42 protein-coding genes, 1 tRNA gene and 1 pseudogene are annotated in these 47615 nt (G+C 73.8%); 18 read left to right on the top strand and 26 right to left on the bottom strand.

The window, feature by feature from the left end:
* Nucleotides 1-294: 294 nt before the first annotated feature.
* The 4 genes from ACZ6EJ_RS19155 to ACZ6EJ_RS19170 all read right to left on the bottom strand — a co-directional run bounded on the left by ACZ6EJ_RS19155 (nt 295) and on the right by ACZ6EJ_RS19170 (nt 6110).
* The gene (locus ACZ6EJ_RS19155) at nt 295-1914 is read right to left on the bottom strand and encodes a penicillin-binding transpeptidase domain-containing protein (protein ID WP_469268490.1); all 1620 of its coding nucleotides are present in this window, start codon (nt 1912-1914) and stop codon (nt 295-297) included.
* 405 nt (nt 1915-2319) lie between these two features.
* Entirely contained in the window at nt 2320-3324 is a 1005-nt protein-coding gene (locus ACZ6EJ_RS19160; protein ID WP_469268491.1) for a hypothetical protein, read from the bottom strand.
* Complete coding sequence (locus ACZ6EJ_RS19165) at nt 3321-3860, bottom strand: DUF6932 family protein (RefSeq protein ID WP_469268492.1); 540 nt, start codon at nt 3858-3860, stop codon at nt 3321-3323. The genes ACZ6EJ_RS19160 and ACZ6EJ_RS19165 overlap by 4 nt, the downstream gene beginning before the upstream one ends.
* 495 nt (nt 3861-4355) lie before the next feature.
* Complete coding sequence (locus ACZ6EJ_RS19170; RefSeq protein ID WP_469268493.1) at nt 4356-6110, bottom strand: dolichyl-phosphate-mannose--protein mannosyltransferase; 1755 nt, start codon at nt 6108-6110, stop codon at nt 4356-4358.
* 53 nt (nt 6111-6163) lie between these two features.
* On the opposite strand from ACZ6EJ_RS19170, the gene rsmI reads away from it, so the two are divergent.
* Nucleotides 6164-7045 (top strand): 16S rRNA (cytidine(1402)-2'-O)-methyltransferase, encoded by an 882-nt coding sequence (gene rsmI, locus ACZ6EJ_RS19175; protein WP_469268495.1) that lies wholly within the window; start codon nt 6164-6166, stop codon nt 7043-7045.
* Nucleotides 7046-7050: 5 nt separating this feature from the next.
* Here rsmI and ACZ6EJ_RS19180 read toward each other — a convergent pair whose 3' ends face one another.
* Genes ACZ6EJ_RS19180 through ACZ6EJ_RS19200 form a run of 5 tightly spaced genes read right to left on the bottom strand, consistent with a single transcriptional unit; the run spans nt 7051 to nt 10933 of the window.
* Nucleotides 7051-8118 (bottom strand): serine hydrolase domain-containing protein, encoded by a 1068-nt coding sequence (locus tag ACZ6EJ_RS19180; RefSeq protein WP_469268496.1) that lies wholly within the window; start codon nt 8116-8118, stop codon nt 7051-7053.
* Nucleotides 8115-9038, bottom strand: a complete 924-nt coding sequence (locus ACZ6EJ_RS19185; RefSeq protein WP_469268498.1) for a DUF6895 family protein — start codon at nt 9036-9038, stop codon at nt 8115-8117. Before ACZ6EJ_RS19185 ends, ACZ6EJ_RS19180 begins: the two co-directional genes overlap by 4 nt.
* A complete protein-coding gene (locus tag ACZ6EJ_RS19190; protein ID WP_469268499.1) occupies nt 9035-10048 on the bottom strand; it encodes a DUF6895 family protein in 1014 nt (337 codons plus the stop codon). Before ACZ6EJ_RS19190 ends, ACZ6EJ_RS19185 begins: the two co-directional genes overlap by 4 nt.
* Nucleotides 10045-10746 (bottom strand): hypothetical protein, encoded by a 702-nt coding sequence (locus ACZ6EJ_RS19195; protein ID WP_469268500.1) that lies wholly within the window; start codon nt 10744-10746, stop codon nt 10045-10047. Before ACZ6EJ_RS19195 ends, ACZ6EJ_RS19190 begins: the two co-directional genes overlap by 4 nt.
* Before the next feature lie 10 nt (nt 10747-10756).
* Nucleotides 10757-10933 (bottom strand): hypothetical protein, encoded by a 177-nt coding sequence (locus ACZ6EJ_RS19200; protein WP_469268502.1) that lies wholly within the window; start codon nt 10931-10933, stop codon nt 10757-10759.
* Nucleotides 10934-11348: 415 nt separating this feature from the next.
* On the opposite strand from ACZ6EJ_RS19200, the gene ACZ6EJ_RS19205 reads away from it, so the two are divergent.
* From ACZ6EJ_RS19205 to galE, 10 genes are all read left to right on the top strand, one after another.
* A complete protein-coding gene (locus tag ACZ6EJ_RS19205) occupies nt 11349-11768 on the top strand; it encodes a hypothetical protein (protein WP_469268503.1) in 420 nt (139 codons plus the stop codon).
* A gap of 297 nt (nt 11769-12065) precedes the next feature.
* Nucleotides 12066-12941 (top strand): TatD family hydrolase, encoded by an 876-nt coding sequence (locus ACZ6EJ_RS19210; RefSeq protein WP_469268504.1) that lies wholly within the window; start codon nt 12066-12068, stop codon nt 12939-12941.
* 63 nt (nt 12942-13004) lie between these two features.
* Entirely contained in the window at nt 13005-13877 is an 873-nt protein-coding gene (gene rsmA / locus ACZ6EJ_RS19215) for a 16S rRNA (adenine(1518)-N(6)/adenine(1519)-N(6))-dimethyltransferase RsmA (RefSeq protein ID WP_469268505.1), read from the top strand.
* Nucleotides 13874-14773, top strand: a complete 900-nt coding sequence (locus ACZ6EJ_RS19220) for a 4-(cytidine 5'-diphospho)-2-C-methyl-D-erythritol kinase (protein WP_469268506.1) — start codon at nt 13874-13876, stop codon at nt 14771-14773. The genes rsmA and ACZ6EJ_RS19220 overlap by 4 nt, the downstream gene beginning before the upstream one ends.
* A gap of 352 nt (nt 14774-15125) precedes the next feature.
* Nucleotides 15126-16937, top strand: coding sequence for an ABC-F family ATP-binding cassette domain-containing protein (locus tag ACZ6EJ_RS19225; RefSeq protein WP_469268507.1), 1812 nt, complete (start codon nt 15126-15128; stop codon nt 16935-16937).
* A gap of 265 nt (nt 16938-17202) precedes the next feature.
* Nucleotides 17203-18993 (top strand): outer membrane protein assembly factor BamB family protein, encoded by a 1791-nt coding sequence (locus ACZ6EJ_RS19230; protein ID WP_469268508.1) that lies wholly within the window; start codon nt 17203-17205, stop codon nt 18991-18993.
* An 85-nt stretch (nt 18994-19078) separates the two neighbouring features.
* A complete protein-coding gene (locus tag ACZ6EJ_RS19235) occupies nt 19079-20902 on the top strand; it encodes an outer membrane protein assembly factor BamB family protein (RefSeq protein WP_469268509.1) in 1824 nt (607 codons plus the stop codon).
* Between the two features lie 212 nt (nt 20903-21114).
* On the top strand, nt 21115-21804 hold the full coding sequence (locus tag ACZ6EJ_RS19240; protein ID WP_469268512.1) for a helix-turn-helix transcriptional regulator: 690 nt from the start codon (nt 21115-21117) through the stop codon (nt 21802-21804).
* A 72-nt stretch (nt 21805-21876) separates the two neighbouring features.
* Entirely contained in the window at nt 21877-22317 is a 441-nt protein-coding gene (locus ACZ6EJ_RS19245) for a hypothetical protein (protein ID WP_469268514.1), read from the top strand.
* Nucleotides 22314-23294, top strand: coding sequence for a UDP-glucose 4-epimerase GalE (gene galE / locus ACZ6EJ_RS19250; RefSeq protein ID WP_469268515.1), 981 nt, complete (start codon nt 22314-22316; stop codon nt 23292-23294). Before ACZ6EJ_RS19245 ends, galE begins: the two co-directional genes overlap by 4 nt.
* 12 nt (nt 23295-23306) lie before the next feature.
* Here galE and ACZ6EJ_RS19255 read toward each other — a convergent pair whose 3' ends face one another.
* A complete protein-coding gene (locus tag ACZ6EJ_RS19255) occupies nt 23307-23747 on the bottom strand; it encodes a GNAT family N-acetyltransferase (RefSeq protein WP_469268516.1) in 441 nt (146 codons plus the stop codon).
* A gap of 216 nt (nt 23748-23963) precedes the next feature.
* On the opposite strand from ACZ6EJ_RS19255, the gene ACZ6EJ_RS19260 reads away from it, so the two are divergent.
* Entirely contained in the window at nt 23964-24758 is a 795-nt protein-coding gene (locus ACZ6EJ_RS19260) for a LuxR C-terminal-related transcriptional regulator (RefSeq protein WP_469268517.1), read from the top strand.
* On the opposite strand, the gene ACZ6EJ_RS19265 is transcribed toward ACZ6EJ_RS19260, so the two are convergent.
* Entirely contained in the window at nt 24717-25214 is a 498-nt protein-coding gene (locus tag ACZ6EJ_RS19265; protein WP_469268518.1) for a MarR family winged helix-turn-helix transcriptional regulator, read from the bottom strand. The genes ACZ6EJ_RS19260 and ACZ6EJ_RS19265 overlap by 42 nt on opposite strands.
* Before the next feature lie 88 nt (nt 25215-25302).
* Here ACZ6EJ_RS19265 and ACZ6EJ_RS19270 point away from each other — a divergent pair, with 88 nt between their 5' ends.
* Nucleotides 25303-26103 (top strand): trans-aconitate 2-methyltransferase, encoded by an 801-nt coding sequence (locus tag ACZ6EJ_RS19270; RefSeq protein WP_469268520.1) that lies wholly within the window; start codon nt 25303-25305, stop codon nt 26101-26103.
* A gap of 33 nt (nt 26104-26136) precedes the next feature.
* Here ACZ6EJ_RS19270 and ACZ6EJ_RS19275 read toward each other — a convergent pair whose 3' ends face one another.
* Nucleotides 26137-26823 carry a TetR family transcriptional regulator gene (locus tag ACZ6EJ_RS19275; RefSeq protein ID WP_469268522.1) on the bottom strand — a complete coding sequence of 229 codons (687 nt, stop codon included), beginning with the start codon at nt 26821-26823 and terminating at the stop codon, nt 26137-26139.
* Nucleotides 26820-27806, bottom strand: a complete 987-nt coding sequence (locus ACZ6EJ_RS19280; RefSeq protein WP_469268523.1) for an acyl-CoA desaturase — start codon at nt 27804-27806, stop codon at nt 26820-26822. The genes ACZ6EJ_RS19275 and ACZ6EJ_RS19280 overlap by 4 nt, the downstream gene beginning before the upstream one ends.
* A 392-nt stretch (nt 27807-28198) precedes the next feature.
* On the opposite strand from ACZ6EJ_RS19280, the gene ppc reads away from it, so the two are divergent.
* Nucleotides 28199-30928, top strand: coding sequence for a phosphoenolpyruvate carboxylase (gene ppc / locus ACZ6EJ_RS19285; RefSeq protein ID WP_469268524.1), 2730 nt, complete (start codon nt 28199-28201; stop codon nt 30926-30928).
* A 99-nt stretch (nt 30929-31027) separates the two neighbouring features.
* Here the strand turns inward: ppc and pth are convergent, their stop codons facing one another.
* From pth to ACZ6EJ_RS19315, 6 genes and pseudogenes are all read right to left on the bottom strand, one after another.
* A complete protein-coding gene (gene pth, locus ACZ6EJ_RS19290; RefSeq protein ID WP_469268526.1) occupies nt 31028-31621 on the bottom strand; it encodes an aminoacyl-tRNA hydrolase in 594 nt (197 codons plus the stop codon).
* 135 nt (nt 31622-31756) lie between these two features.
* On the bottom strand, nt 31757-32344 hold the full coding sequence (locus ACZ6EJ_RS19295; protein WP_469268528.1) for a 50S ribosomal protein L25/general stress protein Ctc: 588 nt from the start codon (nt 32342-32344) through the stop codon (nt 31757-31759).
* Nucleotides 32345-32539: 195 nt separating this feature from the next.
* The gene (locus ACZ6EJ_RS19300; RefSeq protein WP_469268530.1) at nt 32540-33517 is read right to left on the bottom strand and encodes a ribose-phosphate diphosphokinase; all 978 of its coding nucleotides are present in this window, start codon (nt 33515-33517) and stop codon (nt 32540-32542) included.
* A 119-nt stretch (nt 33518-33636) separates the two neighbouring features.
* Nucleotides 33637-35085: a bifunctional UDP-N-acetylglucosamine diphosphorylase/glucosamine-1-phosphate N-acetyltransferase GlmU gene (gene glmU / locus ACZ6EJ_RS19305; protein ID WP_469268531.1), complete on the bottom strand. Its 1449-nt coding sequence runs from the start codon at nt 35083-35085 to the stop codon at nt 33637-33639.
* 109 nt (nt 35086-35194) lie between these two features.
* Nucleotides 35195-35265, bottom strand: a tRNA-Gln gene (locus tag ACZ6EJ_RS19310).
* Nucleotides 35266-35474: 209 nt separating this feature from the next.
* A pseudogene (locus ACZ6EJ_RS19315) lies at nt 35475-35687 on the bottom strand (hypothetical protein); the annotation flags it as partial.
* Nucleotides 35688-35843: 156 nt separating this feature from the next.
* On the opposite strand from ACZ6EJ_RS19315, the gene ACZ6EJ_RS19320 reads away from it, so the two are divergent.
* Nucleotides 35844-37166 carry a sensor histidine kinase gene (locus ACZ6EJ_RS19320; protein WP_469268533.1) on the top strand — a complete coding sequence of 441 codons (1323 nt, stop codon included), beginning with the start codon at nt 35844-35846 and terminating at the stop codon, nt 37164-37166.
* Nucleotides 37167-37508: 342 nt separating this feature from the next.
* On the opposite strand, the gene ACZ6EJ_RS19325 is transcribed toward ACZ6EJ_RS19320, so the two are convergent.
* Together ACZ6EJ_RS19325 and ACZ6EJ_RS19330 are read right to left on the bottom strand one after the other, a co-directional pair.
* A complete protein-coding gene (locus ACZ6EJ_RS19325; protein ID WP_469268535.1) occupies nt 37509-38006 on the bottom strand; it encodes an SUKH-3 domain-containing protein in 498 nt (165 codons plus the stop codon).
* 10 nt (nt 38007-38016) lie between these two features.
* Nucleotides 38017-38541 (bottom strand): YwqJ-related putative deaminase, encoded by a 525-nt coding sequence (locus tag ACZ6EJ_RS19330; protein ID WP_469268537.1) that lies wholly within the window; start codon nt 38539-38541, stop codon nt 38017-38019.
* A 235-nt stretch (nt 38542-38776) separates the two neighbouring features.
* Here ACZ6EJ_RS19330 and ACZ6EJ_RS19335 point away from each other — a divergent pair, with 235 nt between their 5' ends.
* From ACZ6EJ_RS19335 to ACZ6EJ_RS19345, 3 genes are all read left to right on the top strand, one after another.
* Nucleotides 38777-39754 carry an SMI1/KNR4 family protein gene (locus ACZ6EJ_RS19335; RefSeq protein WP_469268538.1) on the top strand — a complete coding sequence of 326 codons (978 nt, stop codon included), beginning with the start codon at nt 38777-38779 and terminating at the stop codon, nt 39752-39754.
* Complete coding sequence (locus tag ACZ6EJ_RS19340; protein WP_469268539.1) at nt 39751-42135, top strand: SUKH-4 family immunity protein; 2385 nt, start codon at nt 39751-39753, stop codon at nt 42133-42135. Before ACZ6EJ_RS19335 ends, ACZ6EJ_RS19340 begins: the two co-directional genes overlap by 4 nt.
* A 252-nt stretch (nt 42136-42387) precedes the next feature.
* Nucleotides 42388-43284 carry a cellulose-binding protein gene (locus ACZ6EJ_RS19345; RefSeq protein WP_469268541.1) on the top strand — a complete coding sequence of 299 codons (897 nt, stop codon included), beginning with the start codon at nt 42388-42390 and terminating at the stop codon, nt 43282-43284.
* A 202-nt stretch (nt 43285-43486) separates the two neighbouring features.
* Here the strand turns inward: ACZ6EJ_RS19345 and ACZ6EJ_RS19350 are convergent, their stop codons facing one another.
* The 5 genes from ACZ6EJ_RS19350 to ACZ6EJ_RS19370 all read right to left on the bottom strand — a co-directional run bounded on the left by ACZ6EJ_RS19350 (nt 43487) and on the right by ACZ6EJ_RS19370 (nt 47161).
* Nucleotides 43487-44311 (bottom strand): MerR family transcriptional regulator, encoded by an 825-nt coding sequence (locus tag ACZ6EJ_RS19350; RefSeq protein ID WP_469268543.1) that lies wholly within the window; start codon nt 44309-44311, stop codon nt 43487-43489.
* Nucleotides 44304-44849, bottom strand: a complete 546-nt coding sequence (locus ACZ6EJ_RS19355) for a VOC family protein (protein WP_469268546.1) — start codon at nt 44847-44849, stop codon at nt 44304-44306. Before ACZ6EJ_RS19355 ends, ACZ6EJ_RS19350 begins: the two co-directional genes overlap by 8 nt.
* An 85-nt stretch (nt 44850-44934) precedes the next feature.
* The gene (locus ACZ6EJ_RS19360; RefSeq protein WP_469268548.1) at nt 44935-45321 is read right to left on the bottom strand and encodes a VOC family protein; all 387 of its coding nucleotides are present in this window, start codon (nt 45319-45321) and stop codon (nt 44935-44937) included.
* Nucleotides 45318-45611, bottom strand: coding sequence for an ArsR/SmtB family transcription factor (locus ACZ6EJ_RS19365; protein WP_469268549.1), 294 nt, complete (start codon nt 45609-45611; stop codon nt 45318-45320). Before ACZ6EJ_RS19365 ends, ACZ6EJ_RS19360 begins: the two co-directional genes overlap by 4 nt.
* A 32-nt stretch (nt 45612-45643) precedes the next feature.
* Nucleotides 45644-47161 carry an MFS transporter gene (locus ACZ6EJ_RS19370; protein ID WP_469268551.1) on the bottom strand — a complete coding sequence of 506 codons (1518 nt, stop codon included), beginning with the start codon at nt 47159-47161 and terminating at the stop codon, nt 45644-45646.
* Nucleotides 47162-47615: the final 454 nt, after the last annotated feature.

Raw genomic sequence — 47615 nt, forward strand, 5'->3', positions numbered from 1 at the left:
ATCCGGACGCCGGTCCGGGGGCTCAGGCATCCGGACGCCGGTCCGGGGGCTCAGGCATCCGGACGCCGGTCCGGGGGCTCAGGCATCCGGACGCCGGTCCGGGGGCTCAGGCATCCGGACGCCGGGCCGGGGACTCCGGCGTCCGGACGCCGGACCGGCGGCGGACCCCACCTCGCCCGGACGGGCGACCTCGGACGCACCTTCGGGACCGCCCGCCCGGCAGCCCCGAACGGCCCAGGGGGCGGGGGCGCGGTCGCCCCCGCCCCCTGGGCGCGCGGTCCTCGATCCGGCGGCTCAGCCGCCCGCGCGCAGCACCTCGGCCACCACCGGGCCCGCCGCGTCGCCGCCGTGGCCACCGGTCTGGACGACCGCCGCGGCGGCGAGGTCGTCGCTGAAGCCGGTGAACCAACTGTTGGAGGTGGCCTGCCCGTCGACCTCGGCCGAACCGGTCTTGGCGCCCTTGTCGCCGCCCACGGAGGCCATCGCCTTCGCGCCCGTGCCCCAGGCGGCCGTGGCCCGCATCATCGTCGTGAGCTGACGGCTGACGGAGGGGGAGAGCGAGCGCGAGGCCACCGCCAGCTTCCGGTCGTCCAGGGACTGCGGGACGATGACCGGCTGGCGGAAGGTGCCGGTGCGGGCGGTCGCGGTGATGGAGGCCATGTTGAGGGCGTTCATCTGGACCGTGCCCTGGCCGATGTACTGCGCGGCCGCCTCGCCGCCCGCCTCCTCCGGCACGCTGCCGTCGGCGGAGACGACGCCCGTCTTCCAGTCCAGGCCGATCCCGAAGACGTCCCGCGCCTCCTTGGCGAGCGCCGCGTCGTCGCCGACCTCGTCGATGAGCTTGATGAAGGCGGTGTTGCACGACTTGGCGAAGCTCTGGGTGAACGTGGAGCCGTCCGGCAGCGCGAAATGGTCCAGGTTGTGGAACGAACGCCCTTGCCACACCGCGTTCTTCGGGCACTCCGCCGCCGCGTCGGCGGAGGTGGCGCCCTTCTCCAGCAGCAGCGCGGCCGTCACGATCTTCATCGTGGAGCCGGGGGCCTGCTTGCCCTGCATCGCCGCGTCGAAGCCGCCCGCCGGGTTGTTGGCCACCGCGCGGATCGCCCCGGTGGACGGCTTCACCGCGACCACCGAGGCCTCCTGGTGCTTCTTCACCGCCCGCTCGGCCGCGGCCTGGGTGTCCGCGTCCAGGGTCGTCCGCACCGTGCCGGGATCGCCCGGGGTGAGGGTCAGCAGGGAGACGGCCGGCTGCGCCGTGTCGGCGGGCTCGATCAAGGTCTCGATGCCGGGCGAACCGCCCGCCGTGGCACCGTACTTCTCGCGCAGGGTCGCCAGGATCGGCCCGAGCGAGGGGAACTTCTCCTTGGTCAGCACCACGCCGTTGCGGTCGACGGCCTCGATCGCGGGCGTCGAGGCCTCGCCCGTCCTCAGGGTCGCGCCCTCGGTCAGTTGCGGGTGCACGACCGCGGGGGCCCAGTCGACCAGCGCCTTCCCGGTGGTCAGCCCGCGGACCACGGTCAACTCGGAGGCGTACGACAGGGGCTTGGACACCTTGCCGTGGACGACGGAGGCCTCGACCGTGTAGGGCACCTTCGTGCCGACCGGCGCTCCGGGAGTGATCTTCACGTTCCGGATGTGGGCGTCCTCGCCGTACGAGGCGATCACCGGCTCCGCGCCGGCCTCGTCGTTGGTGAGGAGCGCCGCGGCGGCGGCGTCCCCGGCCGCCCACGCGTCGAGGAAGCCCTTCGAGACGTCGGCTATCTCCTGGGCGGTCGGCGGGCCCGACCGCACCTCCGAGGAGATGCCCAGGCCGTTGCCGGCGTCTCCGAACACGCTGTACGCCCCGTAGCCGGCCCCGCCGGCCACCAGGACGAACGCCCCGCCGATCACGGCGGCCTTCGCTCCACTGCGCATCTGTGCGATCCCCCCTCCCAGAGAAAACCCCCCGAACCTGTCGAGGGGCACTGCGCAGCAGCCTAGGGGGCCGCGACCGGCCGGAAGCCCGTTGTTACCGGACCGGAATGCTCGCCCGCCGGCCCCTCCCGCCGGGCGAGCGTCCCCCTACACCCAGGTGTCCAACCACATCCGGTCGCGCCACAGGTCCTCCGGGAGCCAGGTCCCGGTGTACAGCGGCCAGAGGGCGGAGCTCATCAGCGATCGCTTATTGCCCGACGCAGGGATTCATGCGTGGACGGGAGACGAAAGGCGCCCTGGTCGGGACCTAGGGGCGACTGCCTGTCGACGTGTGCACTTGTCGCCTTGTGTTTGCGCGCGAAGGTGCTCTGCGTTTCTTTCAGCGTGCAGGGCAGTGCTTGAGCGCTAACCAGTGGCGTTGTCCGATTCTCTGTCCTGCAGGTCGATCAGTACATAGCTGCGATGCTCGCGTCCACCTGGAGAGCGTGCGATGAGGACGTGGGCGTCGACTTGGACTTCTTTCTCCGTGTGCGCCGCGAGGATCCCTGTCACGTTCTCCTTGGCTGTCCGGACGATAATGAGCTTGTCGTCGATCTCAAGTTCAATGAATCCGCGCTGCTTGCTGCCGCCGACGAGCAAGCCGATGAGCCTTTCGCTGGCGTCCTCGATTTTTGCGTCGTGCAGAGCTTTGCGGCAGCGAGCGGCACTAGTCGAAGTGAAGGTTGACGTTCTGTGGGTGGTGCTGCTGGACTCCCATGTCAACGTCACGTCGGTGCCTGTCGAAGCAAGAATGTGGGACAGGTCGGATAGCTGCCTGATGGCACGTCGACCCAGGGGTAGTACGGTCTCCAGGACTGTTTCTTCCGCGTCGGATTGCCTGCTGGCACCATCGGTGATGTCGAAGATCCGATTGATGGCCCTGTCTAGCAGCGCCTCGGTTCCGTTTCCCGGAAGTTCGGGCTGACCCAGGTCCGGAGCGCCCTGCAGGACCATCCCGTAGGACGAAGCGAATACCGGACCGGTGAATAGTCGCGTAGCGCGCTTGATCTCTCCTGGTACGGGCCCGGATTCTCGTCTCTGGCGTAGGTCGTCGAGGGCGTACGCGACTGATTGAACAGCCGCCTGCAGCGTGTGCAGCCAGTCGCCCAGTACGGATGCTTCCGCGTGATGGTTGCGAACCGTTTTCCCGTTCAGTGCGAATTTCAGGACGGGCCGGTCTCTTTCCAGAGGCGTATCATGGATTTCGGAATCATCCAGTACTGTGTGAGCAAGCTTTTTTAGCTGGGTCGACCGAAACTCTGCCAGGGAGCGTGGCGCGGGCTTATGGGGGGTTTCAGCGCGGCGTGCAGCCATCCATGCGCGCAAAGCTGCTTTGTCTGCAATGTCTGGAAAATGATGCCTTGCGGTCATAGTGTCACCTCCACGTACCCTCGTCGCTGCCGGCGAGAGCCCCGGCAGCGCTGCCAGATCTCGTCGTACAGGCCGAGTGCTTGGAAGACTTCGGCGTCTCCGGGCGCCATGGCCCCGGTAACGCCAAGGTCCTCGAAGGCTACTGTGGCCGGCAGTGGCAGGACGTAGGCGTCGATCCGCATCCCGTTCTTCACACACCACTCCCGGTCCATGAGGTTGGCAAGGTCGGCTAGGTCGCTCGCTTCCGTGACTGCCCCGAAGATCTCGGCGTCAATCAGGTAGGCGAGGTCGACGTCGCTGGGGTCCAGTTTGCCGCTGACGAAGCTTCCCGCCAGCCAGATGCGTCTCACCTCGCCAAACAGGCATTCAACCTGCGCGCGATGAAACCGCAGCTCGTCCCACAAGGCGGAGCGGGTGCCGGACGGTAGAAACTCCCGTGCCCGCACCAGGCGGCTCTCGACTTCGTCCCAGGCCATGGGGTAGCGGCCAGGAGGCGGGCAGAGAGTGCCCGGATCGAATGGCGGTAGCGGGGACATGCAGCTCCAGAGGCGTTCGGAGTGACGCCAGTACTCTAGGTGACGAACCGGTGTGCACACAGCGCCTCTGCTCGGATGCTCCGTCTGCGCGATCAGTCACCTCCTACCTGGCTGCGGCGCCTTGGACGGCCACGTGCGAGCGCGAGGCTATGCTGCCGCGCTGACACCGAGGGCCCGTGCCGCGGCTCTCTCCCCTGCCGGCCTGCGAGAAGTGGGCCCGGCCGCGGAACAACGGCCCTGTGGCGGCTCGTTGCCGATCCAGGGGTGCGGCCGCGGCAGCGGTCAGAGGGGGAGGCCACGGTGCGGTGGTCGCCCGAAAGGAAGGTCTGCCGGGATGAGCGGCGTCAGCACTCCTCACAGGCGAGCGGGGCCATGCTCTGCGACGCCCCGTGGTCCGTCCTGGCCCGTCGACGGACGGCCCAGGGCACCGACAACCGCCACCAACGACAACGGCGGGCCCGACACCATCAGGCGCCGGACCCGCCGTTCCCCCAGCTACACCCAGGTGTCCAACCACATCCGGTCGCGCCACAGGTCCTCCGGGAGGGAGGCCCCGGTGTACAGCGGCCAGAAGTAGATGAAGTTCCAGACGATCAGCAGCACCAGCACGCCCACCGCGATCGCGCCCAGCGTGCGGCGGCGCTCGGCGACGGGGTCGTGGAGCTCCCGGCCGGGTTCCGTGCGGGCCGCCGGGCCCAGCATCGCGCCCATCATCATCGTCACGGCCAGGCAGAGGAACGGCACGAACACGACCGCGTAGAAGAGGAAGATCGTCCGTTCCTGGTAGAAGAACCAGGGCAGCCAGCCCGCCGCCACGCCGCAGGCGATCGCGCCCGCCCGCCAGTCGCGGCGGAACAGCCAGCGCCACACCACGTACGCCAGGGCGAAGCACGCCGTCCACCACAGCAGCGGGGTGCCGATGGCGAGGACCTCGCTGGCGCACTTGCCGGTCGCCGACTCCTGGCAGCCGGTCCGCTCCTCGTAGAAGTAGGAGACCGGGCGGCCCAGGACGAGCCAGCTCCACGGGTTCGACTCGTAGGTGTGACCGGACGTCAGGCCGACGTGGAAGTCGTAGACCTGGGTCTCGTAGTGCCACAGGCTCCGCAGCCAGTCCGGCAGCCAGCTCCAGGCGGAGTCCTTGCCCTCGGTGGCCGCCCAGGTGCGGTAGTAGCCCTTGTCCGTGACGATCCAGCCGGTCCACGACACGAGGTACGTGCAGATCGCCACCGGGACCGTGGAGACGAACGCGGGCACCAGGTCCCGGCGCAGCACCGCCGCGTACGGCCGCACCGCGCCCGCCGTGCGGCGCGCGCCGACGTCCCACACCACCGTCATCAGCCCGAACGCGGCCAGGACGTAGAGCCCGTTCCACTTCGTGGCGCAGGCCAGGCCCAGCAGCACGCCCGCCGCGATCCGCCACGGCCGCCACCCCAGGCGCAGGGTCTCCGCGACGTCGGCGTCCGGGCGCAGCACCCCCGAACCGTCCACCGGCAGCGCGCCGGCGAGGGTGCGCCGGGCGTGGTCGCGGTCGGCGACCAGGCAGCCGAAGGCGGCCAGCACGAAGAACATGACGATCAGGTCGAGCAGCGCGGTGCGGCTCATCACGAAGTGCAGGCCGTCCACCGCGAGCAGCAGGCCCGCCAGGCATCCCAGGAACGTGGAACGGAACAGCCGCCGCCCGATCCGGCACAGCAGCAGCACCGAGACCGTGCCCAGCACCGCCACCATGAACCGCCAGCCGAACGGCGTGAAACCGAACAACTGCTCACCGAACCCGATGATCCACTTGCCGACCGGCGGGTGCACCACATAGCCCGGATCGGTCGGGACGGGCACCGTGGACGGGTCCTTCAGGATCAGCTTGTCGACGTCCTTGGGCCAGGACCCCTCGTACCCCTGGTTGACCAGCGACCACGCGTCCTTCGCGTAGTACGTCTCGTCGAATATCACCGCGTGCGGCTGGTCCAGGCGCCAGAAGCGCAGCAGGCCCGCCACCAGCGCGACCAGGAGCGGCCCGCCCCAGGCCGACCACCGCACCAGCCGCTCCGCCGTCTGCGGGGGGACGGCGAGCACGGACCAGAGCTGCCGGCCGGGCCGGGTGTACGGCGGGTCCAGCCGGTCGCGGAGCGAGGTCTCCGGCCGGGGGACATGGCCGAATCGGCGCAGCCGCCGCTGCCAGGAGGGCGGCTCGTCGCCGTGCGGGTCCCCGGCGTCCTGGCCCCGCTGGGTTTCGGGTGCGGTACTCGTCACCGCGCCATCGTAGGGAACGCATCCGTGCGAAGCGCGCTGCTCGTGCTGCGAGGATGGCTGATGTGACTGGAACGACTGGAACGCTCGTGCTCGCAGGGACCCCCATCGGTGACGTGGCGGACGCCCCGCCGCGCCTCGCCGCCGAACTGGAACGGGCCGACGTCGTCGCCGCCGAGGACACCCGGCGGCTGCGCCGGCTCACCCAGGCGCTCGGCGTCCACACCTCGGGGCGTGTCGTCTCCTACTTCGAGGGCAACGAGTCCGCCCGGACGCCGGAGCTGGTCGAGGCGCTGGCCGGCGGCGCGCGGGTGCTGCTCGTGACGGACGCCGGGATGCCGTCCGTCTCCGACCCCGGCTACCGGCTGGTGGCCGCCGCCGTGGAGCGGGACATCAGGGTCACCGCCGTCCCCGGACCGAGCGCGGTGCTCACCGCGCTCGCGCTCTCCGGGCTGCCGGTGGACCGGTTCTGCTTCGAGGGCTTCCTGCCCCGCAAGGCCGGCGAACGGCTCGGCAAGCTCCGCGAGGTCGCCGGAGAGCGCCGCACGATGGTCTTCTTCGAGGCGCCGCACCGGCTCGACGACACCCTCGCCGCGATGGCCGAGGTCTTCGGCGCGGAGCGGCGGGCGGCGGTGTGCCGGGAGTTGACCAAGACGTACGAGGAGGTCAAGCGCGGCCCGCTGGGCGAGCTGGCCGTGTGGGCGGCCGACGGGGTGCGCGGCGAGATCACCGTCGTCGTCGAGGGCGCCGCCGACGCCGGGAACGAGGGGCTGGACGCCGAGGAGCTGGTGCGGCGGGTGCGGGTGCGCGAGGAGGCGGGGGAGCGGCGCAAGGAGGCCATCGCCGCCGTCGCCGCCGCCGCGGGGCTGCCCAAGCGCGAGGTGTTCGACGCGGTCGTCGCGGCGAAGAACGCGGAGAAGGCCGCGCCGAAGCCGTAGGCGCCCTACGGCGCGCCGGTCAGCAGCCCGTACGCCGTCGCCACGAAGGTGTCCCGCAGGTGCACCCGCCGCGTCGCCGTCGCCGCCACCGCGAGCCCGGTGTCCGGGCGAAAGCCCAGGAACGCCTGCTGGCCCGGCGTCGCCCCGGCGTGGAAGAGGGCGGGGCCGTACGGGGTCGGGTGCTGGAACCACGTCAGCGTGTGGGTGTGCGCGTGCCGCCACCCCCGGCGCAGCACGGGCCGCCGCACGTCCGCGAGCGCGGCGGCCAGGGTGGGGTCCCACAGGGGCTCGGGGCCGCCGGGGGCGCCCAGGTGCGCCTCCAGGAACGTGAGCAGGTCCAGGGGGGTCGAGCGGACCGCGCCCGCCGCCGTGAAGCCGCCGGCGTCCAGCGCCGGCACCGGCGTGCCGTCGCGGTGGTGGCCGACCGCGTCCGTGCCGTCCGGGCCGGGGCGCAGCCGGGTGGCGTCCAGGTGCAGCGGGGCCAGCACCTGCTGGTGCAGCAGGACCTCCCACGGGGTCCCGGTGGCCGCCGCGAGGGTGTGGCCGAGGACCGAGACGGCGAAGTTCGAGTAGTGCCAGCGGGTGCCGGGGCGGTGGCGCGGGCGGGCCCGCAGGAAGGCCCGGACCACCCGGTCGGCCGGGTAGCCGCCGTAGGGGGCGGTGGTCCAGCGGGGGACGGCCTGCGGGTAGAAGTCGGCGGGCAGGCCGGGCAGCCCCGAGGTGTGGGTGAGCAGATGGCGCAGGGTGATCCGGCGCACCGAGGGGTGCACCGGGAGGCCCGGCGCCAGCAGGTCCGCCGCCCGGTCCTCGTACCGCACCCGGCCCTGGGCGACCAGCCGGGCCAGCAGCAGCCCGGTGTACGGCTTCGAGGCCGAGCCCAGCTCGTAGCGCAGCCGCTCGCGGGGGACCGGGCCCGGCCGCGCCCCGCCGCCCCGGTGGACGGTGCGGACGCCGCCCCGGCTGACCGCGAGCACCAGGTCCGGGGCGTCGACCGCGCGGGCCGCCTCGGCGAGCAGGCGGGCGGTGGCCGGGTCGCCGGGGGCGTCCACCCGCGGCGCGGTCACGTCCGTCACGCCGGGGCCGGGGAGCTGAGGTCGGACAGGGCGCGGGAGAGCGCGAGCGCGGAGGCGAACGCGGCGACCAGCGTCGGGTGGTAGACGAGGTCGAACACCGCCTCCTCGTCCCCCTCCGGCATCCCGCCCACCACCGGCATCGCCCCGTCCGGCTGCTGGGCCTGCGCGAACCCCTGCCAGGCGGCGGCGTCCAGGGTCGGGGCGGGCAGGCAGGCGTCGACCACCAGCAGCTCGCCCAGCAGGTCCCAGCGCCCCAGGTCGAGCCAGTCGTCCAGCCACGCCGGGAGCCACAGCGCCAGGTAGTCCGCCACGTCGGCGGGGAGCCCATCGGGCCGCTCGCCCCAGTCGGTCAGGTGGAACACCGTGTGCGTGATGTCGTAGCCGATGTGCCCCTCGACCGTCCACGGCTCGGGCCGCCGGGCCAACCAGGTCCGGGCCAGCGCCGCGGTCTCGGGGGTGCTCGGCTCCACGCCGAAGCGCCGCTCGATGGCGCTCAGCCCCAGCCGCCGCACCGGCAGCACCTCCAGCGCCGCCCAACTGGCCAGCCGGTGGTTGAGCCGGATCGCGGTCTCCAGCTCGGGCTGGCGGTAGCCCAGCTCCCGGAACGGTACGTAGACCTCCAGCGGGATCGGGGAGAGCGGTTCGCGCCGCTGCCCCTCCAGCAGGCGCGCCCCGGAACCGAGCAGCTCGTGCCAGGCGTGGTCGAGCAGCTTGTGCGCGAGCGCGGACTGCTGGGAGCCGGCCACGCCCTCGCGGAAGATGACCTTCCCGATCAGGGCCAGCTCGCCCAGCGGCTTGAACCGGTCCAGCACCCCGGTCTCCGGGTCCGGGTCGGCCTCCAGCCGGAAGCCCTCCCGGTGCTCGTACAGCCAGCCCAGGGCCTTCGCCCCGACCTCGTGGATCTGCTGGACGCCGCTCACGCGGCCCCCCTTTCCCGGCCGGGGCCGCCGTCGGGGCCGTCGCCGCCGGCCGCCCGCAGCGACCGCAGGGACAGGGCGGCGGCGAAGGCCGTCACGAGCGTGGAGTGGTAGCAGTCGATGAAGGGGTACGGGTCGCCCTGGGCGTCCCCGCGCGCCGGCGGGCCGGTCTCGGGGACGCAGCCGCCGGGGTGCTGGACGTCGGCGAGCGGCGGCCAGACGGCGTCCAGCAGGGCCAGGGGCGGCTCTCCCGGCAGCGAGGCGGCCACCGCGAGCAGTTCGCCGGTGAGGTCCCACTGGCCGCTCTCCAGGCAGCCGTCGGCCCAGGCGGGCAGCCAGGTGCGCAGGTAGGCGTCGATCCGGTCGGGGACCCGGTCGGGCATCCGCCCCCAGTCGGTGAGGTGGAAGACGGCGTGGGTCAGCGCGTAGCCCGAGGGGCCCTCGAACGTCCACGGCTCCGGCAGCCCGCCCAGCCAGGTCCGCGCCAGCACCGCCCCGGCGTCGGTGTGGGGCAGCACCCCCACCCGCCGCTCGGAGTTGACCAGGCCGAGCTGCCGGTTGGCCTGCTGCTCGGTGTGGGCCCAGGCGCGGGTCGCGGTGAGCGGGGCGGCCAGGCGCTCGAAGCCCTCGTGGCGCAGCCCGTGCCCGGCGAAGGCGGCGTAGATCTCGTACGGGTAGGCGGCGAACGGCTCGGTGCGCAGCAGCTCCAGGAGCAGGTCGCCCGCCTCCACCTGCTCCCAGGCGTACGCGACGAGATCCCCGGCCGCCTCGTGCTCCGGGGCGCCGGGGGCGGTGGCGCGGTGGATCGTGGAGCACAACTGGGCCAGCTCGCCCAGGGGTTTGAGCGTGGCGTTGACCTGGGTGTGGGCGTCCAGGACGTCGGCGGGGAGCGCGAAGCCGGCGCGGTGGGCGCCGGTCCAGTCGAGGGCCGCGCGCAGCACGCCGGGGAGGACGGCGAGCGCGGCGGCCCCGGCGGCGGTGTGCCGCGGGTCCTCGGTGGCGGTCGCCGTCACCGCGCCCTCGCCTCGGCCATCATCCGGGCCGCCCGCGCGTGGAGCGCGACGCGGGGGTCGCCGCCGCCCATCAGCTCGACGAAGTCCAGGCCGCGCTCCAGCCCGAGCGTCGCCGGTTCGCCGCCGATCGCCGCGAGCCAGCGGCCCGCGCCCGCCGCCTGGAGCCAGTCGCGCCGCCGGACCGCGCGGACGAAGCCGCGCGAGAGGTCGACGGCCCGCGCCGACGCGGCCCGCCGCACGGCCGAGGGGGCGGCGGGGACGGCGAGCGGGGCGAGGACCGAGAGCTGGTGGGTGAACGCCTGCCAGGGGGCGCCCTCCAGCCAGGCGGCGTCGGGCTCCTTGAACGCGCCGGCCGCGCCCGCGGTCGGGGCGGCGACCCGCTGGAGCGTGGAGATCATGTGCCAGTGGCTCCAGGCCGTGGCGGCCGGAGCGTCGGGCGTGGGCGGGAATTCGCGCACCGCCCGGTCGAGGACGGCCACGTCGCCCGGATGGGGATGGCGGCCGCTGAGGACGCTGGGCAGCAGGAGGTCGGCCCCGATGACCCGCACCGCGGCGATCTGGGTCCGGTTCTCCTCGTCGATTCCCGCCGCGCCGCACACCGTGGCGAGGTGGTCCCCGCTCCGAAGAGCGAGGACCACCTCTGTTGCCAGGTCATGCACGGCGCCCGCCAAAGGGGACGAGGCATGTGTCTGGTCCATATGCCGACGACTAGCCCTTCTTCGGGCGCGGGGTCGGAGGCGAGAGCAGGAGAGCGCCGCCGCCCGCGAGGAGCGCGAGGAAGGCGCATTCACGCGAGTCGCGGTAGAAGCCCTCGACCTCGCCGGGGTTGAGTGCGGCTTCCAGGTCGACGTCGATGTCGGTGGCGGTCTTGTCCGTGGTGTACATGGATGGTTCCCCGTCCTGTGTGGGAAATCGGGTTGACGTACGTATTAAGTGAATGTCAGGAAGGAGGACCCCGCAACTCGACGTGCTGTGCCTGTGGAAATTTCGTATTCAATTGAATACTGAATTCATGGAGCGCGGTCGTGGAAAGCGCGGGAAATGCGGGAAATCGCGGGGGTGGCCGGTGGTGGTGCGCGAGCGCATTCGCGTGACGGGCCCGGCGCATTCGGGGAGGCTCGTTTTTCCGCGCGGGCGCGTCCGGCAGCTCGTGCGACCGTCCGCGCGCGGGTGTCCACTGGAAGGGACGGGCCACCGGCGCCCACCCGCCACGGGCGGACGCGACCGTCCTGGGCGGGCGGACCGGGGCACGCGCACGGACACGGGGGAGCGCGCGGGCGGCGGACGAGGAGGATCGGGCATGAGCGAGATCGCAGCGACCACGGTTCACGAGGCGTACGCCTTCGCCTGCATGAGGTGCGGCCACGGCTGGGAGCAGGCGTACGAGATCGAGCACCGCGTGGACGTCCACGGCCGCCCGTACGTCGTCTACCGGGCCGGCGGCGAGCGGGTGCCGTCGCCGCTCTCCACGCCCACCTGCGCCAACTGCGACGGGCACGTGGTGCGCATCATGCGGGAGGGGCGGGTCGCCGACGTCCAGCGGCTCCTGGCGCAGCGGGCCGCCGCCCGCCCGGAACCGGCCGGGGGAGCCCGCCCGGATCGGGCCGGGGAGGAGGGCTCGGCGCCGGCCGGGGAGGGCAGCGCGGTGCCGGTCGCCGCCGGCGCCCCGGATCGCCACCGGCGGCTGTCCGGCCTCTTCCGCCCGTTCCACCGCGGCTGAGACGGAGGCCGGAGCCCGGAGCGCCGGAACGCCGAAGAGGCGGAGCGCCGGAGCCCGGAGAGTCGGAACGAGTCCGGGCCAGGCGCGGTGCGCGTCGCGGAGGGGCGAAGGGACGGGAACGTGCTCGCGCCCGCGCCGCCGGTGCGCCCGAGGAGCGTGCACCGAGCCCGCGCCGGGAGCGTGGACCGTGCCCGCGCCGGGAGTATGGACCGCGCCCGCGCCGCCGGTGCGCGCGGGGAGCACTCCGCGCCCGTGCCGTCGTACGCCGGTGTGACGGGCCCTCGTACGATCGTCGGCATGAGCCGTACCGAAGCCCCGCCGCTGCCCGAGCCCCTGCGGGTTCCGGTCGCCGACTCCCACACCCACCTGGACATGCAGGACTCCACCGTCGAGGAGGCGCTGGCGCGGGCCGCCGCCGTGAACGTCACCACGGTGGTGCAGGTGGGCTGCGACGTCGCCGGCTCCCGCTGGGCCGCCGAGACCGCGGCCGCCCACCCCGCCGTCCACGCCTCGGTCGCCCTCCACCCCAACGAGGCCCCGCGCATCGTCCACGGGTACGTCGAGGGCGCCGACGGCACCGCTCGGCAGGGGGCGCGGGAACCCGGCGGCAGGGCGGCGCTGGACGAGGCGCTGGCGGAGATCGACGCGCTGGCCGCCCTCGACCACGTACGCGGCGTCGGGGAGACGGGCCTGGACTTCTTCCGGACCGGACCCGAGGGCGTCGCCGCCCAGGAGGAGTCCTTCCGGGCCCACATCGAGATCGCCAAGCGGCACGGCAAGGCCCTGGTCATCCACGACCGCGACGCGCACGCGGACGTGCTGCGGGTCCTGGCGGACGCGGGCGCGCCCGAGCGCACCGTGTTCCACTGCTACTCCGGCGACGCCGAGATGGCCCGGATCTGCGCCCGCGCCGGGTACTTCATGTCCTTCGCGGGCAACGTGACCTTCAAGAACGCCCAGCCGCTGCGCGACGCGCTCGCCGCCGCCCCGGTGGAGCTGGTCCTGGTCGAGACGGACGCGCCCTTCCTCACCCCGGCCCCCTACCGGGGACGGCCCAACGCGCCCTACCTCATCCCCGTCACGCTCCGCGCCATGGCCGAGGTCAAGGGCCTGGACGAGGACGCGCTGGCCGGCGCCGTCCACGCGAACACCGCCCGCGCCTTCGACTTCTGACCGGCCCCGGAGCCGTCGTCGTGCGCCCGCCGGGGACGGCGGGGCAGCCCGTAGGCTTACCGGGTGAGCAGCACAGAGCCCGACGCCCTCCTGGGCCCCGCAGACATCCGCGACCTGGCCGCGAAGCTGGGCGTACGCCCCACCAAGCAGCGCGGTCAGAACTTCGTCATCGACGCCAACACCGTCCGCCGCATCGTGCGCACGGCCGAGGTCCGCCCGGACGACGTCGTCGTCGAGGTCGGGCCCGGCCTCGGCTCGCTGACCCTGGCCCTGCTGGAGGCGGCGGACCGGGTCGTGGCGGTGGAGATCGACGACGTGCTCGCCGCCGCGCTGCCGGCCACGGTGGAGGCCCGGATGCCGGGGCGCGCCGACCGCTTCGCCCTCGTCCACTCCGACGCGATGCTGGTCTCCGAGCTGCCCGGCCCGGCCCCCACCGCCCTGGTGGCGAACCTCCCGTACAACGTGGCCGTGCCGGTCCTGCTCACCATGCTGGAGCGCTTCCCCAGCATCGAGCGCACCCTCGTCATGGTCCAGGCCGAGGTCGCCGACCGGCTGGCCGCCCGCCCCGGCAGCAAGGTCTACGGCGTGCCGTCGGTGAAGGCCAACTGGTACGCGGAGGTCAAGCGCGCCGGGTCCATCGGCCGCACCGTCTTCTGGCCCGCCCCCAACGTCGACTCCGGGCTCGTCTCCCTCGTCCGGCGCACCGAGCCCGTCGCCACCACCGCGAGCCGCGCCGAGGTCTTCGCGGTCGTGGACGCCGCCTTCGCCCAGCGCCGCAAGACGCTGCGCGCGGCCCTGTCCGGCTGGGCCGGGTCCGCGCCCGCCGCCGAGGCCGCGCTCGTCGCCGCCGGGGTCTCCCCGCAGGCGCGCGGCGAGGCGCTGACGGTGGAGGAGTTCGCCGCGATCGCCGAGCACCGGCCGGAGGCGTCCGCGTGAGCGCCGCCGTCACCGTCCGCGTCCCCGCCAAGGTCAACGTCCAGCTCGCCGTGGGCGCCGCCCGCCCCGACGGCTTCCACGACCTGGCCAACGTCTTCCTCGCCGTCGGCCTCCACGACGAGGTGACCGCCGCCCCGGCGGACGCCCTCACGATCACCTGCTCCGGCCCCGACGCCGCGCGCGTCCCGCTGGACGCCACCAACCTCGCCGCCCGCGCCGCCCGCGCCCTGGCCGAGCGGTACGGCGTCGAGCCCGCCGTCCACCTCCACATCGCCAAGGACATCCCCGTCGCGGGCGGCATGGCGGGCGGCAGCGCCGACGGGGCCGCCGCCCTGGTCGCCTGCGACGCCCTGTGGGGGACCGGCGCGAGCCGCGACGAGCTCCTCGCGCTCTGCGCCGACCTGGGCAGCGACGTCCCCTTCAGCCTGGTCGGCGGGGCCGCGCTCGGCACCGGGCGCGGCGAGAAGCTGGTGCCGATCGAGGTCGGCGGCGCGTTCCACTGGGTCTTCGCGGTCGCGGACGGCGGGCTCTCCACGCCCGCGGTGTACGGGGAGTTCGACCGGCTCACCGCCGGCGCGGAGATCCCCGAGCCGGCCGCCTCGCCCGCGCTCCTGGCCGCCCTGCGCGCGGGCGACGCGGACGCGCTCGCGGCCTCCCTCGGCAACGACCTCCAGGCGGCCGCGCTCTCCCTGCGCCCCTCCCTCGCCGCGACCCTGGGCGCGGGCACGGAGGCGGGGGCCCTGGCCGCCCTGGTCTCCGGCTCCGGGCCGACCACGGCGTTCCTGGTCCCGGACGAGGACGCCGGCCGCCGGGTCGCCGAGGCGCTGGCCGCCTCCGGCACGTGCCGCGACACCCGCCTCGCCGTCTCGCCCGCGCCGGGCGCGCGGGTGGTCTGACGCCCGTACGTCCGTACGCCCGCCCGCGCGCCGCTGTGCGCACGGTCGCGCGGGCGGGGCCCCGCCCCGGCCCGCGCGGCTCCGCCCCCGCGGCGGCACGGGTGCGCGAACCGTCCGGCGCGACGCCCGTCCACCCGACCGCCGCGTCGACCTGCCGCGGGTCGCCCCGCCCGCCCCGGCCGTCCTCGGCCACGGGCCGGCGGCCCGTGGCCCCGCACGGGCCGGTGCACGCCGTCCCGTGCGTACGGGGAGCCGGACGCGCCCGCGGTGCGCACCCGAGGCCGCGCGAACCGGACCCCCGCCACCGCGCCGTACCCTGGAAAGGTCGATCAACCCCCCGGACAGGAGTGAAATGGCCGTCAATCTGGTCAATGTCGAGCAGGTCAGCAAGGTGTACGGCACCCGTGCCCTGCTCGACGGCGTATCCCTCGGGGTCTCCGAGGGCGACCGGATCGGCGTCGTCGGCCGCAACGGCGACGGCAAGACGACCCTCATCCGGATGCTCGCCAAGCTGGAGGACGCCGACACCGGCCGCGTCACCCACAACGGCGGGCTGCGCCTCGGCGTCCTCACCCAGCACGACTCCCTCGACCCGAAGGCGACCGTCCGCCACGAGGTCATCGGGGACCTCGCCGACCACGAGTGGGCGGGCAGCGCCAAGATCCGCGACGTGCTGACCGGCCTCTTCGGCGGCCTCGCCCTCCCCGGCTTCGAGCACGGCCTCGACACCGTGATCGCCCCCCTCTCCGGCGGCGAGCGCCGCCGGATCGCGCTGGCCAAGCTCCTCATCGCCGAACAGGACCTCATCGTCCTCGACGAGCCCACCAACCACCTCGACGTCGAGGGCATCTCCTGGCTGGCCGGCCATCTGCGCGCCCGCCGCTCCGCCCTCGTCTGCGTCACCCACGACCGGTGGTTCCTCGACCAGGTCTGCACCCGCATGTGGGACGTCCAGCGGGGCGCCGTCCACGAGTACGAGGGCGGCTACAGCGACTACGTCTTCGCCCGCGCCGAGCGCGAGCGCATCGCCGCCACCGAGGAGTCCAAGCGGCAGAACCTGATGCGCAAGGAGCTGGCCTGGCTGCGCCGGGGCGCGCCCGCGCGCACCTCCAAGCCGCGCTACCGCATCGAGGCCGCCAACGAGCTGATCGCCGACGTGCCGCCGCCGCGCGACACCAGCGAGCTGATGAAGTTCGCCAACGCCCGCCTGGGCAAGACCGTGTTCGACCTGGAGGACGTCACCGTCCAGGCCGGGCCCAAGACGCTGCTCACCCACCTCACCTGGCAGCTCGGCCCCGGCGACCGCATCGGCCTCGTCGGCGTCAACGGCGCGGGCAAGACCTCCCTGCTGCGCGCGCTGGCCGAGGCCGCCCGCACCCAGGGCGAGACGCAGCCCGCCGCCGGGAAGATCGTCGTCGGCAGGACCGTCAAGCTGGCCTACCTCTCCCAGGAGGTGCACGAGCTGAAGCCGACCCTGCGGGTCCTGGAGGCCGTCCAGCAGGTGCGCGACCGGGTCGACCTCGGCAAGGGCCGCGAGATGACCGCCGGTCAGCTCTGCGAGCAGTTCGGCTTCACCAAGGAGAAGCAGTGGACGCCGGTCGGGGACCTCTCCGGCGGGGAGCGCCGCCGGCTCCAGATCCTGCGGCTCCTGATGGACGAGCCCAACGTCCTCTTCCTCGACGAGCCCACCAACGACCTCGACATCGAGACCCTGACCCAGTTGGAGGACCTGCTCGACGGCTGGCCCGGCTCGATGATCGTGATCTCCCACGACCGGTTCTTCATCGAGCGCACCACGGACCGGGTGATGGCCCTCCTCGGGGACCGCACCCTGCGGATGCTGCCGCGCGGCATCGAGGAGTACCTGGAGCGCAGGCAGCGGATGGAGGAGGAGGCCACCCCCTCGGCCGCCGCGCCCCGTCCGGCGCCCGCCGCCGCCCCGGCCGTCTCGGCGCAGGCCAGCCGCGCGGCGAAGAAGGAGTTGCAGAAGGTCGAGCGGCAGCTCGACAAGCTCTCCACCCGCGAGACCTCGCTGCACGCGCAGATCGCGGACAACGCGACGGACTTCGAGAAGGTCGCCAAGCTCGACGCCGAGCTGCGCGATCTCGTCACCGAGCGCGACGTGTTGGAGATGCGCTGGCTGGAGCTGGCCGAGGACGCCTGAGCGCGTTCGGCGCCCCCCGCCCCGGCTGACCGTCCGTCACCTCCGGCCGGGGCGTAACGGAGGCATCACAAGGCGGTTCTCCCTTGGGAACAGGGGACGGTCCGCTCCGGTGTTCGATGGCGGGCGGGTGGTACAAAGAACCCCCGCCCGACTGTCGCAACACCGCGGACGCCATGCCCGATTCGCTCCTTTCCGGGGGATTGCCCTTCCGGAATCGCGGGGGAGACCGGATCGGACACCGGCCCGCACGAAGGGGGACGTGCTGATGAGCCAGCCGCCCAGCCAGCAACCTCCGCAGGGAGGCTTCGGGGACCCGCAGGAGCCGCCGCCGGGGACTCCTCAGCCGCCCCAGGGCCCGCCGCGGCCCCCGGCCGGACCGCCCCCCGCCGCCCCGGCGTACGGCGCCCCCCAGACGCCCGCGCCCGGCTACGGCTACCCGCAGACGCCCCCCGCGTCCGGCCCCGGCTACGGCTACCCGCAGCAGCCCGGCCCGTACGGGCAGCAGGCGCCGGGCCCGTACGCCCAGCAGCCCGGCCCCTACGGGCAGCCGCCGCACCCCGGTCTCGGCCACCCGCAGCAGCACCCCGGCGCACCGGGCTCCGGCGGCGGCTTCCTCCGGGGCCGGACCGGCGTCGTCGTCGCGGCCGCGCTCGCCGTGGTCCTCGCCGCCGGGGCGGGCGTCTGGTTCGCGGTGAGCGGCGACGACGACCCGAAGCAGCCGGTCGCCGGCCCCACCGCCGGCTCCGAGGCCCCCAGCGCCTCCCCGACGGTCGACGAGGGCGACGGCACCGGCGACGGCCGACCGGGGGACGACGACCTCAACGCCGGGCGCAAGCCCGGCGAGGCCAAGGTCGCCTGGCTCCAGAAGAACGACATCGACCTGCCGCGCAACACCGCCCCCGTACAGGGCCCCTGGTTCGTCGACGACCTGATCGTCAAGGCCGTCTACCGCAGCGTCTCGGCCTACTCCGTCGCCGACGGCAAGCGGAAGTGGACCCTGCCGCTCCCCGCCGACGTGTGCGCCACCCCCCACTCGGCGACCGCCGACGGCAAGATCGTCATCGGGGTGAAGGACGGCACCACGGACCGGTCCGACTGCTCGGTCCTCCAGATGGTCGACCTCACCACCGGCAAGGCCGGCTGGAAGAAGACGGTCAAGCAGAACGGCACCTGGGACCTGATGTCCGACATCGGCCTGGCCATCAGCCAGAACACCGTCACCGTCGGCCGTACCGGCAACTCCAACGCCTACCGCGTCAGCGACGGCAAGGAGCTGTTCGGCAACCCCTCGGGCATCTGCAAGCGCTTCGCCTTCGCCGGCGGCGAGAAGCTGATCGCCGCGGCCAGTTGCCGCACCGACGACATCAAGAACCCGCAGCACCAGGTGGAGGAGCTGGACCCCGCCACCGGCAAGGTCAAGTGGACCTACCGGCCGCCGCGCGGCTGGGAGGTCGGCAAGGTCTACTCGGTGAACCCGGTGGTCGTCTCCTTCACCCGGAAGGAGAAGGACCAGTGGTCGATCGCGGCGCTCACCCCCGCCGGCAAGCTCCGCTCCCAGATCACCCCCGCCAAGGGCGACACCCTCGGCATCGACTGCGGACGCGACTTCTCGATCTTCGGCGCCAACCTGGAAGGGTGCGGCGGCATGGCCGTTGACGCCGACACCTTCTACGTCGGGACCAAGGAGGACAGCGGCGGGTCCGCCCGGACGAACAAGGTCGTCGCCTTCGACCTGAACACCGGCAAGCCCAAGTGGGAGGCGTCCGCCCCGGCCGAGCGCGTCCTGCGGCCGCTGCGCGTGGAGGGCGGCCGCGTCCTGCTCTACCTGCGGCCCACGTACGACGCGAGCGGCGCGATCATGGCCCTCCCGGCGACCGGCGGGAAGCCCACCACCCTGCTCCAGCACCCGGAGTCGGCCGGCCGGATCGAGAACGGCTTCTTCACGGCCCAGGTCGCCTACCGGGGCGGCCGCTCCTTCGTCTTCAGCGAGCGCGTGAGCGCGAGCAACGACAAGGAGGAGCTGGAGCAGACCACCCTGCTGGTGTACAGCAAGTGACGGTCCACGACGGCTTCCGACCGCGTCCGGCCCCCTCCGGCCGCACGCGCCCCCTGCCCCCTTCGTCTTCCGAGGTACGCACGCCATGACCCAGCCGCCCAACGAGCCGCCCCACACCCCCCCGACGCCGCCCGGCCCGCCCTCCGGCGGCTTCGGCGCGCCGCAGGACCCGCCGCCCGGCGGCTTCGGCGCACCGACCCCGCCGCCCGCGGACCCGCTCGCCAAGCAGCCCCCGGCCGCCCCGGCGACCCCGCCCGCCGGGAGCCCCGCGGGCCCGCCGCCGCAGAGCGGCTACCCCACCCAGCCCGCACCGCTCCCCGACGGCTACGGCTACCCGCAGGGCCCCCCGCCCGGCTACGGCTACCCGCAGGGCCCCGGCGGCCCGCCCCAGCAGGCCTACGGCTACCCCACCCAGCCGATGCACCCGCAGCACGGGGCCCCGCAGCCGGCCGGCGGCAGGAGGACCAGCACCCAGACGCGGATCATCCTCGCCGCGGCCGTCGCCGTGGCGCTGATCATCGGCGGCGGCGTCGTCTACTCCGCCTCCGGCGACCCGGACACCCCGGAGGCGTCCTCCTCCGGCGGCGGAACGGGCGGCGAGGCCAAGGGCGGCGGGGGCGACGGCCTGGCCGGAGGCGTCGAGAAGGCGCCCGCCACCACCCGCTCCACGGTGGCCTTCCAGCTCCCGGAGCCGAAGGTCGCCGAGATCACCTCGGTCAAGGGCTCCTGGCTCACGGACAAGGCGTACGTCAAGAGCGGCGTCAGCGAGGTCACCGGCTACGACGCGGACAAGGGGACCAAGCTCTGGACCGTGCCGCTGGGCGGCGAGGTCTGCGCCGCCTCCCGGCACATGAGCAAGGACTACAAGACGGCCATCCTCTTCGAGGAGTCCAAGGCCACCGCGGAGAACAAGTACCCCCAGTGCAACCAGGTCGGCGTGCTCGACCTCAAGGCCGGCAAGCTGCTGTGGAGCAAGGGCGTCACCGCCTCCACCGGCGGCGACGAGCAGGTCCGCTTCGAGGAGGTCACGCTCAGCGGGACCACCGTCGCCGCGGGCGGCACGCGGGGCGGCGCGGCCTTCAGGCTGGCCGACGGCGCCGAGCTGTGGAAGCCGAAGGTCGGCGCGGACGGCTGCTACGACACCGGTTACGGAGGCGGCGAAGGACTCGCCGTGGTCCGCAAGTGCGGCACCTACGACAGCCCCCAGCTCAGCATCCAGACGCTGAACCCGACGACCGGCGCACCGCTGTCGTCGTTCCAGATGCCCGCCGGCGTCGAGTACGCCTCCATCGTCTCCACCAAGCCGCTGGTCGTCGCGGCCGACGTCGGCGAGACCGCCGGCGACGGCAGCGGCATCTCCGACTTCTTCTCGATCGACGCGAAGACCGGCAAGCTGATCGTGCGCATCCCCGCCGACGCCGACAACTACGCGGCGCGCTGCGGCTCCACCGACGTCGAGCAGTGCCGGCACGTCGCCGTCGGCGGCAACCGGCTCTACCTGCCGACCGAGGAGCACGACGGGACCGGGGAGTACGGCAGCACCAACGAGATCGTCGCCTTCGACCTCACCACCGGCAAGCTGCTCGGCGGCCGGGCGGACGCGGGCGACCGCTACACCCTGCTCCCGCTCCGCATGGACGGCTCCAACGTCATCGCGTACAAGGAGCCCCCGTACGACAAGGGCGGCCAGATCGTCTCCATCGACGGCGAGACGTTCGAGCAGACCCTGCTGATGGAGAACCCGAGCGACGAGGCCGTCCGGGACGCGGAGACGCGGTTCACCGCCGACCACTCCGAAGTCCTCTACTCCCAGGGGCGGCTGTTCAAGTCCAAGACGCTCATCAGCGAGCGCCGCGGCTCCGACGCCGACAAGAAGCTCTACCTGGCGCTCGGCTTCCGCGCCGGCTGACCGCCCGCCACCACCGCGCACCACACCCGGCCCCGCCGGTCGGCCACCGACCGGCGGGGCCGCCGCGTGCCGGCCGCGCGGGCGCGGGATTCGGCATTCCGGAGGGTTCTCCGGCGTAAGGGCCGCGCACCGCCGAACGAGCGTGTACCTTGCCGGGGCAGGAGTCCGGGGGCCGTATCCGGGGCGTACAGGGGCATGTGGGGGCTTGTTCGATGGGCGTGCGGCTCATGGTGGTCGACGATCACCGCCTGCTCGCCGAGGCGCTCGCCTCGGCGCTGAGACTGCGCGGGCACCGGGTGCTCGCGGCGGCCGCGCCGACGTCCGGGGCGGCGGAGCTGGTGGTCGGCCGGGCCCCCGACGTCTGCCTGTTCGGCACCGCCTCGCCCGCCGCGCCGGGCGTCTTCGACCCGATCGTCCGCATCGGCCGGGAGCGCCCGCGGGTGGCGGTGGTGGTCCTCGGACCGGTGCCCAGTCCGCGCGGGATCGCGGCCGCGTTCGCCGCCGGGGCCGTGGGGTACGTCCGGCACGACGAGCGCATCGAGGGCGTCGAACGGGCGATGCTCCGGGCGCGGGCCGGGGACAGCGCGGTCGCCCCGCAACTGCTGCGGGGGGCCTTCACCGAGCTGCTCGACCCGGCGGCCCAGCCCGACGACGAGGGGCGGCGGCTGCTCGGGACGCTCACCCCGCGCGAGGCCGAGGTGCTGCTGCGGGTGGCCGAGGGCGAGGACACCCGGCTGATCGCGGCCGGGATGCGGATAGCCCCGAGCACCGCGCGGACCCACGTCCAGCGGGTCCTGGCGAAGCTGGGCGTCGGCTCCCGGCTGGAGGCGGCCGCCCTCGCGGCCCGTACGGGGCTGCTGGAGCGGGCGGCGTGCGCGGCGCGGGGGCCCGCCGCCCGGTGAGTCCGCTGCCGCGGCCCCGCCGGTGGTCGGTCGCGGGCGTTCCTGTCGGGGGAGAGGGGGGGGAGGACCCTGGTGAAGAAGACCGTGACGACCCTCGCCGACGGCCGCGGGGAGGCGGACGGGGCGCGGGCCGTCCGCGCCGCCGGCCACTGGATCGCGGACGTCCCCCGCGAGGTCCGCCTCCGCCCGCGCCGCCGCGTCCTCGGCCCGCGGGAGCCGGACGGGGACGCGCGGGCGGAGTCCCCCCGAACCTGCCGGGAGCCGCTGCGGCGGTCCGGCCGGATCCTCCGCTCCGGCGAGCCGCCGACCCCGTACGTCTCCGCCCGGCGCCGGGCGGAGACGTACGGGCCCGCACGGGACGGGGCCGCGCCGCACCCGGAGCTTTTCACCATCCGCCGGGCGTCCGGCAAGCTGAAGCACCTCGCGGCTTCCGAGTCCGGCACGGGCGCCCCCATCGACGGCGTGCCGCCGGAAGCCGCGGCCCAGCGACTGCGAGAGGTAGCGAGCGCGTGAGCACCCCCCCGAAGAAGTACCTGGTCACCGGCGGCGCCGGATACGTCGGCAGCGTGGTCGCCCAGCACCTGCTGGAGGCCGGGCACGCGGTGACCGTCCTGGACGACCTCTCCACCGGCTTCCGCGAGGCCGTCCCGGCCGGGGCCGCGTTCGTCGAGGGCCGCGTCCAGGACGCGGCCCGCCACCTGGACGCCTCCTACGACGGCGTCCTCCACTTCGCCGCGTTCTCCCAGGTCGGCGAGTCCGTGGTGGACCCGGAGAAGTACTGGGTCAACAACGTCGGCGGCGCCACCGCCCTGCTCGCCGCGATGCGCCACCACGCGGTGCGCACCCTCGTCTTCTCCTCCACCGCCGCCACGTACGGCGAACCGGCCGCCCTCCCCGTCACCGAGTCCGCCCCGACCGCGCCGACCAACCCGTACGGGGCCTCCAAGCTCGCCGTCGACCACATGATCGGCGGCGAGGCCACCGCCCACGGCCTGGCCGCCGTCTCGCTGCGCTACTTCAACGTGGCCGGGGCCTACGGCGACCACGGCGAACGCCACACCCCCGAGACCCACCTCATCCCCCTCGTCCTCCAGGTCGCCCTGGGCCGCCGGGCGTCGGTCTCCGTCTACGGCGACGACTACCCCACCCCGGACGGCACCTGCGTCCGCGACTACATCCACGTCGCCGACCTGGCCGAGGCCCATCTGCTGGCCCTGGACGCCGCCGTCCCCGGCGAGCACCTGATCTGCAACCTCGGCAACGGCAACGGCTTCTCCGTCCGCGAGGTCATCGAGACCGTCCGCGCGGTCACCGGCCACCCCGTCCCCGAGACCGCCGCCCCCCGCCGGGGCGGCGACCCGGCGGTCCTCGTCGCCTCCGCCGCCACCGCCGCCGAACGGCTCGGCTGGCGGCCCGCCCGCACCGACCTGGCCGGGATCATCGCCGACGCCTGGCGGTTCGCCCGCCGGGAGGAGCCCGCCGCGCCGTGACCGCGCGCCCGCTCACAAGTGCTTCACCAGGATGAACTCGGTGACGCCGGGCGGGTAGTCCTCGACCCGGCCGACCTCCTCGTACCCCTGCTTGCGGTAGAAGTCCGGAGCCTGGAAGTCCCAGGTCTCCAGCCGCGACCGGGTGCAGGCGCGCTCGGCGCGGGCCGTCCGCTCGGCCTCGGCGAGCAGCCGCGCGCCGAGGCCGGCGCCCCGGTGCGGCGCGTCGACCCAGAGCAGGTCGACATGGAGCCAGTACCCCCAGGTCCGCCCGGTCAGCCCGCCGGCCACGGCGCCGTGGCCGTCCAGCGCCCAGACCTCCAGCGGGGTCTCGTGCTCGGCGGAGGTGGTCAGAAGGGCGCGCAGACCGGCGGATGCCGCCACGTTGTCCTGGCGCAGACGCCCGCTCAGCAGAATGCGACGTTCTTTGTCTACTTCTGTCACAAGACGGAACATGAAACTCACCCTAAACATCTGGGACGACCAGTTCGGTGAATCGCCTACCCCCTGCCGCCCCCGCCCGTACGCTGATGCCCGGCACCGGCGGGGGCCGGTGCCGACGCAGGGGGCGGGAGAGCCGGGCGCGGCGCCCGGAGCGCGGCGGTGGACGGCCCACGGCGGCGCCGGGCGCGCCGTGCCCGCGGTCGTCCGCCCCCACTTCTGGGGGTCTTCGTGGCGCGCATCCGGGTCCTGGTGGTCGACGACCACCGCATCTTCGCCGAGTCGCTCGCGGCGGCCCTCGCGGCCGAGCCGGACATCGACGTCTCCGCCGCCGGCAGCGGCCCCGCCGCGCTGCGCGCCCTGGAGCGGGCGGCCGCCGAGGGGCGCGGGTACGACGTGATGCTCGTCGACGCCGAGCTGGGCGCCCCGGCCGCCGGGGGCGGCCCCGAGGCTTCCCCGCCCCGGCCGGGCGGGCCGGACCCCGCGGACGGCATCGAGTTGGTCGCCGGGGTGCGCGCGGGCCGGCCCGCCGTGCGCTCGGTGGTCCTCGCCGAGAAGGACGACCCGCACAGCGCCGCCCGCGCGCTCCAGGCCGGGGCGTGGGGCTGGGTGGCCAAGGACTGCTCGCTGCAACGGCTGCTCGCGGTCGTCCGGGGCGTGCTGCGCGACGAGACGCACCTGCCGCCCGCCCTCCTCACCGGCGTACTGCGGGAGTTGACCACCGCGCGCAGGGACCGCAGCGAGAGCGAGCGGCTGGTGGAGTCGCTGACGCCCCGCGAGTGCGAGGTGCTGCGCTGCATGGTGGCCGGGCTCGGCCGCAAGGCGGTCGCGGAGCGGCTGTTCCTCTCCCCCCACACGGTGCGCACCCATATGCAGAACGTGCTGGGCAAGCTCGGGGTGCACTCGACGCTGGCGGCGGTGGCGCTGGCGCGCCGGGCGGGCGTGGAGCCCGCCGGTCCGGCGGGGGAGGGGGCGGGAGAGCCGCTATCCGGGGACGTTGTCGAACGGGGCGGTCAACTGGCGTAGCAGCGCGGCCAGCTCGCCCCGCTCCTGGCGGGACAGCTCGCCGAGGATGGCCCGCTCCTGGTCCAGCAGCCCGGCCAGCGACTGGTCGGCCTTGTCGCGCCCCTCGGCCGTGAGCCGGACGAGGACGCCCCGGCGGTCGCTCGGGTCGGGCAGCCGCTCGACGAGGTTCTTCTTGGTGAGGCGGTCGATCCGGTTGGTCATGGTGCCCGAGGTGACCAGGGTCTGGGTGAGCAACTGGCCGGGGGAGAGCTGGTACGGGGCGCCGGCCCGGCGCAGCGACGTGAGGACGTCGAACTCCCACGGCTCCAGGTGGTGCTCGGCGAAGGCGGTGCGGCGGGCCCGGTCGAGGTGGCGTGCCAGGCGGGAGACGCGGCTGAGCACCTCAAGCGGTTCCACGTCGAGGTCGGGGCGCTCGCGGCGCCATGCAGCGACCAGTCGGTCGACCTCGTCCTCCATGTCGGCCAGTGTAGAGGGTCTGTCGACATGAAGTCTCTTGAAACCAAGTGTCTTGACATCAAGAGAAGCGGCACGGGACCCTTCCCCCATGACCGCACCCACCTGGGACCCGCACCAGTACCTGCGCCACGCGGGCCACCGCACCCGCCCCTTCCACGACCTGCTGGCCCGCGTCGGCGACCTCCCCCGCCACCCCGCACCCCGCATCGCGGACCTCGGCTGCGGCGCGGGCGACGTCACCGCCCTCCTCGCCGAACGCTGGCCCGCCGCCCGCGTCACCGGCTACGACACCTCCCCGCGGATGCTCGCCGAGGCCGCGACCCGCGCCCGGCCCCCGCGGCTCGACTTCGTCGAGGCCGACGCCACCGCCTGGACGCCTGCCGAGCCCCACCACCTGATCCTCTCCACCTCCGCCCTCCAGTGGATGCCCGGCCACGCCGACCGCTTCCCCCGCTGGCTCGACGCGCTCGTCCCCGGCGGCGTCCTCGCCTTCCAGGTCCCCGGCAACTTCACCGCCCCGAGCCACACCCTGCTCGCCCGGCTCACCGGGTCCGACCGCTGGCGCCCCCGCCTCCGCGGCGTCGGCGACCGCACCGCCGCGGTCCTCGACCCCGCCGACTACCTCACCCGTCTGAGGGACCTCGGCTGCGCCGCGGACGTCTGGGAGACCACCTACCTCCAGACCCTGCACGGCGACGACGCCGTCCTCGACTGGGTCAAGGGCACCGCCCTGCGCCCCGTCCTCACCGCCCTGGCCGACGACCCCGAGGCCCGCGACGCGTTCCTCGCCGAATACCGCGACCTGCTGCGCGCGGCCTATCCGCCCGGCCCGTACGGCACGGTCTTCCCGTTCCGCCGCGTCTTCGCCGTCGCCCGCAAGGAGAAGTGACACCCCCGAGCGCCGGACCCGCACGGCCCGCGCTCAGCTCTTGCGGTGCCCTATCAGCCGCGGCTTCGCCTCCAGGTTCTCCAACCCGTGCCAGCACAGGTTCACCAGATGGGCGGCGACCTCCGCCTTCTTCGGCTTCCGCACGTCCAGCCACCACTGGCCGGTCAGCGCCACCATCCCCACCAGCGCCTGCGCGTACAGCGGGGCCAGCTTCGGGTCGAAGCCGCGGGCCTTGAACTCCAGCCCGAGGATGTCCTCCACCTGCGTCGCGATGTCACTGATCAGCGACGCGAACGTGCCCGTGGACTGCGCCACCGGCGAATCCCGCACCAGGATGCGGAAACCGTCCGTGTACGACTCGATGTAGTCCAGCAGCGCGAACGCCGCCTGCTCCAGCAGCTCCCGCGGATGCCCCGCCGTGAGCGCCCCCGTCACCATGTCCAGCAACTGGCGCATCTCGCGGTCCACCACGACGGCGTACAGCCCCTCCTTGCCGCCGAAGTGCTCGTACACCACCGGCTTCGAGACCCCGGCGCGCGCCGCGATCTCCTCCACCGACGTGCCCTCGAACCCCTTGTCCGCGAAGAGGGCGCGCCCGATGTCCAGCAACTGCTCGCGGCGCTCCTTCCCGGTCATCCGGACCCGGCGGGTCCGGCGGGCGGAAGGAGCCCTGCTCTTCTCACTGCTCGTACTGGAATCGGTCGCCACGCCGTCAATCATGACGCGTCGGCCGGAACGGGGGCGCGCCGGGACTCGATCCGCGAGGCGTCCGGCCACCGCACGTCGTACGCCCAGCCCAGCCTCTCGAACCACCGGATCAACCGGGCGCTGGAGTCGACCTGCCCCCGCAGCACCCCGTGGCGCGCGCTCGTCGGGTCCGCGTGGTGCAGGTTGTGCCACGACTCGCCGCACGACAGCACCGCCAGCCACCACACGTTGCCCGACCGGTCCCGCGACCTGAACGGCCGCTTGCCGACCGCGTGGCAGATCGAGTTGATCGACCAGGTCACGTGGTGCAGCAGCGCCACCCGCACCAGAGAACCCCAGAAGAACGCCGTCGCCGCGCCCTGCCACGACATCGTCGCCAACCCCCCGACCAGCGGCGGAATCGCCAACGAGACGACGGTGAACGTCAAGAAGTGGCGCGAGATGCCCCGGATCACCGGGTCCCCGACCAGATCGGGGGCGTACTTCTGCTGCGGGGTCTGCTCCTCGTCGAACATCCAGGCGATGTGCGCCCACCACAGCCCCTTCAGCAGAGCCGGCACGCTCTCCCCGAACCGCCACGGCGAATGCGGGTCGCCCTCCGCGTCCGAGAACCGGTGGTGCTTGCGGTGGTCGGCCACCCACCGCACCAGCGGCCCCTCCACCGCCAGCGAACCCGCCACCGCCAGCGCGATCCGCAACGGCCGCTTCGCCTTGAACGCACCGTGCGTGAAGTACCGGTGGAAGCCGATCGTGATCCCGTGGCAGCCGACGAAGTACATCGCCGTCATCAACCCCACGTCGAGCCAGCTCACCCCCCACCCCCACGCCAGCGGCACCGCCGCCGCCAGGGCCGCGAACGGCACCACGATGAACGCCAGCAGTGCGAACTGCTCGATCGACCGCTTGCGTTCCCCGCCGAGCGTCGCGGGCGCGGCAGCGGGGGCGGCCGGAGCCGACGGGTCGCTCTCGTCGATCACACGGGAAGAGGTCGGCATGAGGGTGCCCCCGGAGGGTGAGGAAACAGAACGCGGACGGCCATGGCTACGCTCCCGTAACCTACGGCTTGGTAAGTATGGCAGTGACGGGGGCCACAACACGAGAGGCCGGTCCAGCCCGTCGCACGCGGTAACGCGTCCGCCCGATGGGTAGAGGCCCAGAGGCGTCCGGCGGCGCCCCGCCCCATCGGGGCAGCGGGCGCTCCGCCTGCGGCGACACCTATCCTGAGAGGGTCGGACAGCGCGGTCCGCACCCGCTCGTCGGGGCGTGGCGACAGCACCGCTGCCAGCCGCAGGGCCCCGGCACCCGCCGACCCGCCCCCACCGCCAGCCACGGAGGGGAACGGCGACGCGAACGCACCTCCTCATTTCACTGCAAGGAGCCGCACACCGTGAGCAGTGCCGACCAGACCCCCGCCGCCAGCCACGCGCTGCGCGCCGACATCCGCCGCCTCGGCGACCTCCTCGGCGAGACCCTCGTACGCCAGGAAGGCCAGGAACTCCTCGACCTCGTCGAGCGGGTACGCGCCCTGACCCGCACCGACGGCGAAGCGGCGGCAGAACTCCTCGGCAACACGGAACTGGAGACCGCGGCGAAGCTCGTCCGCGCCTTCTCCACCTACTTCCACCTCGCCAACGTCACCGAGCAGGTCCACCGCGCCCACGAGATGCGCGACCGCCGCTCCGCCGAAGGCGGCCTGCTGGCCCGCACCGCCGACATGCTCAAGGACGCCGACCCCGAGCACCTGCGCGCCACCGTCAAGAACCTCAGCGTCCGGCCCGTCTTCACCGCGCACCCCACCGAAGCCGCCCGCCGCTCGGTCCTGAACAAGCTGCGCCGCATCGCCGCACTCCTGGAGACCCCCGCCGGCGCGGCCGACCGCCGCCGCCACGACCTCCGCCTCGCCGAGAACATCGACCTCATCTGGCAGACCGACGAACTCCGCGTCGTCCGCCCCGAGCCCGCCGACGAGGCCCGCAACGCCATCTACTACCTCGACGAACTCCACGCCGAGGCCGTCGGCGACGTCCTGGAGGACCTCGCCGCCGAACTGGAGCGCGTCGGCGTCGAACTCCCCGCCGGCACCCGCCCCCTCACCTTCGGCACCTGGATCGGCGGCGACCGCGACGGCAACCCCAACGTCACCCCCGCCGTCACCTGGGACATCCTGATCCTCCAGCACGAACACGGCATCACCGACGCCCTCGAACTGATCGACTACCTGCGCGGACTGCTCTCCAACTCCATCCGCTACGCCGGAGCCACCGACGAGCTCCTCACCTCCCTCCAGGCCGACCTCGAACGCCTCCCCGAGATCAGCCCCCGCTACAAGCGGCTCAACGCCGAGGAGCCCTACCGGCTCAAGGCCACCTGCATCCGCCAGAAGCTGGTCAACACCCGCGAACGCCTCGCCAAGGGCACCCCCCACCGCCCCGGCTGCGACTACCTCGGCACCGCCGAGCTCATCGCCGACCTCGAACTCATCCAGACCTCGCTGCGCGAGCACAAGGGCGGCCTCTTCGCCGACGGCCGGATGGACCGCACCATCCGCACCCTGTCCGCCTTCGGCCTCCAGCTCGCCACCATGGACGTACGCGAACACGCCGACGCCCACCACCACGCCCTCGGCCAGCTCTTCGACCGGCTCGGCGAGGAGTCCTGGCGCTACGCCGACATGCCCCGCGACTACCGGCGCAAGCTCCTCGCCAAGGAACTGCGCTCCCGCCGCCCCCTCGCCCCCACCCCCGCCCCGCTCGACGCGGCCGGCGAGAAGACCCTCGGCGTCTTCCACACCATCAAGCAGGCCTTCGAACGCTTCGGCCCCGAAGTCATCGAGTCCTACATCATCTCCATGTGCCAGGGCGCCGACGACGTCTTCGCCGCCGCCGTCCTCGCCCGCGAGGCCGGCCTCCTCGACCTCCACGCAGGCTGGGCCAAGATCGGCATCGTCCCCCTCCTGGAGACCACCGACGAGCTGCGCGCCGCCGACGTCATCCTCGACGAGATGCTCGCCGACCCCTCCTACCGCCGCCTCGTCTCCCTCCGCGGCGACGTCCAGGAGGTCATGCTCGGCTACAGCGACTCCTCCAAGTTCGGCGGCATCACCACCTCCCAGTGGGAGATCCACCGCGCCCAGCGCCGCCTGCGCGACGTCGCCCACCGCTACGGCGTACGCCTGCGCCTCTTCCACGGCCGCGGCGGCACCGTCGGCCGCGGCGGCGGCCCCTCCCACGACGCGATCCTCGCCCAGCCCTGGGGCACCCTGGAGGGCGAGATCAAGGTCACCGAGCAGGGCGAGGTCATCTCCGACAAGTACCTCATCCCCGCCCTCGCCCGCGAGAACCTCGAACTCACCGTCGCGGCCACCCTCCAGGCCTCCGCCCTGCACACGGCGCCCCGCCAGTCGGACGAGGCCCTCGCCCGCTGGGACGCGGCCATGGACACCGTCTCCGACGCCGCCCACGCCGCCTACCGCGAGCTCGTCGAGGACCCCGACCTCCCCGCGTACTTCCTCGCCTCCACCCCGGTGGACCAGCTCGCCGACCTGCACCTGGGATCGCGGCCCTCCCGCCGCCCCGGCTCGGGCGTCTCGCTCGACGGACTCCGCGCCATCCCGTGGGTCTTCGGCTGGACCCAGTCCCGCCAGATCGTCCCCGGCTGGTACGGCGTCGGCTCCGGCCTCAAGGCCCTGCGCGAAGCCGGCCTCGGCGCCGTCCTCGACGAGATGCACGAGCACTGGCACTTCTTCCGCAACTTCCTCTCCAACGTCGAGATGACCCTCGCCAAGACCGACCTGCGCATCGCCCGGCACTACGTCGACACCCTCGTCCCCGACGACCTCAAGCACGTCTTCGCCGCCATCGAGGCCGAACACGACCTCACCGTCAGCGAGGTCCTCAAGGTCACCGGCTCCACCGAACTCCTCGGCACCAGCCCCGCCCTCCAGCAGACCTTCGCCATCCGCGACGCCTACCTCGACCCGATCTCCTACCTCCAGGTCTCCCTGCTCGCCCGCCAGCGCCAGGCCGCCGCACGCGGCGACGAACCCGACCCGCTCCTCTCCCGCGCCCTGCTCCTCACCGTCAACGGCGTCGCCGCCGGCCTGCGCAACACCGGCTGACCCGAGAAACGACGAAGGGCGGCCCCGCCGGAACGCGACGAACGTCGCCACCGGCGGGGCCGCCCCCGTGTGCGCCACCGCGCCGCCCCGGAGCGGGACTCAGGAGTTGTACGCGCCCTGCGCCCGCTCCAACCCCTCCGCCAACAGGCACTCCACCGCGTCCGCCGACCGGTCCACCAGGAACGCCAACTCCTTGCGCTCGGTCGACGAGAAGTCCTTCAGCACGAAATCGGCCACCTGCATCCGCCCCGGCGGCCGCCCGATCCCGAACCGCACCCGGTGGTAGTCCGGACCCATCGCCTTCGTCATCGACTTCAGCCCGTTGTGCCCGTTGTCCCCGCCGCCCAGCTTCAGCCGCAGCACCCCGAAGTCGATGTCCAGCTCGTCGTGGACCGCCACGACATGGTCCACCGGCACCTTGTAGAAGTCCCGCAGCGCGTTCACCGGACCGCCCGACAGGTTCATGTACGACATCGGCTTCACCAGCACCACCCGCCGGCTCCCCGGCCCCGGCGGTCCGACGCGCCCCTCGACGACCTGCGCCTGCGCCTGCTTCGCCCGCTTGAACTTCCCGCCGATCCGCTCCGCGAGCAGATCCACGACCATGAACCCGGCGTTGTGCCGGTTCGCCGCGTAGTCGGGACCCGGATTGCCCAGGCCCACGATGAGCCAGGGGTCGGTGGCGTCGGACATCAGCGCTCGGTCTCCTCGCGTACGGACGGTCGAAAAGGGAGGGCGGGCGGGGCCCACAGGGAAACGGGGCGGCGGCTCCCCGAGAAGGGAACCACCACCCCGTCAGTCAAGCAGGTGGAGCGGGAGCGAAGAGGCTCAGGCCTCCGCGCCGCCCTCGGCCGCCGCCTCGGCGGTCGGCTCCTCGGCCTGCGCGGAGACGATCTGCAGCACGATCGCGTCCTCGTCGCCGGCCAGCACGGAACCCTTGGGCAGCGGCACGTCCTTGGCGAGGATCGAGGCGCCGGCCTCCAGGCCCTCGACGGAGACCGTCACGGACTCGGGGATGTGGGTGGCCTCGGCCTCGACGAGCAGCGTGTTCTGCACGTACTCCAGCAGGTTGGAGCCCGGCGCCAGGTCGCCCTCGACGTGCACCGCGATCTCGACGTTGACCTTCTCGCCGCGCGTGACGGTCAGCAGGTCGACGTGCTCGATGGTGCCCTTGAGGGGGTGGCGCTGCACGGCCTTGGGGATGACCAGCGCGTCCTTGCCGTCGATCTCCAGACCGATCAGCACGTTCGCCGTACGCAGCGCCAGCAGCAGGTCGTGGCCCGGCAGCGTCACGTGGACCGGCTCGGCGCCGTGGCCGTAGACGACCGCGGGGACCTGGTCGGCGCGGCGGATGCGGCGGGCGGCGCCCTTGCCGAACTCGGTACGGGCCTCAGCGGCGAGCTTGATCTCAGCCATGGTTGCACTCCTCGTCAGGTGACGGAACCGTCGGACGACGGACCTCGAACGGTCACCCGGCCCACGACAGGCCTGCTACGAAGAGCGCGTCGATAACGGACCGCCGTACACACGGGTACGGCCTCCCTCGCCGAGCAACTCGCTGAGTCTACCCGGCGGGGAGGCCGCACCCCAAAGTGGATCACCCGCGGGCGGTCAGCCCTGCTCCTCGAAGAGGCTCGTCACCGAACCGTCCTCGAACACCTCGCGCACCGCGCGCGCGATCGTCGGCGCGATGGACAGCACCGTGATCTTGTCCAGCTCCAGCTCGCCCGGCGTCGGCAGCGTGTCCGTGAACACGAACTCGCTCACCTTCGAGTTCTTCAGCCGGTCCGCCGCCGGACCCGACAGCACCCCGTGCGTCGCCGTCACGATGACGTCCTCCGCACCGTGCGCGAACAGCGCCTCCGCCGCCGCGCAGATCGTGCCGCCCGTGTCGATCATGTCGTCGACCAGCACGCACACCCGGCCCTCGACGTTGCCCACCACCTCGTGCACGCTGACCTGGTTCGGCACGTCCTTGTCGCGGCGCTTGTGCACGATCGCCAGCGGCGCGTCCAGCCGGTCGCACCAGCGGTCGGCCACCCGCACACGGCCCGCGTCCGGCGACACGATCGTCAGCTTGGAGCGGTCCACCTTGGCGCCCACGTAGTCCGCCAGGATCGGCAGCGCGAACAGGTGGTCCACCGGGCCGTCGAAGAAGCCCTGGATCTGGTCCGTGTGCAGATCGACCGTGAGGATGCGGTCCGCGCCCGCCGTCGCCATCAGGTCCGCCACCAGACGCGCCGAGATCGGCTCGCGCCCGCGGTGCTTCTTGTCCTGCCGGGCGTAGCCGTAGAACGGCACGATCACCGTGATCGAACGGGCCGACGCGCGCTTCAGCGCGTCCAGCATGATCAACTGCTCCATGATCCACTTGTTGATCGGAGCCGTGTGGCTCTGGATCAGGAAGCAGTCCGCGCCACGTGCCGACTCCTGGAACCGCACGTAGATCTCACCGTTGGCGAAATCGAAGGCCTTCGTCGGCACGAGACCGACTCCCAGTTGATGGGCGACCTCCTCGGCCAGCTCGGGGTGGGCGCGGCCGGAGAAGAGCATCAGTTTCTTCTCGCCGGTCGTCTTGATCCCGGTCACAGCACAGTCTCCTCAGACGTGTATCTGGCGCTGCACGCATAGGTCCCCATGTGCAACCAGCCAGCCGAAATGGGTGAGCACGTATCACGGTACGCCGTCAGCGGCGCGCCTGTTTCCGGTCAGCTTTGACCGTCGGCCTCCCGCGCGGACGCCTGGGCGGCCTGGGCGGCGGCGCTGCCGGGACGCTTCCGGGCCACCCAGCCCTCGATATTCCGCTGCTGGCCCCGCGCGACGGCCAGCGAACCGGCCGGCACGTCCTTCGTGATGACCGACCCGGCGGCGGTGTACGCCCCGTCCCCGACCGTGACGGGTGCCACAAACATATTGTCCGAACCCGTCCGGCAGTGGGAGCCGATCGTCGTGTGGTGCTTGGCCACCCCGTCGTAGTTCACGAAGACGCTCGCCGCGCCGATGTTCGTGTGATCGCCGATCGTCGCGTCGCCCACGTAGCTCAGGTGCGGGACCTTCGTCCCCTCGCCGATCGTCGCGTTCTTCATCTCCACGTACGTACCGGCCTTGGCCTGCGCGCCCAGCCGCGTCCCCGGCCGCAGGTAGGCGTACGGGCCCACCGACGCCCCCGGCCCCACCTCGGCCGCGTCCGCCACCGAGTTGTCCACCCGCGCCCCCGCGTGGACCACGGTGTCCCGCAGCCGCGTGTTCGGCCCCACCTCGCTGTCCTCCGCGAGATGCGTGGCCCCCAGCAACTGCGTGCCCGGATGCACGACCGCGTCCCGCTCGTACGTCACCGTCGCGTCGATCAGCGTCGAGGCCGGGTCCACGACCGTCACGCCCGCCACCATCGCCCGCTCCAGCAGCCGCTCGTTCAGCAGCCGGCGCGCCTCGGCCAACTGGAGCCGGTTGTTGATGCCCAGGATCTCCCGGTGGTCGCCCGCCACCGCCGCCCCGACCCGGTGCCCGGCCTCGCGCAGGATGGAGAGCACGTCCGTGAGGTACTCCTCGCCCTGGCTGTTGTCCGTGCGCACCTGGGCCAGCGCCTCGCCCAGCAGCCGCCCGTCGAACGCGAACACCCCGGAGTTGATCTCCCGGATCGCCCGCTGCTCCGCGGAGGCGTCCTTGTGCTCGACGATCGCGGTGACCGCGCCGGTGGCCGGATCGCGCACGATGCGCCCGTAACCGGTGGAGTCCGGGACCTCGGCGCTCAGGACGGTGACCGCGTTGGCGTCGTCGGCGTGCGTGGCGGCGAGCGCCGCGAGCGTCTCGCCGGACAGCAGCGGGGTGTCGCCGCAGACGACGATCACGGTGCCCTCGACGGCCCCGCCCAGCTCCGCGAGCCCCGTCCGCACGGCGTGCCCGGTCCCGTTCTGCTCGGCCTGGAAGGCGGTGCGCACCGGGGCGTCGCCCGCGGCCAGGTGCGCGGTGACCAGCTCACTGGCGTGGCCGACGACCACGACGAGGTGGCGGGGGTCCAGCTCGCGGGCGGCGGCGACGACGTGGCCGACGAGCGAACGCCCGGCGATCTCGTGCAGGACCTTGGGGGTCTTCGACTTCATGCGGGTGCCCTCACCCGCTGCGAGGACGACGACGGCTGCCGGGCTGGATGCGCTCACGGATGTGCCCTTCGGCTTCGGGTGGTGGTCATCCGCAGGATACCGGGGGTGTTTGCGGGTGAAACGGGGGCGGGCCCCGACCGGAGAGGTCGGGGCCCGCGCGTGCGTGCTCCCGGGGAAGGAATCGAACCCTCATTCAATGGACCAAAACCATTTGTCCTGCCATTAGACGACCCGGGATGGTATCGCCGTTTATGTCCGATTCTCTTGATCGGTTTGTTGCGCAGCCCCTACTATGCCGCACCAGGAGCCCTCGATGCGACGGTACAGCTCGGCGCCTTTCGGGACACGCACCACGAGGCGGTCCCGGTAGTCCGCGCCGACGTTCCTCTGGTTCGCCTTCGGCGCGTGCTCCTTGAGCGACGTCTCGCCGAACGCCCCGGGCTCGGCTCTCGGGCCTTCTCCCGCAGGTCGTCCATGGCGCGGGGTCGCTTCGTCCGCTCCGGGGCCGGCCCCCCTCGCAGGAGGCGGTCGAGGAGGTCGTCATCGCCGATGCGGAGCCGGTCACGGATCTGGCGGCGGCTCGCACCTTCCCGTCGCGGTGCGATCGCCTGGGCGCGCAATCCCTCGAAGTCGGCGTACTTGTCTGTGGTCTCCGTCATACGGAGAGCGTCGTCCGCTATGCGGACGTGCGGGGTGGAAAGGAGAGTGATTCGCCATTTCAGGCGATCAGCGCGTTTTTCGAGCGTGTTCGGACGCGGAACGTGCTGTCGCCGGGCCCCGGAAAACGGGATGCGCCCGCCCGTAGGCTGGATGCCATGACCGCAACGGGGGCAGACCGGGAGGCGGCGGGAGTGACCACCCGCGGCTACTGGTGGTGGGAGCGGCGGCGCGGAGTCGCCCTGGACGTGGGCCTGGCGCTGGTGTCGGCGCTGGAGTGCGGCGTGGAGGGGGCGGACTTCGCCCATGACGCCGGGCTGCCCATGCCGCTGGGCGTGGTGTTCGGGGTGCTCGCCGGTTCGGTCCTGGTGGTGCGCCGGCGCTGGCCGATCGTGGTGGTGCTGGTCTCCATCGCGACGACGCCCGCGGAGATGGGCTTCCTGATGGGGCTGGTGGGCCTGTACACGTTGGCCGCGTCCGAGGTGCCGCGCCGGATCACGGTGGTGCTGGCCGGGATGGCGTTGGCGGGGACGTTCATCGTCACCTATGTGCGGTTGCGGCAGAGCCTGGCCGAGCAGGCGGACTTCGGGCCGGGGGACTGGTACGTGCCGGTGGTGTCCGTCTGCATGTCGGTGGGGCTGACGGCGCCGTCGGTGCTGCTCGGCCTCTACATAGGGGCGCGGCGCCGGTTGATGGAGAGCCTGCGGGAGCGGGCGGACTCGCTGGAGCGGGAGCTGTCGCTGCTGGCGGACCGGGCGGAGGAGCGGGCCGAGTGGGCGCGTACGGAGGAGCGGACGCGGATCGCGCGGGAGATGCACGACGTGGTCGCCCACCGGGTGAGCCTGATGGTGGTCCACGCGGCGGCCCTCCAGGCGGTCGCGCCGAAGGACCCGGCGAAGGCGGTGCGGAACGCGGCGCTGGTCGGTGACATGGGCCGGCAGGCGCTCACGGAGCTGCGGGAGATGCTCGGGGTGCTGCGTTCCGGGGACGCGGTGGGCGTGCCGGCCGCGGGGGGCGGGGTGCCGTTGGCGTCGGTGGGGCGGGCCGCGGCCGCGGCGGCCGCGGCGGCCTGCGATGACGGGCCCCGGTTGTACGAGGTGGAGGCGCTGGTGGCGCAGTCGCGCGAGGCGGGGATGACCGTGGAGCTGTCGGTGGACGGTGAGCTGCGGTCGTATCCGCCGGAGGTGGAGCAGACGGCGTTCCGGGTGGTGCAGGAGGCGTTGACGAACGTCCACAAGCACGCGGCGGGGGCGAGGACGTGGGTGCGGTTGGCGCATCGGGAGGCCGAAGTCGCGATGCAGGTGGAGAACGGCCCGTCGGACGCGGCGGTGGCGGACGCGGGTCTGCCGAGCGGGGGGAACGGCCTGGTGGGGATGCGGGAGCGGGTGCTGGGGCTGGGCGGGGTGTTCGTCTCGGGCCCGACGGAGGCGGGTGGCTTCCGGGTGTCGGCGGTGCTGCCGGACGGCTCGGGCGCTCCCTGAGCGGAGCCCGGGCGGGGTGGGCGCCTGTGTGAACGGGCGGCGCGGGCGCTTTCCGGGCGGGTGGCGTCCCGGCGCGGGTACCTTCGCGAACGGGCGGCGCGGGCGCTTTCCGGGCGGTCGGCGCCCCGGTGCGGGTGCTTTCCCGGCGGGCGGCGTCGTCCGGCGCGGCTTCTCTCCGGGCGGGCGGCCTGTCCGGCGCGCCGAGCGGTCGGGCTCCCCGCCGCGGGTGCCCGCTGACCGGGTCCGGGCGCCGCTGCCGCGTGCCGTTTCCTCGGCGGGTACGGGGCTCCTCCGACCGGTTCCGAGCCCGTCGCCGCCTGGCGCGGTTCGGGGGCGCGCGGGTCAGGTGGGGGTGAGCCGGGACGGTTGGGCGCCGGTGATGAGGGTGGCGAGGGCCTCGTCGATGTCCGTGCCCAGGAACCAGTCCCCGGTGTGGTCGACGCTGTAGACCCGTCCTTCGGCGTCGATCGCCAGGACCGCCTGCTCCTCGCCCTCGGCTCCGAGGGGGCTGACCTGGGTCTCCAGGGCGCGGCCGAGGTCGCCGAGGGTGCGGGCGAGGTGGAGGCCGTTGAGCGGGTCGATGTGCACGGCGGTGGGGGCGATGTGCCGGCCGGGTGCGGAGGCCGTGATGCGCAGACCGCCGAACTCGGCCCAGGCCTCGACGGCGGCGGGGGAGACGGCGTGCCGGTGGCCGGCCGGGGAGGCGTGGGCGCGGAGGGCGTCGGCCCATTCCTCGGCCTGGCGGATGTCCCAGCGGCCGGGTTCCCAGCCGGCCTGGCGCAGGGCGGCGTCGACGGCGACGGGGAAGCGGGTGGTGGAGTGCTGCCGGCGGTCGTGCATGGGTGGGCGGTCAGCCCTTCTCGGCGGTGGTCGCCGCGGTGGTGGAGGTGAGGTCGACGGGGCGTACGCCGAAGTGCGACAGGAGTGCGGTGCAGGAGCGGCAGGGGGGTGCGTAGCTGCCGTGGAGGGGGTCGCCGTCCTCGCGGATGCGGCGGGCGGTGAGGCGGGCGTGCTTGAGCGCGCGGCGGGCCTCGCCCTTGGTCAGGGGTTTGCGCTGGGCGCGTTTGGAGCGGTTGGCCTCGGCGGCGGCGAGCTGGCGGGAGAGCAGTATGGCTTCGGGGCAGCGGCCGGTGAAGCGTTCGCGCTGGGCGGTGGCGAGGGTGTCGAGGAAGTCCTGGACGAGCGGGTGCAGGACGGGGGGCCGGTCGCCCTTGCCCGCGGTGCAGGTCAGGGTCTCTCCGCGGACGGAGAGGGCGGCGGCCACGGCGGGGAGAATCCCGTCGCGGCGGTGGATCAGTCGTGGCGGATGGCTTGTTCCGGTGCTGCTCCAGCTCAGTCGTGGATCGCCTGTCGTGACTGTTTGCGCGGTATGCATCGTGCTGTCGTCCCTCCCTGCAATCCCCCGAGTTGCGGGGACAGCCTGCCAAATGTGCCAGGTGGTGGGGAAGCTGGGGCGGGCAAACGGGTCCGCGTGTCGTGCGGGGGCGGGCGGGCGTCGCCTGTCGGTCACGTGCGCGTGACCGTTCGTGATGGTGGCGGCGGGGCGGGTTGGGCCGCCGCCCCACCGCTTAGGCTGTGCGGAACACCGGACGCAGCAGGGGGCAACCGCCATGACGACAGGTCGGCTCGGGCAGCAAGCCGCGCCACCGAACGCGGCCTATGCCGGGCAGGTCGTGCACTTTCCGGACCCGGTTCGGGCGTCCCGCCATCCCGGCGGTGTGCGGGTGGACGCGGACGGTCATCCGGATTTCTCGCCGTATGCGCGGGCGGCCGCGGAGATCGCCGATCCGCCGCCTGGCTTCGGCATCGACGAGTTGCGCCTGACCGACTACGTGTCGGCGAACGCGGCGATGGCGGCGAGCGGTCACGGTCTGTGGGACACGGTTCCGGCGGTGGCGACTCCGCACGGTTGGACGTGGCATCACGTGGCGGGTGGCCGGCGGATGGAGCTGGTGCCGGTCGAGGTGAAGGCGTTGTTGCGCCATCACGGAGGTCTGGCGTCGACGGACGTGGACGAGGACCGGCGGGGCACGCGCCCGCTGCAGGAGACCCGTCCGGCGCACTTCCGGCTGCCCAAGGGCGCGGTGGCGGTGAGCGAGCAGCAGGTCCAGGGGGTCGAGGAGGACCTCGGCTACCGGCTGCCCGGCGCGTACCGCTCGTTCCTGAAGGCGGCGGGCGGTTCGGCTCCGGTGGGCGTCGCGTTGGACGCGGAGCTGGGGCTGCTGGTGGATCAGCCGTTCTTCACGGTGCGCGACGAGGCCGCGGTGAACGACCTGGTGTACGTGAACAAGTGCCTGCGGGACCACTTCACGAAGGACTTCCTGGGCGTCGCGTTCGTCCAGGGCGGGATTCTCGCGGTGAAGGTGCGCGGCCGGGAGCCGGGTTCGGTGTGGTTCTGCCCGTACGACGACGCGCGGGACCGGGACGGTTGGGGCGTGCAGGAGCGTACGGAGCGGTTGCTGCTGCCGTGCGGTACGGATTTCGACGACTTTCTCCAGCGGTTGGCGGGGAGTCCGCCGGAGTTGGAGACGGTGGCGAATCTGATGGTGGACGGCGGGTTCGCGCGTGCCGTCCCGGTGGAGGGATGAGCGCGGTGGTGACGTTCGCGCAGGCGCAGGAGCGGGCCGACGAATGGGTCAACGGTGACGTGCCCGCGTACCAGCACCGCGAGGTGCGGGTCCGGGAGTTCGATCTGGGCTTCGTGGTGTGGGCCGAGGACCGTGCGGAGGGCCCGAAGTCGGACGGGGGCCGCCAGCGGTTGGTGATCGCCCGCGACAGCGGTGAGGCCACGTTGTGGCCGGGGTTGCCGGTGGGTGAGGTGATCCGGCGGTACGAGGAGGAGTACGGGGGTCCGGGCGCGGAGCCGGCCGTCGTGCCGGAGTCGCCGCGGCGGGCGGACCTGCACCAGACGTCGTTCCTGTTGAGCCCTCCCGAGTGGCTCCAGGAAGCGGCGGACAAGTTGGGCATCCCGGATCGGCGCGCGGAGGGCCGGGAGGCGGAGGGGGCGTCGGACGGGACTGCCGGGTCGGACGCGGCCCAGGGTTCCGCTTCCCCTTCTTCGCCGTCCTCCTCTCCCTCCGCCGCGGGTTCCGGGGCGTCCTGGCCCGCGGCCGGGGGGCACGGGTCCTCGGCGTCCGAGGGGGCGCCGGCGGGGGCCACCCCGTGGGCGGGCACGGACACCAACTCCGGTGCCGACGACGCGGCCGTCCCGTTGCCCGCGACCGTGTTCGCGCCGCCGCTCTCGGGGACGGACGACGAGGAGGCCCCGCCGCCGGTCGTCCCGGCGGAGGCGCCCACCGCGCTGATGTCCGGGGGGAGCCAGTTGCCGCGTACGCAGGTGGCGCCCGCGCTCGGGTCGGAGCTGGGATCCGCGGGCCTCGGCGGCGACACGGGCGGGGCGGCGGGCCGGGCGGCGACGCCTTCGGGGCCGGGTGCGCCCGGCGCCCCGGCGGGCGGGTACATCCCGACGCAACTCGTCTCCCAGCAGGACCTGGCCGCCCATGCCGGGGCCACCCCGCCTCCGCTTCCGCCCGGCCCGCCCGGTGCGACGCCCCCGCCCGGCCCGCCTCCGCCGCCCGGTGCGACGCCGCCTCCGGGGGGCGGGGTGCACCACGCGGCGACGATGCTCGCCGACGGCAGCAGCATCGGCGCGGGCGCTCCGGCTCCGGGCGCGCCGAGGCCGCCGGGCCCGCCCGGCGCCCCCCACCCGCCGGGCCCGCCCGGCGCCCCCGGCGCCCCGCACCCGCCGGGTCCGCCCGGTGTTCCGGGCGCCGTGCGGCCGCCCGGTCCGCCTCCGCCGCCCGGTGCGACGCCGCCTCCGGGGGGCGGGATGCACCACGCGGCGACGATGCTCGCCGGGCCGGGACTGGTCGGTCCGCCCGGTCCGCCGGGTGTTCCCGGTGCGCCGCTGGGCGGTGCGCCCGGTTCCGTACCGCCGCCGGGTCCGCACACCCCGCCGCCCCCGGCGTACGGCTATCCGCACCAGCCCGCCGGTCAGCCGACCGTGGGCCCCGGCTACCAGGCCGTGCTGCGGTTCCGCGCCCCGGACGGCAGCGAGCAGCAGTTGATCCGCCGCTCGGCGCCGGGCACCCCGCACCCCGAGTGGCAGATGCTGCACGAGCTGCGGGCGATGAACGTGCCGCCGCAGCAGGTCATCGAGTTGCACACCGAGCTGGAGTCGTGCGAGCTGCCGGGCGGCTACTGCGCCCGGATGATCCGGGAGACCTGGCCGCAGGTGCGGATCACGAGCGTCGCTCCGTACGGTGCGGACCACGCGAGCCGCCAGCAGGGTATGCGGCATCTGCTGACCCACCAGGGCGAGCTGCACCAGGTGGCGGACGGTCCGGCGCGGCCCGCGCCGGTGCGGGCGCCGCTGCCGCAGATGCCGCCCGCTCCGGCGCTGCCGCCGGAGGCGTTGGCCGAGGAGCTGATGCAGGCGTTCGGCCCGCAGGGCGTGCTCCGGTTCGACCAGCGGGCGGTGTCCCGCCAGGGGGTGCCGGAGGTCGTCGCGCGGACCTTGGTGTGGGCGGGGCTGCCCGCCGATTTCGGGCCGTTCTTCTGGGCGCAGCCGGGGCAGCCGGTGGTGCCGACGCTGGGCGAGCTGGCGGCGCAGCGGCAGGTGGGGGCCGCGCCGGACGCGGGCTCGTACCTGGTGATGGGGACGGATTTCGGCCGGGCGATCTGCGTGCAGTACGGGACGGCGAACATCGTGGCCGTCCCGGTGGAGGCCGGGCCGGGCGGGCAGTCGGTTGCGCCGCAGTTCGTGAACACGGGGCTGCCGGAGTTCGTGCGGTCGATGGCCTTGCTGGGCCGGATGTGGCGGTTGCGGTTCGGGTTGAACCCGGAGCAGGCGGGCCGGTGGACCGTGGACTTCCAGGCGCAGTTGGTGGCGCTGGACCCGGCGGCGCTGGCGTCGCCGGAGAGCTGGTGGTCGGTGCTGCTGGAGCAGATGTGGGACGGCCTGCTCTGATCCGTACGCGTACGGGCCCCACGCCGGGGTCCGTACGCGCGGGGCGGGCGCGTGCTGAGGCGCGGAGCGTGCGACGCCCGGCCCCCGGTGGCGGGGCCGGGCGTCGCCGTGTGCCGGTCCGGCCCGGTCCGTGACGCCGGTCGTTCCCGTCCTGAATGCGGTGATCGATTCCGGCTTCCCCGTCCCTTGCCGCATCCTTGACGTAGCGCGGGGTGTCGGAGCGTGTGGGCGAGTCGGAGAGAGGTTTCAGGGATGAGTGCTGGACCGGTGTCCGCGTTTGACGTCGTCGGTGTCCGCGGGCGCGGCTACCGCCCTGACCAGGTGGACCGGGCGACGGCGGCCCTGACGGCCGAGCGGGACGTCGCGCTCGCGGAGATCGCCCGGCTGACGGAGCGGGTGGAGGAGCTGTCGGCGGAGGCGACCCGGCTGGCGGAGACCGTCGCGGCGCTTCCGGAGCAGGACTACGCCGAGCTGGGGGAGCGGGCGCAGCGGATTCTGGCGCTGGCGCGGAGCGAGGCGGAGACGCTGCACGCGGAGGCGGTGGCGGCCGGCCAGGAGCTGCGGGACGCGGCCGAGGCGGAGGGCCGGGCGCTCGCGGACGCGGCGCGGCAGGCGGCCGACGCGGTGCGCGCCGAGGCGGTGGCGGCGGCCGAGGAACGGGTCGCGGAGGCGGTCCGGGAGGCCGAGGGGCTGCTCGCCGAGGCCCGGCAGGAGGCCGAGAAGGTGCGGGCGGCCGGTGACGCGGCGTGGGAGGAGACGCGCCGCCGCACGGCGAGCGTGCTGGCCCACCAGGAGCAGGAGCACACCGAGCGCCGCAAGGAGGCCGAGGCCGAGCTGGCGGCCGCCGAGGCGGCGTCGGAGGCCCGGTTCGCGGAGCTGACCGAGCGGGCCGAGGCGCTGCTGGCGGAGGCGGGCCGGAGGTTGGCGGCGGCCGAGGAGACGGCCCGGCACCGCCAGGAGGACGCGGAGGCGCGGGCGGCGGAGCTGCTGGCGGAGGCCCGCGTCCGCGAGGAGCGGGTGGTGCGGGAGACGGAGCGCATCCTGCGGGACCACGAGGAGCGCCGCGACGAGGTGCAGGCGCACATGGCGCATGTGCGCAGTTCGCTGGCGGCGCTGACGGGGCGGGTCACGTCGGGGGCGGAGGACTGAGCGGTCCACCGGGGCCCTCGCCGCCCCCGGCCGGTCGGTCGGGGAGCGGACGAGGTCGGCGTGAGGCGCCTCGGCGTGCGTCGGCTCGGGCAGGCGGCCGAACGCGGTGGTGGCGGCTGTCCGGTTCGCCGGGGCGACTCCGGTACGGAGAGGCCGCGCGGGTCCTCGTACGCGTCGGGTGGAGGGGCCCCGGCCCGCGGACCTACTGCCAGGTCGCGGTGTCGGGGTCGACGCCGTGGGCGCGGGCGCAGGCGTCGACGGCGCGGCGGAACCACGTGGCGAGTCCGGCGCGAATGCCGTCGTAGTGGGCGGCGAACCCCGGATCCGCCTCGTACATGCGGGCGAGGCAGACCTGCATCTGCCGGGTGAGGGGGAAGTACGCGGCGAAGACCTCGCGGTGCCGCTCGACGAGCCGGTCCGCCTGCGGGCTGCCGGGGACGACACCGGCGTCCATCGCCTCCGCGAGGGCGCGGTCGAGGCCGGTGACGGCGTCGGCGACGGCCTGCCACTCCTCCGGGCCGCGCGCGGCCGAGCGTTCGGCGTACTGCCGCCACTGCGCCGTGTCCCCGTACCGCCGCCGGGCTTCGGCGGCCCAGTCCGGGTCCCACCGGGGGCCGAAGAGGTCGGTCTGCTGCTCGGCGGTCAGCAGCAGGCCGCGCTCATGGGCGTCGATCATCCGCTCCAGTCCGGCGTCGAGTTGCTGGAGGCGTTCGATCCGCTCGGCGATCCGGGCGCGCTGCGCGCGCAGCGCGCCGGGCACGTCCGCCGTCGGGTCGTCCAGGACGGCCCGCATCGCGTCCAGGCCGACGCCGATCTCGCGGTAGGCGACGACGCGGCGCAGGCGGTCCAGGTCGGCGGGGGTGTAGAGCCGGTAGCCGGCGGGCGTGCGCAGTGACGGCCGCGCGAGACCGATGTCGTCCCAGTGGTGCAGCGCGCGGACCGTCACGCCCAGCCGCGCGGCGGCCTGGCCGACGGTCAGGTCCTCCTCCGGGTCCTGGTCCGGGTCCGCGCCGGTCGGATCATGCATGGTCCTCCTCGTCGCCGGAGTCGGCGGTGTCGCCGACCGGTGGGGTGATCCCGACGGCGGCGAGGTTCCGCGCCTCCTGGCTGGCCGGATCGAAGGGCTTCGCGGCGGTGATGACGACCCGCGCGTTCTCGGGGGTGGTCACTGCGATGTCACGGGTGTTCCAGGGGGTGTCCCGCGGCCCGTCGACCGAGCCGGGGCGCACGGCGCGGCAGGCCTCGACGATGCCGTCGACCTGGCTCAGTACGCACGAGAAGCTGACGCTCATCGCGGGCGGATGCTCGGGAACGCTCGCCGCCGGTACGAGCAGGACGTCCTGGAACGCCCATCGGCGCAGGTGGACGATGGTGTCGGGGATGCGGAACAACTCGAAGAAGCCGAGGCCGCGCGTCCAGAAGTCCACCGACTCCGCCAGGTCGCCCGTGGGGATCGTCACGAAGGCGGGCATTCCGTAGATGCCGCGGAACAGCTCCGGCGGTTTCGCGTCCGGGCCGGGGGTGGGCACGGGGCTGATGTCGAACGCGTTCTCGTAGTCGCTCATGCACTCACCTTCCGGCCTCACGCTGCGTGAGGGTCAAGCCCGGTCGGCGCGGTCCGCCCCGGCGCGGTGGCCGGAGGGGGCCGCCCTACGCGCTGTGCACGATCTGGATGAGGTTGCCGCAGGTGTCGTCCAGGACGGCGGTGGTGACGGGGCCGGTCGTCAGGGGCTCCTGGGTGAAGCGCACCCCGAGTCCGCGCAGTCGGTCGAACTCCGCCTGGACGTCGTCCACGGCGAACGAGGCGGCCGGGATGCCGTCCTCGGCCAGGGCCGTCTTGAACGGCTCGACCGCGGGGTGCTTGTCGGGCTCCAGCAGCAGTTCGGTCCCGTCCGGGCTCTCCGGCGAGACGACGGTAAGCCAGCGGTCCTCGCCCAGGGGGACGTCGTGCTTGTTCACGAAGCCCAGGACGTCCGTGTAGAAGCGCAGGGCCTTCTCCTGGTCGTCGACCAGGACGCTCGTCAGATGGATTCTCATGGGGCGCCCTCCGGCGGGTCGGGGCTGAGCCATCGGGTCACGATGTGCTCCAGGGGGGTGATGTTCAGGTCGTGGAACTTGTAGCGGCCCTGGCGGCGGGAGACGACCAGGCCCGCTGCCTCCAGGACGGCCAGGTGCTGACTGACCGCCTGGCGGGACAGCGTGAGCTCGTGCTTGGTCACCAACCGGGTGCATATCTCGAACAGGGTCTGGCCGTCGCGGTCGGCCAACTCGTCCAGGATGCGCCGGCGTGTGGGGTCGGCCAGGGCCTTGAAGACATCTTCCGCCATAACTCCATGATAGGCAAGTACTCACTTGCCTATCAAGTCGTTTCCTGTCGACCGGCGGGTGCGGGCGGGGGTGCGGCGGCTTCGTCCGGAGCTTCGCTGATGACCGGGAAGCGGCGCGGGGCGAGGGTGACCAGGGCCAGGAGGGCCAGGGCCGCCGCCCCGGCCGCGCCCAGGTAGACGTGGTCGACCGCCGCGTCCACGGCCCGGCGCAGATGGTCCGCCGCGGGTGCGGAGAGCGCGTCCGCGTCGCCCAGGGCGCGGGCGGCGGCGTCCAGGTCGCCGGGGAGGCCGGGCACGGGGGCGGTGCTCAGGCGGGAGGCGAGGATGCCGTTGGCGACGGCTCCGAACAGTGCCGCACCGACGCTCTGGCCGACCTGGCGGCAGAAGAGGACCGAAGCCGTCGTCGTCCCGCGCTCCGACCAGCCGACCGTCGACTGCACCCCCACGATCAGGGGGAGCTGGAACAGCCCGAGGGCCGCACCCAGCAGCAGCATGATCAGGGCGGGCTGCCAGGCCGCGCCGGGGTAGGGCAGCAACGGGAAGGCCAGCAGGATCAGCAGGGCGGCGCTCATGCCGACGATCGCGGTCAGCCGGAAGCCGATGCGGTTGTAGACCCGGTCGGACAGCGCCGCCGAGACCGGCCAGCTCAGCGTCATCACGGAGAGCACGAAACCGGCGGCGATCGGGCCCAGGCCCAGGACCGACTGCGCGTACGTGGGCAGGAAGACGGTCGGCGCGACCATCAGCAGGCCCATCGCGCCGAGCGCCAGGTTGACGGAGGCGATGGTGCGCCGCCGCCAGACCCAGCCGGGAATGATCGGCTCCGCAGCCCGGCGCTCGATGGCGACCGTGAGCGCGGCCAGCACCGCACTCGCCCCGAGCAGGCAGATCGAGGGCGCGGAGAGCCAGGGCCAGGCGACGCCGCCCTGGACGAGCGCGGTGAGCAGCAGGACGCCCGTCAGGAAGACGCCGAGCGCGCCCGCCCAGTCCACGCGGGGGCGGCCGGCGGGTCGGGGGCGGGAGGGCTCGTGGAGGTGGCGGACCACGAGCCAGAGGGCGACCGCGCCGACCGGCAGGTTGATCAGGAAGATCCACCGCCAGTCGGCGTACCCGGCGAGCAGCCCGCCGACCACCGGCCCGGCGACCGCGGAGGTGGCCCACACGGTGGACAGCTTCGCCTGGATGCGCGGGCGCTCCTTGAGCGGGTACAGGTCGGCGGCGATGGTCTGCACCGTGCCCTGGAGTGCCCCGCCGCCCAGGCCCTGGACGACGCGGAAGGCGATGAGGGCGGTCATGTCCCAGGCGGCGGCGCAGAGCACCGACCCGGTCAGGAAGAGCACGATCCCGGCGATCAGGACCGGCTTGCGGCCGAAGGTGTCGGACAGCTTCCCGTAGAGGGGGAGGGTGACGGTCGCGGCGAGGAGGTAGCCGGAGAAGAGCCAGGAGAAGACGGTGAACCCGCCGAGGTCGCCGACGATCTGGGGGACGGCGGTGGACACGATCGTTCCGTCGATGGCCGCCAGCGCCATGCCGAGCATCAGCGCCGCCACGACGGGGCGGCGGCCTCGGGGGGTGGTGAGCGGAGAGGGCGCGGCGGGGGGCCCGGTCGCGGTTCGGGCGGTGGACTTCGCGCCGCGGGCGCTTTCGGCCTCCCCGGCGCTTGTGGGGGTGCGGGTGCTTTCGGTTCCGCCGGCGTCCGCGGTGCCGACGGTGTCGTCCGCGCCGGCGAGGTCCCGCGCACCGGGGACGCGGTCGGGGCCCTGTGCGCGGGGGGTGCGGTCGGGGTCCTGTGCGCCGGGGGTGCGGCGGGTGGCTCCGGGGTCGCCGGGGGTGCGGCTGGGGCTCCGTGTGTCTCGGGCGGTGGGGGGGGGGGGGGGGGGGGGGGGGGGGGGGGGGGGGGGCCGCACCCCCCCCCCCCCCCCCCCCCCCCCCCCCCCCCCCCCCCCCCCCCCCCCCCCCCCCCCCCTCTCTCCCCCCCCCCCCCCCCCTTTCCCGCTTAGCTAC

The sequence above is a fragment of the Streptomyces sp. NPDC041970 genome (assembly GCF_055588985.1).

Coding starts and splice junctions, on each gene's coding strand:
- ACZ6EJ_RS19160 (WP_469268491.1), bottom strand. CDS start 3,324: ATGACCGCAAGGCATCATTTTCCAGACATTGCAGACAAAGCAGCTTTG.
- ACZ6EJ_RS19225 (WP_469268507.1), top strand. CDS start 15,126: ATGGCCGTCAATCTGGTCAATGTCGAGCAGGTCAGCAAGGTGTACGGC.
- ACZ6EJ_RS19335 (WP_469268538.1), top strand. CDS start 38,777: ATGACGACAGGTCGGCTCGGGCAGCAAGCCGCGCCACCGAACGCGGCC.
- ACZ6EJ_RS19340 (WP_469268539.1), top strand. CDS start 39,751: ATGAGCGCGGTGGTGACGTTCGCGCAGGCGCAGGAGCGGGCCGACGAA.
- ACZ6EJ_RS19195 (WP_469268500.1), bottom strand. CDS start 10,746: ATGGACCAGACACATGCCTCGTCCCCTTTGGCGGGCGCCGTGCATGAC.
- ACZ6EJ_RS19165 (WP_469268492.1), bottom strand. CDS start 3,860: ATGTCCCCGCTACCGCCATTCGATCCGGGCACTCTCTGCCCGCCTCCT.
- rsmI (WP_469268495.1), top strand. CDS start 6,164: ATGGCTGATGTGACTGGAACGACTGGAACGCTCGTGCTCGCAGGGACC.
- ACZ6EJ_RS19320 (WP_469268533.1), top strand. CDS start 35,844: ATGACCGCAACGGGGGCAGACCGGGAGGCGGCGGGAGTGACCACCCGC.
- ACZ6EJ_RS19240 (WP_469268512.1), top strand. CDS start 21,115: ATGGGCGTGCGGCTCATGGTGGTCGACGATCACCGCCTGCTCGCCGAG.
- ACZ6EJ_RS19265 (WP_469268518.1), bottom strand. CDS start 25,214: ATGGAGGACGAGGTCGACCGACTGGTCGCTGCATGGCGCCGCGAGCGC.
- ACZ6EJ_RS19205 (WP_469268503.1), top strand. CDS start 11,349: ATGAGCGAGATCGCAGCGACCACGGTTCACGAGGCGTACGCCTTCGCC.
- ACZ6EJ_RS19270 (WP_469268520.1), top strand. CDS start 25,303: ATGACCGCACCCACCTGGGACCCGCACCAGTACCTGCGCCACGCGGGC.
- ACZ6EJ_RS19155 (WP_469268490.1), bottom strand. CDS start 1,914: ATGCGCAGTGGAGCGAAGGCCGCCGTGATCGGCGGGGCGTTCGTCCTG.
- ACZ6EJ_RS19330 (WP_469268537.1), bottom strand. CDS start 38,541: ATGCATACCGCGCAAACAGTCACGACAGGCGATCCACGACTGAGCTGG.
- ACZ6EJ_RS19360 (WP_469268548.1), bottom strand. CDS start 45,321: ATGAGAATCCATCTGACGAGCGTCCTGGTCGACGACCAGGAGAAGGCC.
- ACZ6EJ_RS19365 (WP_469268549.1), bottom strand. CDS start 45,611: ATGGCGGAAGATGTCTTCAAGGCCCTGGCCGACCCCACACGCCGGCGC.
- ACZ6EJ_RS19210 (WP_469268504.1), top strand. CDS start 12,066: ATGAGCCGTACCGAAGCCCCGCCGCTGCCCGAGCCCCTGCGGGTTCCG.
- ACZ6EJ_RS19230 (WP_469268508.1), top strand. CDS start 17,203: ATGAGCCAGCCGCCCAGCCAGCAACCTCCGCAGGGAGGCTTCGGGGAC.
- ACZ6EJ_RS19325 (WP_469268535.1), bottom strand. CDS start 38,006: ATGCACGACCGCCGGCAGCACTCCACCACCCGCTTCCCCGTCGCCGTC.
- ACZ6EJ_RS19235 (WP_469268509.1), top strand. CDS start 19,079: ATGACCCAGCCGCCCAACGAGCCGCCCCACACCCCCCCGACGCCGCCC.
- ACZ6EJ_RS19345 (WP_469268541.1), top strand. CDS start 42,388: ATGAGTGCTGGACCGGTGTCCGCGTTTGACGTCGTCGGTGTCCGCGGG.
- ACZ6EJ_RS19350 (WP_469268543.1), bottom strand. CDS start 44,311: ATGCATGATCCGACCGGCGCGGACCCGGACCAGGACCCGGAGGAGGAC.
- ACZ6EJ_RS19355 (WP_469268546.1), bottom strand. CDS start 44,849: ATGAGCGACTACGAGAACGCGTTCGACATCAGCCCCGTGCCCACCCCC.
- ACZ6EJ_RS19275 (WP_469268522.1), bottom strand. CDS start 26,823: ATGATTGACGGCGTGGCGACCGATTCCAGTACGAGCAGTGAGAAGAGC.
- ACZ6EJ_RS19255 (WP_469268516.1), bottom strand. CDS start 23,747: ATGTTCCGTCTTGTGACAGAAGTAGACAAAGAACGTCGCATTCTGCTG.
- ACZ6EJ_RS19280 (WP_469268523.1), bottom strand. CDS start 27,806: ATGCCGACCTCTTCCCGTGTGATCGACGAGAGCGACCCGTCGGCTCCG.
- ACZ6EJ_RS19295 (WP_469268528.1), bottom strand. CDS start 32,344: ATGGCTGAGATCAAGCTCGCCGCTGAGGCCCGTACCGAGTTCGGCAAG.
- pth (WP_469268526.1), bottom strand. CDS start 31,621: ATGTCCGACGCCACCGACCCCTGGCTCATCGTGGGCCTGGGCAATCCG.
- ACZ6EJ_RS19200 (WP_469268502.1), bottom strand. CDS start 10,933: ATGTACACCACGGACAAGACCGCCACCGACATCGACGTCGACCTGGAA.